The organism is Kitasatospora sp. NPDC057738, from assembly GCF_042798815.1.
GTDB lineage: Bacteria > Actinomycetota > Actinomycetes > Streptomycetales > Streptomycetaceae > Kitasatospora > Kitasatospora lactacystinica.
This window is the reverse complement of record NZ_JBHVJT010000069.1, coordinates 1-53,873: the sequence shown is the minus strand read 5'-3', so window position 1 is coordinate 53,873 and position 53,873 is coordinate 1. Positions and strand designations below refer to the sequence as shown.

Below are 53,873 nucleotides of genomic sequence, written 5' to 3'. Positions count from 1 at the left end.
CCGCCCACCGGCCCCGCCGCGACGGCCACCCGTACGACACCCACGTCCTGCCCTGCCGTCCCAGCGCCCCGACGCTGCGCCCGGTCGACCTGGACACCCTTCCCGACCTCACCGCCGAATCCGGCCGCGGCCTCTTCCTCATCCACGCGCTCACCGACCACGTCCAGCTGCGCAACCATCCGCTGCGCGGGGCGATCGTCAGCTTCGACAAGATCCTGAAGTGGCAGGACGGGGCGCTGCTGCGCGCGGCGTCGTAGGACAAGTGGCGGCCGGCGGCCGGCGGCCGGAAACGACGAGGGGCGCGGGCTGTGGGCCCGCGCCCCTCGGGGTCGACCGGGGAGGGGTCAGCTCCGGGTGGCCGACCTGCGGCGGCGCAGGGCGACCAGGGTGCCGGCGCCGACGGCCAGGACGGCCGCGCCGCCGAGGGCGATCGGCAGGGTGCTGGAGCTGGAGCCGGTCTCGGCCAGGTGCGGGCCGCCGGAGGGCGAGGGGGAGGCGGTGGCGGCCGGGGCCTTGGTGGCCGGGGCGGTGGTGGCCGTCGTGGCACCGGTCTCGCCCACGTTGAACTCGCCCAGGTAGTCGTCGAGGAACTGGGTGCACGCCTGCGGCTTGTTGTTGGCCGGAGTCGGGACCTTGTCGTTGTCGAAGGCGTCCGAGCCGGCTTCGTAGTTCGCGCCGTAGTGACCGACCGGGGCCTTGGCGGTGGCGGCGATCCGGACCTTGTAGGTGATCTTCTCGCCCTTGGCCAGCTTGAAATCGGGCGCCAGGAGGGCCCGGTCGTCGAGCTTGGCGGGCTTCCAGCCGGACCCGGTGTCCAGCTGGACGTCGAAGAACTCGGTGCTCCACTGGACCGGACGGTCCCCGAACTCATCGGTCACGTAGAGGGAGTTGTGGACGACGGGGAGGTCGACGCCGCTCTTGTTCTCCCAGGTCATGGTCATCTCGGCGGCCTGGCCGCCCTTGACCAGGGTGGTGCCGTACAGGCCGGTGCCGGTGACCTTGAGCAGGTTGCTCTGGTAGACGCCCCCGTGGCAGCGGTTGTCGACGGTCGGCGTCGGCACCGGCCGGGTCGGCAGGTTCGTCGGCTTGGCGGTGGCCGTCGGGGCCGGGCTGCCGGGGGTGGTGGCGCCGGCGCTCGGCGGGGTGGAGGCCGACGGCGTGGCCGTGGCGCCGGCGCTCGGAGAGGCGGTGATGCCCACGGCACCGGCGGTGGCGGCGCCGGCGGTGGCGCCGAGCGAGAGTGCCACCAGCGTGGACGCGGCCAGGAGTCGGGAATTGCGCATGGTGGAGGTCCCCCATTTTTGGATGAAATTTGGCTGAAATCAGGCGAATTGAGGCCATGGTCGAGCCGTTGGCACTGGTCGCGACCGCGCACCCTACCGTGCTGCCGTGGCCGGATTTCGACCAGGGGACGTTCTGCCGTTCTCCGGTTGCCGGGCGCGCGCGGCGGTCGGACGATGGGGGGCATGATGCACCAGATGCGAGCCGAGTACGGGGCCGGCGGCGAGGCCGGCGGGGTGCGGCTGTGGCACGTGGTCCGGGGTGAGGAGAGCGTGGCGATGTGCGGCCGCGAGCTCGATCCGCAGGCGCGGGTGCGGTCGGCGGTGGACTGGGGGAAGACCCCGGAGCTGTGCTGCCACACCTGTGGGGCGTACTTCCTGCGCGAGGCGCCGTACCTGGCGGCCGAGCACCCGTAGACGGCGCTACCGTGCTCGGCATGGAGGAACCCCTCGTCCGGCCGCGGCCGTTGACCGACGAGGCCGCCGGGCTGCGCGCCGGTGTGCCGGAACTTTCCGAGTACGTCGACCGGTTGTGCGCGCTGGTCGAGCGGGTGGACCCGCTGATCCACGCGTTCGTGCCGGAGCCCGGCCGGCACGAGCGGCTGCGGGCGCAGGCACGGGAGCTGGCCGCGCGGTACCCGGAGCCGGACGGGCGGCCGCCGCTGTACGGGGTGGCGGTGGGCGTCAAGGACATCGTGCGCGTGGACGGGCTGCCCACGCACGGCGGTTCGGCGCTGCCGCCCGGGGTGCTGGCCGGACCGCAGGCCGTGGTGGTGGACCGGCTGCGGGCGGCGGGGGCGCTGGTCGCGGGCAAGACGGTGACCGCCGAGTTCGCCGCGAGCGCCCCGGGTCCGACCCGCAATCCGCACCGCCCGGGGCACACCCCGGGCGGTTCCAGCAGCGGTTCGGCGGCGGCGGTCGCGGCCGGGCTGGTGCCGCTGGCGATCGGCACCCAGACGGTCGGCTCGGTGATCCGCCCGGCCGCGTACTGCGGGGTGGTGGGCTTCCGGCCGACGTACGGGCGGATCCCGATCGCGGGGGTGATCCCGAACGCGCCGAGTCTCGACACCCTGGGGACCTTCACCGCCGACCTGGCGGGCGCCGCCCTGGTGGCCCCGCTGCTCTGCGACGACTGGCGGCCGGAGCGCGGCGAGGCGCCCGGACCCGTGCTCGGGGTGCCGGACGGCACGTACCTGGAGTACGCCGAACCGGCCGCGCTGCGGGCCTTCGAGGAACAGCTGGCGCGGCTGGCGCGGGCCGGGTTCACGGTGCGCCGGGTCGAGCTGTTCCCCGACTTCGCCGGGATCACCCGGCGGCTGCAGACGGTCAACCGCTTCGAGCTGGCCCGCGGCCACGCCGACTGGTTCGCCCGCTTCGGCGGGCTCTACCGGCCGGAGACGGTGGCGGGCATCCGGGCCGGCCGGGCCGTCGCGGCCGAGGACCGGGAGGCCGCCCTGCGGTTCCGGGAGCGGCTGGTCGAACGGGTGGCCGCGGCGGGTGCGGCGGCCGGGGTGGACCTGTGGCTGGCGCCCTCGGCGACCGGCGGGGCGCCGGAGGGCCTGCACAGCACCGGGGACGCGGTGATGTCCCTGCCGTGGAGCTTCCTCGGGCGGCCCGCGCTGAGCCTGCCGGCCGGGCGGACCGCGGAGGGGCTGCCGCTGGGGCTCCAGGTGGTCGGCGCGGCGGGCGGCGACGAGCGGCTGCTGGCCCAGGCGGCCTTCATCGAAGGGGTGTTGGCGGGGCGTTAGGCGAGCGCCGGGTCGGCCGGGTCGGTGGCCCCGGCGCGCAGCAGGCGCAGCAGCAGGCGGCCGGCCCGCTCGTACGGGGCGTCCTCGTCGTGCAGCACGGCCTGGGAGTTGGCCGTCTCCAGGACCGCGATCAGGGCGAAGGCGAGGTCCCCGAGGTCGGTGTCGGGGCGCAGGCCACCGGTGGTCCGGGCGGCGTCGAGGGCCTCGCCGACGGTGTCGGACCACTCCCGGGCGCAGCCGGCCAGGGCGTCCCGGACGGGGCCGGGGCGGGCGTCGAACTCGGCGGTGACCTCGTAGAAGAAGCAGCCGCCGGGGAAGACCCGGGCGCGGGAGTAGGCGAGCCAGCTCTCGCAGAGGGCGCGGGCCCGGGCGAGGCCGGGCGGGACGTCGGCGACCGGGGCGACGACGGCGTCGGCGAAGATCCGGCGGGCGGCCCGGACGGTGGCCAGCTGCAGTTCCTCCTTGGAGCCGAAGCCGGCGAAGACGCCGCTCTTGCTGAGCCCGAGGTCGGTGGCGAGGCGGCCGATGGAGAGCGCGTCCAGGCCCTCGACGGAGGCGATGGAGACGGCGCGGCGCAGCACCGCCCGGCGGGTCTCCTCGCCGCGCAGGACCCGTCCGTCGGTGGTCGGTCCGGCCATCGTCCGCCCCTGTTCTGCTCGTCGTGCGTGCCGCCCAGGGTAGTGCGTGGACCTCGGGGGCCTCGGAAAGCCGCTGAAAACTGCACGAACGGTCGTGCTAATATCTCGCCGCGAGCGAGGCGTGACAAGGAGCGCGGAGAGCAGGGAGATCCGATGGACCCGGTTCAGGCACTGATCCGTACGACCCTCAACCCCACGGCCCGGATCGCTCCCGGCCTGGCCGGGCGGGCCGCCTTCGAACTGTTCATGCACCCGGTGCGGCGCAGCCGGGTGCGCGACTCGGAGCGGGAGGTGCACGGGCGGGCGGTCACCGAGCGGCTCGCCGTGGGCGGCAAACCGGTGGTCGGCTACCGCTGGGGGAGCGGCGAGCGGCCGGTCCTGCTGCTGCACGGCTGGCGCTCCCGGGCCTCCCGGTTCGCCCCGTACGTGCCCCGGTTGCGGGCGCTCGGGCTGAGCGCCGTCGCCTTCGACGCGCCGGGCCACGGCGACTCCGGCGGCCGGACCACCAGCGTGCTGGAGTACCGCGAGCTCGCGCTGCGACTCCAGGAGCGGTACGGGCCGTTCGAGGCGGTGGTGGCGCACTCGCTCGGCGTCTGCGCGGCCTTCGGGGCGCTGGCCGACGGCCTGCGGGCCGGTCGGCTGGCGGCCGTCTCCGGGGTGTCCCGGGTCGGCTTCTTCCCGGCCGCGTTCTGTGCCGGGCTCGGGCTGAACGCCGAGGTCGAGCGGGCGCTGCGGGAGCGGATCGAGCGGGAGCTGTTCGGCGGGGACGCCGGGGGCTGGGAACGCTACGACGCGGCGCGCCGGGTCGAGGCGGTCGCCGGGCCGGTGCTGGTGGTGCACGACGAGGGCGACGGCATCGTCCCGCCGAGCGAGGCGCAGCGGCTGCGCGGGGCGTACGGGGAGCGGCTGGACCTGGTGGTCACTCAGGGGCTCGGCCACCGCAGGATCATCGCGGAGCCGACCGTCGTTGATCAGGTGATCGGATTCATCTCTGCCGGCCGGGAGGTCGCTGTCGTATGAGGATCGTCGAACTGCACGCACAGGCCATGGAGTTGGCCGTCCAGGTGGTGGACGGCCTGCGGCCGGACCAGCTCGACCTGCCCACCCCCTGCGCCGGGTGGACGCTGCGCAAGCTGCTGGAGCACTGCGTCGGCCAGCACCAGGGCTTCGCCGCGGCCGCCCGCGGTGCCGGGCCCGACCTCGCGCTGTTCGCGGACGCCCCGCTCGGCGCGGACCCGGCGGGCACCTTCCGCCGCACCGGCACCGACCTCGTCGAGGCCTTCCGGGCGGCGGCAGCCGAGGACCGGCCGCTCTGGCTGCCCGAGATCCGCGACGGCGGCCCGTTCCCGTTCACCCAGGCGGTGGGCTTCCACCTGCTGGACACCCTGGTGCACGGCTGGGACGTCGCCGCCGCGCTCGGCACCGCGGACGGGCTGGTCGCGGCGGTGGACGGCGACGACGCGCTGGCCGCCGCGCTGCTGACGGTGACCGAGGCGGTCCCGAACACCGAGGAACACCGGGCGCCCGGCCGGGCCTTCGGCCCGGGGCTCGAACCCGGCGGCGGCGACGGGCGGTTCGCCCGCGCCCTGGTGCTGCTCGGCCGCGATCCGGCCTGGAAGCCGTAGCGGCTCGGGGCGCGGGGCTGCAGGGCCTCCGGGCCTCCGGGCCTCCGGGCCTCCCAGGGTTTCCGGGACGCAGGGGATCCCGGAAACCCTAGGAGGCCCGGGTGGCGCCGGTGCCCCGGGTCTCGGGGCCGCGCGGCTCGTCGGGGAAGCGCGGCCCGCCGATCAGGAAGAGCAGGGCGGCGGTTGGGAAGCCGAGCGAGGCGGCCAGCAACACGATGAACTGCCAGAACATCTTCCGCTCCTCGTCAGTCGCGGGCGGCCCGGACACCCGAAGGTGATCCCAAACCCGGCCCGCTCCGATTGGCCGAATCGTCCGGTCACTGTCCGATGGTATGGCCGAATCACCCCGGCTGCCACCGGGCGTCGCGCCCCGGCCCGCGCCACACCGGCGCACGGGTCTGGGCGCGGGCCACGCGCGGCGGCCACACTGTCGGGATGCAGCTACAGCTCGCAGGGGAAGCACGGCGGCCCGACCGCGAGAGCGAGGACTTCGTGGCGGCCTCGCCGGAGGCGCTGGTCCTGCTGGACGGCGCGAGCTCGCCGGCGGGTCTGGAGTCCGGGTGCCGGCACGGGACGGCCTGGTACGTGCGCCGGCTGGGCGTGCACCTGCTCGCCCGGCTCACCGACCGGGCGGACCGTTCGATCGCCGAGTGCCTGGCCGACGCCATCGTGGAGACGGCCGCGCTGCACGGCGGCCGCTGCGACCTCGCCCACCCCAACACCCCCGCCGCGATGGTCGTCGCGGCCCGGCGGCACGGCGAGGCGCTGGAGTACCTGGTGCTCGGCGACTCCCTGCTGGTGCTGGAGTTGAAGGACGGTCCGCCGAAGGTGATCGGGGACAACCAGCGCTTCCCCGGCGGGGAGGAGCTGCGCCACCAGGTCTGGGAGACCGTCCCCGGCTCGGCCGAGCGGGCCGCGCTGCACCTGGAGTACGCGATGGCCGTACGCGCCGCCCGCAACCGGGGCGCCGGCCCGTGGATCGCCGCCGCGAGCCCCCGGGCGGCCGAGCACGCCGAGACCGGCTTCGTCCGGCTGGACCGGCTGCACGCGCTGGCGGCCCTCACCGACGGTGCCTCGCGCTACACCGAGCGCTTCGGGCTGGGCAGTTGGGGCGACGTGCTGCGGCTGCTCGCCGAGTCGGGGCCGGGCGAGCTGATCGCCCAGGTCCGGGCGGTGGAGCGGGCGGACGCCGGCTGCGAGCGCTGGCCGCGCGGCAAGACGCACGACGACGCCTCGGCCCTCTACGCGCTGCTGTAGCGGAGCCGGCACCCGGACCGCGGGCGCGGGGCCGGGGTCGGGTTCGGGCGGCGCAGAGACGACAGAACGGCGGAACGACGGAACGACGGAACGACGGAACGGCCGCAGGCGACACCTGCGACCGTTCCGCCGTTCCGCCGTTCCGGCTCCGGGGTCCTCAGTGGCCGTCGGCGGGGATGGTGCCGAGCCGGCCGGCCTGGAAGTCCTCCATGGCCTGCTGGAGTTCGCGGTGGCTGTTCATCACGAACGGGCCGTAGTGGGCGACGGGCTCGCGGATCGGGAGGCCGCCGAGGAGGACGACCTCGAAGTTGTTGTCGCGGGAGTCCTGCTTCTCGTCGGCGCGCAGGGTGATGGAGTCGCCGTCGCCGAAGACGACGGCCTGGCCCCGGTGGAAGGGGCGGTGCTCGGTGCCGGCCGAGCCGTTGCCGGCGAGGCCGTAGGCGAGGGCGTTGAAGTCGGCGCGCCAGGGCAGGGTGATCTGGGCGCCGGGGCTGATCGAGGCGTGGATCATGGTGATCGGGGTGAAGGTGGTGCCCGGGCCCTGGTGGCCGTCCAGCTCACCGGCGATGACGCGCAGGAGCGCGCCGCCGTCCTCGGTGCTGAGCAGCTTGACGCTGCCGCCGCGGATGTCCTGGTACTTCGGGGTGATCATCTTGTCCGAGGCGGGCAGGTTGACCCAGAGCTGGAGACCGTGGAAGAGGCCGCCGGACTTCACCAGCGACTCCGGCGGGCTCTCGATGTGCAGCAGGCCGGAGCCGGCGGTCATCCACTGGGTGTCGCCGTCGGTGATGGTGCCGCCACCGCCGTGCGAGTCCCGGTGGATGAACGTTCCGTCAATGATGTACGTGACGGTCTCGAAGCCGCGGTGCGGGTGCCAGGGGGTTCCCTTCGGCTCGCCGGCCGCATAATCCACCTCGCCCATCTGGTCCATCATGATGAACGGGTCGAGGTACTTCTGGTTGATCTTGGCGAAGGCGCGGCGGACGGGGAAGCCCTCGCCTTCGAAGCCCTCGGGGGCGGTCGCCACGGTGAGGACCGGCCGTGCGCTCGTGACGGCGGGGTCCGGCGTGGCGACGCGCGGGAGGGTCAGCGGGTTGTCGACGGTCACGGCGGGCATGTCGGCCTCCTTCGGGGGGTGTCTGGCCTACGTGCACGAGGTTAGTTCAATTCTCAACAACAAGCAAGTTGAAAATTGAACTATGTAGTGACGGAGGAGCGGGGGCTCCTCTTCCAGGATGGGTCAGCCGTACATCCGGCGCATCGTGAAGTCGACCATCTGCTCGACGGCCTTGGCGTCGAACACCATCCGGTGCTCGCCCTCCATGTCCAGCGCGAAGCCGTAGCCGGTCGGCAGCAGGTCCAGGACCTCGGCGCCGGTCACGGTGAAGTGCTTGGACTCCTTGCCCGCGTAGCGGCGCAGCTCCTTCAGCGAGCTGAACATCGGGATCACCGGCGTCGGGGTGTTGTGCAGCGCCAGGAAGCCGGGGCGGTCGCCGCGGGGGCAGTGCACCTTCGAGGTGATGAAGATCGCCTGGAAGTCCTCGACCGCCATCGAGCCGGTGGTGAAGGCCCGCACGGCGTCCGCGAGTGAGGGCGGCGAGGGTTCGGGGTACAGGGACTGCTGGGGGGGCTGCGACTGCCCGCCGTAGGCGTCGGGTCCGGGCATGCCGTTCATGCCCTGCTGCGGTCCCGCCTGCTGCTGGTAGGGGTCGCCCGGGTATGTGTTCTGGTCATATCCGTACACACGGACAGGCTAGCGGGAGCGCACCCTCTTGTGCTGGCATCGATCCTGACAAGGAGTGGTCGCCCCGACTGTGGGACGTGACCACGTTCATAGCGGATTCACCGGCGGGGGCTTGCCCAAGTTACCGCTGGGTAGCATCATGATGCCTACTGGTGGGTACGGGACGCCGGAACGCGGCGGTCTCCCGGAAGCGACGAACCGGAGATAACGGCCATGGGTCACTACAAGTCCAACCTGCGGGACGTGGAGTTCAACCTCTTCGAGGTGTTCGGCCGCGAGCAGGTGTACGGCACCGGACCGTTCGCGGACATGGACGTCGAGACCGCGAAGAACATCCTCAGCGAGATCGCACGCCTCGCCGAGAACGACCTCGCGGCGTCCTTCGCCGACACCGACCGCAACCCGCCGGTGTTCGACCCGGAGACCAACACCGCGCCGGTCCCGGCCACCTTCAAGAAGAGCTACCAGACCTTCATGGACGCCGAGTGGTGGCGTCTGGGCATCCCGGAGTCGATCGGTGGCCAGGTCACCCCGAACTCGCTGATCTGGGCCTTCGCCGAGCAGATCCTGGGCTCCAACCCGGCCATCTGGATGTACTCCTCCGGCCCGGCCTTCGCCGGCGTCATCGCCGAGGAGGGCACCGAGGAGCAGCTCGAGGTCGCCAAGCGGATGACCGACCGCCTGTGGGGCTCCACCATGGTCCTCACCGAGCCCGACGCGGGCTCCGACGTGGGCGCCGGCCGCACCAAGGCGATCCAGCAGGAGGACGGCTCCTGGCACATCGAGGGCGTGAAGCGCTTCATCACCTCGGGCGAGCACGACATGTCCGAGAACATCATCCACATGGTGCTGGCCCGCCCCGAGGGCGGCAAGCCGGGCACCAAGGGCCTGGGCCTGTTCATCGTCCCCAAGTTCGACTTCGACTGGGAGACCGGCGAGCTGGGCGAGCGCAACGGCGTCTACGCCACCAACGTCGAGCACAAGATGGGCCTCAAGGCCTCGAACACCTGCGAGATGACCTTCGGTGCCAAGCACCCGGCCAAGGGCTGGCTGCTCGGCGAGAAGGTCGACGGCATCCGCCAGATGTTCAAGATCATCGAGTTCGCCCGCATGATGGTCGGCACGAAGGCCATCGCCACCCTCTCCACCGGCTACCTGAACGCCCTGGAGTACGCCAAGGAGCGCGTGCAGGGCGCCGACATATCGCAGTTCCTGGACAAGACCGCCCCGCGCGTCACCATCACCCACCACCCGGACGTGCGCCGCTCGCTGCTGACCCAGAAGGCCTACGCCGAGGGCATGCGCGCGCTGGTCCTGTTCACCGCGTCCACCCAGGACGACATGATGGCCGCCAAGCTGCGCGGCGAGAGCGACGAGGCCGCCGAGCGCCTCAACGACCTGCTGCTGCCGATCGTCAAGGGCTACGGCTCGGAGAAGTCCTACGAGCAGCTCGCCCAGTCGCTCCAGACCTTCGGCGGCTCCGGGTACCTCCAGGAGTACCCGATCGAGCAGTACATCCGGGACGCCAAGATCGACACCCTGTACGAGGGCACCACGGCGATCCAGGGCCAGGACTTCTTCTTCCGCAAGATCGTCAAGGACGGCGGCCAGGCGCTCACCGCGCTGAACGAGCAGATCCAGAAGTTCATCGGCTCCGCCGAGGGCGGCGACGCCCTGGCCGCCGAGCGCGACCTGCTCGCCAAGGCCGCGGGCGACCTGGAGGCCATCGTCGGCAAGCTGATCGCCGACCTGACCTCGGTCGAGCAGGACGTCAAGAACATGTACAAGGTGGGCCTCAACACCACCCGCCTGCTGATGGTCTCCGGCGACGTCGTGGTCGGCTGGCTGCTGCTGCGCCAGGCCGCGGTGGCCCTGGCCAAGCTGGAGGCCGGCGCCTCGGAGAAGGACGTCCCCTTCTACCAGGGCAAGGTCGCGGCGGCCCGCTTCTTCGCCAAGAACGTCCTGCCGACCGTCGCCCCGCAGCGACTGATCGCCGAGGGCATCGACAACGAGATCATGGAGCTGGCGGAGGAGGCCTTCTAGGCCACCCGTCCCGGGGCCACCCGCCACCGCCCTTCCCGGGGCGCGCCGGGCGGGCCGCCTCCCGGCATTCGAACCGCCTGACACACCCTCGCACCGAAGGGCCCGGCTGCCACCGGGCCCTTCGGTGTGTCCGCGGCCGCGGTCCGGAGGACGGAAACCACCGGCCGCGCGGGCCGGTTCGCGGTTGAGGCGTTCCGAATGCCGTGTCCGTGTACGGGCATATGCTCAGGTGCGAAGTCGACTCCCCATCCGGCTTCGGCCCTCACTCGACCCAGGAGCAGTATGTCGACCGCCGCCCGCCAGGCATTTTTCGACCGGACGCACAGCGACGACCTGATCGCGTTCCTCGGCACCTCGCCCTCGCCGTACCACGCGGTGGCGAGCGCCGCGGAGCGGCTGGAGAAGGCGGGCTTCCGGCAGGTCGCCGAGACGGACGCGTGGGACGACGCGGCCGGCGGGCGCTACCTGATCCGCGGGGGCGCGCTGATCGCCTGGTACCTGCCGCAGGGGGCGGGCCCCGAGACCCCGTTCCGGATCGTCGGCACCCACACCGACTCGCCCAACCTGCGGGTCAAGCCCGTCCCGGACACCGGTTCCGAGGGCTGGCGGCAGGTCGCGGTGGAGATCTACGGCGGCGTCCCGCTGAACACCTGGCTGGACCGCGACCTCGGCCTCTCCGGCCGGCTCGCGCTCAAGGACGGCACCGTCCGGCTGGTCCAGCTGGACGAGCCGCTGCTGCGCGTCCCGCAGCTCGCCATCCACCTGGACCGCCAGGTCAACGAGGGCATGAAGCTCGACAAGCAGCGCCACCTCACCCCGATCTGGGGCCTCGGCCCGGTCGACGAGGGCGCGCTGATCTCCTACGTCGCCGGGCGGGCCGGTCTGGCCGCCGCCGACGTGGTCGGCTGGGACCTCATGACCCACGACGTCCAGCCCGCCTCCTACCTGGGCCGCGACCGCGAGCTGCTGGCCGCCCCGCGCCTGGACAACCTGCTCTCGGTGCACGCGGCCACCGCCGCGCTCGCCGCCGTCGCCACCGCCGACGGCGCCGCCGACCTGCCGTACATCCCGGTGCTGGCCGCCTTCGACCACGAGGAGACCGGCAGCGAGTCCGACACCGGCGCGCAGAGCCCCCTGCTCGGCAACGTCATGGACCGGACGATCCACGCGCGCGGCGGCACCACCGAGGACCGGGCCCGGGCGCTCGCCGGCACCGTCTGCCTCTCCTCGGACATGGGCCACGCCGTCCACCCGAACTACAGCGAGCGGCACGAGCCGGGCCACCACCCGATGCCGAACGGCGGGCCGATCCTCAAGGTCAACGTCAACAACCGCTACGCGACCGACGGCGTCGGCCGGGCGGTGTTCGCCGCCGCCTGCGAGAAGGCCGGCGTGCCGTGGCAGAGCTTCGTCTCCAACAACGCCATGCCCTGCGGGACGACGATCGGCCCGATCACGGCGGCGCGACTGGGCATCAGGACGGTGGACTGCGGCATCGCGGCGCTCTCCATGCACTCGGCGCGCGAGCTGTGCGGGGCGGAGGACCCGTACCTGCTGGCGAGCGCGCTCAAGGCCTTCCTGGAGGGCTGAGAACGGCGGCGAGCGGGGCCCGGCGGTCGTCCGCCGGGCCCCTTCGCGTCGTTCCGCGCCGTTCCGCGAAGCCGCGCGTCGTCCGGTGTTACTCCATCCCGGCGAGGACCAGCGGCAGGCGGCGGGCGCCGTCGGCCACCAGCGTCACCGGCACGCCCCAGTCCTGCTGGTGCACGTGGCAGGCCGGGTACTCGATCTCCGGGTCGTCGTCGCAGGAGGCGGCCATCGCCGAGACGTGCAGCACACCCTCGGTGACCTCGGCGGAGAGCACCAGTTCACGGGAGAGGTCGGTGTCCGCGCCCGCGCCGGAGACCAGCAGCTCGGGCGGGGTCGCGCTGACCAGCAGCCGGGTGGAGGGGCCGTAGCGCTCGTCCAGCTTCTGGCCGTTCGGCGCCTCGAAGACCACGTCCAGCCGGAAGGCGCCCGGGGCGACCTCGGTGGCCGCGCGCCGGGTGCGGTGCGCCACCGACTCGACCTGCACCGCCTCCTCCGGCAGCCGCAGCCTGGTCAGCCGGTGCCGGGCCGACTCGACCACCACGATGTCCCCGTCCACCAGGACCGCCCCGGAGGGCTCGCGCAGGTCGGTGGCCAGGGTGCTGACCTCGCCGCTCGCCGGGTCGTAGCGGCGCAGCGCGTGGTTGTAGGTGTCGGCGACGGCCACCGAGCCGTCCGGCAGCACGGTGACGCCCAGCGGGTGCTGGAACAGTGCCTGACCGGCCGCGCCGTCGCGGTGGCCGAAGTCGAACAGGCCGCTGCCGACGGCGGTGCGGACCGCCTTTGTTTCACGTGAAACCCAGCGCAGCGAGGAGGTCTCGGAGTCGGCGACCCAGAGCCGCTCGCCGTCCGCCGACACCGCGAGGCCGGACGGCTGGGCGAACCAGGCCTCGGCGGCGGGCCCGTCCACCAGGCCCTCGTTGGTGGTGCCGGCCGCGACCGCGACGGTGCCGGCGGCCGGGTCGTACGACCACAGCTGGTGCACGCCGGCCATCGCGATCCACACCCGGCCGTCGAACCAGGCGACGTCCCACGGCGAGGAGAGGTCCACCTCGCGGGCCGGGCCCTCGGTGGCCGAGCCCTGCCACCACTGGCGGCCGGTGCCGGCCAGGGTGGTCACCCGGCCGTCGGCGAGGCGGACACCGCGCAGGGCGTGGTTGACGGTGTCGGCCACGACCACGTCGTAGTCGTACGGGTGGCCCTCGGGGAGCAGCGCGAGGCCCTGCGGCTCGCTGAACCGCGGGCCGGCGCCGTCCGCGCCGTCGCCGTCCACCAGGCCGCGCTGCCCGTCGCCGATCCGGCGCACCACCGTCTCGCCGTCCTCGGCCAGCTCGACCAGCGAGTGGTGGCCGGAGTCGGCGACCAGGAAGTGGCCGTTCGGCAGCCGGACCGCCTTGCCGGGGAACTTGAGGTCCCCGGCGCTCGGCTCCGGCGCCACGTACGGGCCGTCGCCGCGGCGCAGCGTGCCCTTCGCGGCGTGCTCGGCCTCCAGCTCCTCGACCAGCCGGGCGAGCGCGTGGGCGTGGCCCTCGCCGGCGTGCTGGGCGACCACGTAGCCCTCCGGGTCGATCACCACCAGCGTCGGCCAGGCCCGGACGGCGTACTGCTTCCAGGTCACCAGCGCCGGGTCGTCCAGCACCGGGTGGTGCACCTCGTAGCGGGCGACGGCGTCGACGACCGCCTGGTGGTCGGCCTCGTGCACGAACTTCGGCGAGTGCACCCCGACGATCACCACGGTGTCGCGGTGCTTCTCCTCCAGCTCCCGCAGCTCGTCCAGGACGTGCAGACAGTTGATGCAGCAGAAGGTCCAGAAGTCCAGGATGGTGATCTTGCCCCGGAAGTCGGCGAGCGCTAGCTCCTTGCCGCCGGTGTTCAGCCAACCGCCTGCCCCGACCAGCTCGGGGGCGCGTACACGTGCACGAGATGCCATGCGTCAATCAAACCGCACGCCGGGTGCCCGCATTCCGGGCGTGCCGGGTGAGATCGGACTGCCAGCGGGTCTCGCCGTCCTGGGTGCGGGCGGTGGGGCGCAGGCCGAGGGCGCGGGCGACGGCGGCGGAGGCGTGGTGGTCGGGGTGGATGTGGGCGGCGGCGGTGGTGACGCCGGCGGCGGCGAGGTGGGCGAGCAGGGCGCGGGCGGCCTCGGTGGCCAGGCCGCGGCGCTGCCAGGGGGTGCCGACCACCCAGGCGACCTCGGCCTCGGAGGCGTCGGGGCGGACGGTGGCCTGCACGTAGCCGGTGAGGGCGCCGTCGGCGCGCAGCCGCAGCACCCAGTTGCCCCAGGCCTCGGCCGGGTCGGGGGAGCCGGCGGCGAGCCGGGCGCAGCGGGCGCGCTGCTCCTCGACGGTGGCCGGGCGGCCGCCGGTGAAGGCGTGCAGGGCCGGGTCGGCGAGCGCGGCCGCCAGCTCCTCGGCGTGCCCGGGGGCGATCGGCAGCAGGTCGAGGCGCTCGCTGCGCAGCTCGGCGGTGGTGAGGCCGCTGGTGAGGCCGCTGGTGAGGCCGTTGGTGAGGCCGTTGGTGAGGTCGGGGTGCATGGCGGTATTGAAGGGGATCGGGGGCCGCCGTGCGACGGGGTTTTCGGCCGGTGCTCCGTGGCGGTGCTTCTCCGCGGCCGGGCGCTCGGGGTCGAATGGGGCGACGTCAACACGGAGGAGGTCGCACGGTGCGGTATCTGGTCAGGGAGAAGCTGTTCGCGGTCGGCGACGACTACTGGATCGAGGACGACCGGGGGCACAAGGCGTTCCTGGTGGACGGCAAGGTCCTGCGGCTGCGGGACACCTTCGAGCTGAAGGACGCGCACGGGCGGGTGGTCGCGGTGGTGAGGGAGAAGATGCTCGCCGTCCGCGACGCGATGAGGATCGAGGACGCCGACGGCGAGGTGGTCGCCACCGTCCGGGAGAAGCTGTTCACCCCGTTCCGGGACAAGTACCTGGTGGAGCTGGCCTCCGGCGGCGAGCTGAAGATCCACGGCAACCTGATCGACAAGGACTACCGGATCGAGAACCGGCACGGCGACGAGCTGGCCCGGATCAGCCGCAAGTGGTTCCGGATCCGGGACACCTACGGGGTGGAGATCGCCGACGGTGCGGACGCCGGTCTGCTGCTGGCCGTCGCGGCCTGCGTCGACCACCTGGTGCGGGAGGAGGACTGACCCGTCCCCGGTTTCCCGGCCCCCGGTCCGCCCCTCACCCGGGTGGGGTATCTTTTGCCAACCCTTGACCAGGCAGGTCGGGGGCCCCGACCGGCACGGTCGCGGGGGACGGCGTGAGCGGACCGGGGGCTGGAACCACGATGAACGACATCCTGCACGGGCTCGGTGCGGCGGCGGCCTACGGCACCCTCGGCGTGGTGCTGCTGCTCCTCGGCATCGGCCTGGTCGACCTGCTGACGCCCGGCAAGCTCGGCCGGCAGATCTGGGTCGAGCGCAACCGCAACGCCGCCGTCCTGCTCAGCTCCGCCCTGCTCGGCATCGGCGGCATCGTCTTCACCGCGATCATGTACACCTATGCCGACTTCGCCAAGGGCCTGGTGTCGACGGCCTGCTACGGCCTGCTCGGGCTGGTGCTGATGGCCGTCGCGTTCTGGCTGGTGGACCTGCTGACGCCGGGCAGGCTCGGCGAGATCCTGGTCGATCCGGAGCCGCACCCGGCGGTGTGGGTGTCCGCGGCCTGCAACATCGCGGTGGCGGCGGTGGTGTCGGCCGCGATCGCGTAGGCCGCGATCGCGTAGGCCGGGGCCGCGCTGCGCCGGGCGAGGCTACGCCGGGCGGGGCGCCTCGCCCAGGACGTGCTCCCGCCCCCAGTCCCCCAGCGGCCCCAGCGCCGTGTTCAGGCGGTGCCCCGCCCCGGTCAGCGCGTACTCGACCCGGGGCGGCACCTCGTCGTACGCCTCCCGGTGCACGATGCCGTGCGCCTCCATCTCGCGCAGGTGCGCGGCCAGCACCTTCTCGGTGATCCCCGGCAGCAGCCGGCGCAGCTCGCCGAAGCGGCAGTGCGGGCGTTCGCCCAGGGCCCAGAGGATCGACACCTTCCACTTGCCGCCGATCACGTCCATCGCGGCGTCGGTCCCGCAGACGTGCGCCCCAGGCCTCGACACGATCGCCATGCCCACCCCTTCCGGCCCCTGCCAGCTCGATGCTCACCCCAGGGTAACCACCCACTTCGAAGTGCGTACTTGATCGTTTCCGGGGCCGGCGCGGAGGCTGACTGCCATGGCAACCAACCCCGTTGAGAACACCCCCAGGACCCCGCTCACCCTGCTCGGCCTCGGCGCGATGGGCACCGCGCTGGCCGAGGCCTGGCTCGCCGCCGGGCACCCGCTGACCGTCTGGAACCGCACCGCCGCCCGTGCCGACGGACTCGCCGCCCGCGGCGCCACCGTCGCCGCCACCGTCGCGCGGGCCGTCGCCGCGAACCGGCTGGTCGTCGTCTGCCTGCTCGACGACGCCTCCGTGCCGGCGGCGCTGGACGGCGTCGACCTGACCGGCAAGGACCTGGTCAACCTGGTCACGAGCACTCCCGGGCAGGCCCGTGCCCGGGCCGCCTGGGCCGAGGAGCGCGGCGCCCGCTACCTGGACGGCGGGATCATGGCCGTCCCGCCGATGATCGGCGTCCCGGCGGCCGGGGCGTACGTGTTCTACAGCGGCTCGTCCGAGCTGTTCGAGGAGCACGGGGGCGCGCTCGCCGTCCCGGCCGGCACCCGCTACGTGGGCGCCGACGCCGGGTACGCGGCGCTGCACGACGTGGCGCTGCTCAGCGGGATGTACGGGATGTTCGCCGGGATCGCGCACGCCTTCGCGCTGGTCCGCGGCGAGGCCGTGGCGCCGAGCGGGCTGGCGCCACTGCTGGGCGACTGGCTGGCCGCGATGTCCGGCTCGGTGGCCAGGACGGCGGCGCAGCTGGAGAGCGGCGACTACGCCCGGGACGTGGTGTCCAACCTGGCGATGCAGGTGGCCGGCAAGGAGACGCTGCTGCGCACCGCCGAGGAGCAGCTGGTGAGCGCCGAACTCCTCGAACCGTACTTCCGGTTGATGGAGCGCCGACTGGAGGTCGGTGGCGGCGGCGAGGACCTGACCGGGGTCGTCGACCTGCTGCGACGGTGAGGGCCGGCCGGTAACGTACCGGCATGGCAGACCTCGAAGAACGCGCCACCGTCGTCGCGTCCGAACCAGGGCAGGCCGGGGCGGGGGTGGTCGTCAGACCGCGCCGCGCCGACGACCTCGCCGACTGCGTCCGGGTGCTGGGCGACGTCCACACCGTCGACGGCTATCCCGCCGACTGGCCCGACCGCCCCGCCGCCTGGCTGACCCCGGACGGCCTGCTCGCCGCCTGGATCGCCGAGTCGGACGGCCGGCTCAGCGGGCACGTCGGCCTGGCCCGCAGCGCCCCGGGCGACCTCGCCCCCGTCCTGTGGAGCGGGCGCACCGGCGGCCGCCCGGAGCTCACCGCCGTGATCGGCCGGCTCTACGTCGCCCCCGGGGCGCGCGGCCACCTGGTCGGCGCCCGGCTGCTGGCCTGCGCCGTGGCGCACGCGCGGGCGCTCGGCCTGCACCCCGTCCTCGACGTGCTCGCCACCGACACCGCCGCCGTGGCCCTCTACCGCCGCCTCGGCTGGACCCACCTCGGCGGCGGAGACCAGCAGTGGGCCTCCGGACGCACCGTCACCGTCCACTGCTTCGCCGCCCCGAGGGGGTGAGTTCCGGCCCGCCCGGCCGTCGTGGCCGGGCGGACGGGCGGGCGAAGGCCGGGCAGGCGGGCAGAGACGGGGAGGGGGAGGGCCGGGGCTCAGGCCGCGGGGCGGTCGGACACCGGGCGGCGGCGCAGGGCCGGCGTGGTGAGGGCCGGGGGCTGCCAGACGCCGTCGGCCCGGTAGAGGTCGGTGCCGGGCGGGACGATGGCGTCGATGCGGTCGAGGGTGGCGTCGTCCAGGACCAGGTCGGCGGCCTTGAGGGCCGATTCGAGCTGCGCCGCGGTGCGCGGGCCGATGATCACCGACGTGACGGCCGGGTGGGCCGCCGGGAAGGCGGTGGCCAGCTCGGGGAGGGTGCGGCCGAGCTCCTCGGCGAGGGCGGTGAGGGCCTCGACGGCCTCCAGCTTGGCCGCCGTGGTGGGCAGCTCCGGGTCGAAGCGGTGCGGGTGGAGGGCGGCCCGGCCCCGGCTGAGGTCGATCGGGCGGTCCTTGCGGTAGCGGCCGGTCAGGAAGCCACCGGCGAGCGGGCCCCAGGTCAGCGCGCCCATGCCCAGCCGCTGGACGACGGGCAGCACCTCGCGCTCCACGCCCCGGGCGAGCAGCGAGTACGGCGGCTGCTCGGTGCGGAAGCGCTGCAGGCCGCGGCGCTCGGCGACGTGGTGGGCGTCCACGATCTGCTCGGCGGGGAAGGTGGAGCAGCCGAAGGCGCGGATCTTGCCCGCCCGGACGAGGTCGCCGAGGACGGAGAGGGTTTCCTCGATGTCGGTGGTGTGGTCCGGTCGGTGGACCTGGTACAGGTCGATCCACTCGGTCCGCAGCCGACGCAGGCTCTCCTCGACCTCGCGGACGATCCAGCGCCGCGAGTTGCCGCCCCGGTTGTGGCCCTCGCCCATCGGGAAGTGCACCTTGGTGGCGAGCACGATCTCGTCGCGGTCGCCACGGGCGGCCAGTGCCTTGCCGACGATCTCCTCGGACTCGCCGGCCGAGTACATGTCCGCGGTGTCGATGAAGTTGATGCCCCGGTCGACCGCGGTGCCGATCATCCGGGCGCAGTCGTCGTGGTCGGAGTTGCCGACGGAGCCGAACATCATGGTGCCGAGGCAGTAGGTGCTCACCTCGATGCCGGTGCCGCCGAGAACGCGGTAGCGCATGGCCGTTCCCCCTGGTTGGCGATCAGTTGCGTGTCAGAGATTAGGAGTTGGAGTGCACTCCAGCGCAAACGCGGCTCGGCTCCCTCGGGTGGGGGAGCCGGATCACCGCACCGGGGGAGGAGCGGCGGGGTGGCGCGGGCGAGCCTGTCGGCATGGTGAGGAACGGGTGGGCGGTGACCGGCTGGGGCCTCGGGTACGCCGGGTTCGGGCTGGGGTGCGCGCTGGGCGGGACGCGGCTGCTGGGGGCGGACTGGCCGGGGTGGGTGGTGGCCGCCGTGGGGCTCGCCTCGGCGGCCGCCGGCGTGGCGGTGGTGCGGCGAACGCCGGTGCGGGGGCTGTGGTGGCTGCTGTGGCTGGTGTGCGGGGCGGCCGCGGTCGGGGCCTGGGGCCTGCTGATGGACCTGGTGACGCTGCTGTTCGGCCAGCGGGTGGACAGCGTCCCCGACGCGGTGGAGCGCACCCTGGCGGCGGTGGGGGCGGTGCTGCTGGCCCGCACCGCCCCGGGGCTGCGGCCCGGGGCCCGCGGCGGCCCGGGCGGCCGGGCCGAACGGGTGGCGCCGGCTCCCGCAGCGGCCCCGCCGATCGTCCAACTCGCCGCCTGGGCAGGCACGCTGGCGTTCGTTCCGTACGTGCTGATGAAGCTGATCTGGGCGTTCGGCGGCAGCTTCGCCGGGATCAGCGGCGACCAGATGTACGCGAGCTACGTGCGCAACGGCTCCTCCGGGCTCTGGCTCGCCCTGGAACGCCGGGGCCTCGACGGCACCGTGCTGCTGGCGCTGCTCGGGGTGTTCCTGCTCTGGGGACTGGTCCGCCCGTGGGGGCAGGTCTTCCCGCGCTGGACCCTGCCGCTGCGCGGCCGCCGGGTGCCGCGCTGGCTGCCGCTCACCCCGGCCCTGGTGGGCGCGGCTTCGCTGGCGCCGTACGGGGTGGTCGGGATCGGCTACCTGACGCTGTGCACCGCCGGGGTGACGCGGATCAGGCTGGGGGAGTTCGCCAGTGAGCAGAGCGCGCTGGAGATCTCCTGGGTCGGGATGTGCGGGTTCGCCGGGTACGGGGTCGCGCTGGCGGTGGCCGCCCGGTCGTACTGGCGGCGGACGAGGGGGTGACCTCGCAGTGGTTTGCTGAGGCGGCAACAAAGCTTGCCGATGCTGTAGGGCGGGCCGCAGCCTGGCGGTGGAGGTGAGCGCCATGGGCGAGACGGCAGGGACGGCAGGAACGGTCAGGACGGCAGGAACGACCGGGACACCCGGGACGACCGGGATCGGGGAACGCGAGCGCTACGACGTGGTGGTGGTCGGCGCCGGAGCGGCGGGGCTGAACGCCGCGCTGGTGCTGGGCCGGGCCCGTCGCCGGGTCGCCGTGGTGGACGCCGGCGAGCCGCGCAACGCGCCCGCCGCCCACATGCACGGCTACCTGAGCCGGGACGGCATGCCCCCGGCGGCGCTGCTGGCGGTCGGGCGGGAGGAGGTCGCCCGGTACGGGGTGGACCTGATCGACGCCCGGGTCGAGCACATCGAGTCCGTCGAGCACAGCGATCACATCGAGTCGGCCGAGCAGAGCGATCGGATCGAGTCCGCCGAGCCGGCCGGGTCCGCCGGGTCGGGCTTCGTGGTCCACCTGGCCGGCGGGCCGGTGCTGCACGCGCGCCGGGTGGTCGTCGCCACCGGGCTGCGGGACGGGCTGCCGGAGCTGCCGGGCCTGGTCGAGCGGTGGGGCCACGACGTGCTGCACTGCCCGTACTGCCACGCCTGGGAGGTCCGCGACCGCCCGCTCGGAGTGCTCGGCACCGGCCCGGGGGCGGTCAACCAGGCGCTGCTGCTGCGGCAGTGGTCGGCGGACGTGGTGCTGCTCGCGCACAACCTGGCGCTGACGGACGCCGAGCGGGAACGGCTCGCGGCCCGGGACGTCGGGGTGGTCGAGGGCCGGATCGTCCGCCTGGTGTCCGACGACGGGCGGCTGCGCGGCGTCGAACTCGCCACCGGGCAGGTGGTGCCGCGCGAGGCGGTGTTCGTCTTCCCGCGGCCGGTGCCCCGGGACGCGCTGCTCTTCGGCCTCGACTGCGCCCGGGACGACAACGGCTGGGTCACCACCGACCGGACCGGCCGCACCAGCCTCCCCGGCGTCTGGGCGGTCGGCAACGTCGCCGACCCGCGTGCCCAGGTGGTCACCGCCGCCGGGATGGGCGCGGCGGCGGCCTTCGCGCTCGACCACGACCTCGTGGCCGAGGAGCTCGACCGGGCGGTGCGGACGTACCGCGCGTCCGGCGCCGCCCTGCCCGCCTGAGCGGGAAGCTTTCGTCAACCCACCCACGATCGGAGAATCCGGATGTCAGCGCAGCAGCACGGCCACTCCCACGGGCACGGCCACTCCCACTCCCATGGGCACTCCCACGGCCACGGGCACGTTCCCGCCGCCGACTTCGACTGGGACGCGCTCGCCGCGCACCTGGAGCTGGAGGCCGACCTGCGGGCCGGCGCCGTCACCGAGGCCGGGCGCTGGCTGCTCGGCCTGCACGGGGAGGGCGAGGTGCGGCGGGTCCTCGACGTCGGCAGCGGCCCCGGGGTGATCGCCGGACTGCTGGCGGAGGTCTTCCCGGCGGCCGAGGTGGTGGCGGTCGACCAGTCGGCCGCCCTGCTGGAGCGCGCCCGGACCCGCTCCGGCGGTCGGCTCGGCACCCAACAGGCCGACCTGCCCGAGGAGTTCGGCAAGCTCGGCGAGGCCGACCTGATCTGGTCCGGCAACGCCGTCCACCACCTGGGCGACCAGCAGGCCGCGCTCACCTCGCTCGCCGGGGTGCTGCGGCCCGGCGGTCTGCTCGCCGTCGCGGAGAGCGGCCTGCCGGCGCGCTACCTGCCGCGCGACTTCGGCCTCGGCCGGCCCGGCTTCCAGGCCCGGATGGACGCCGCCCACGAGGACGGCTTCAGCGCCATGCGGGCCGAACTGCCCGGCAGCACCCAGGAGATCGAGGACTGGCCGGCCATGCTGCGGCGGGCCGGACTGACCCCGACCGGCACCCGCACCTTCCTGGTCGACCACCCCGCCCCGCTCGCCGGGCCCGTCCGCGGCTACCTGCACACCCAGCTGACCCGGCGTCACGACCAGCTCGCCGAGCAGCTCGACGCCGAGGACCGGGCCACCCTGGAGGCCCTGCTCGCCGAGGACGCCCCCACCGGCATCCTGCACCGTCCGGACGCCTTCTACCTCTCCGCGATGACCGTCCACACGGCCCGCCGGGACTGATCCGGCGGCCGCGGGGTCCTCGACCGTACAGCTGGCGGCCGCGGGGTCCTCGACCGTACAGCTGGCGACCGTACGGCCCGCGACCGTACGGCCCGCGACCGTACGGCCCGCGACCGTACGGCCGGAGACCCGACGGCCCGCCGCGTCAGCCCGCGAGGAAGGCGGCCACCGTACGGGTGAAGGCGGCCGGATCGTCGAGCCACGGGTAGTGGCCGGCGCCGGGCTGGACGGCGGCACGGGCGTGGCGGAACAGCGCGGCCGCGGCGCGGACCGCCCCGGGCCGCGGGTCGGGGTCGTACTCGCCGGCCAACAGCAGCGTCGGCACCGGGAGTTCGGCGACGGCGGCGCGGACGGCGGCGGGCCGGAAGCCGCCGCCGTGGTACGCCGCGGCGGCCTCCGGGTGGCTCTGGACGGCGCAGTCGGCCTCGTGGGCGCGGGCGGTGGCGTTCCAGTCGCCGTGGAAGAGCGGTGCCACGGCGCCGGGGTCGGCGGTGCCGCCGGCGAAGGCGGCGCGGACGGCGGCCCTGGCGGCCGGGTACCACTCCTCGTCGGCGAGGCCGCGGGCCTCGGCCGCCTCGCGGTAGTCGTCCTCGGTGGCGGTGCCGCCGAGGATCCGGAGGCTGGGCGTGACCAGCACCAGCCGGCCGGTGCGCCCGGGGTGCCGCAGTGCGTACAGGGTGGCGAGCGAGCAGCCGGCGGAGTGGGCGAGGAGGTCGGCCCGGTCGAGCCCGAGGTGCGCCCGGAACGCCTCGACGTCGGCCACCTGCCGGTCGACCCGGTAGCCCGCCGGGTCGGCCGGGCGCGCCGATCGGCCCGTGCCGCGCAGGTCGAGGACGTGCAGGGCGCGGTGCGCGCCGAGGCCGCCGAGGTCGCCGAGGTACGCGGCGTCGCGCATCGGGCCGCCGGCGAGGACGAGCAGCGGCTCGCCCTCGCCGAGGACGCGGTAGCCGAGTGGGGTGCCGTCGGGGCCGGTGAAGGTCGTCATCGAAGGATCGTGGCAACCGCAGACCGGCCGGGGCAACGGGAAATCGGCCGGGCCCCGCCGCCGCGGGGCCGTTCACACCGGTCAGCCCGCCGAGCCGCCGAAGCGCGCCGTCCAGGCCGCCAGGTCCTCGTCCGTGATCTTGGCGAACAGCACCGGCGGCACCGTGAACGCCGTCCCGGCCGGCACCAGGTCCAGCGCCCGCGCCTCCTGCGGGGCGATCCAGTCCCGGGTGGCGGCCGGGGAGTCCTCGGGCAGCGCGAAGGCCCCGCGCATCGCCGCCGCGGTGGCCGGGATGAACGGTTCGGAGACCACCGCGTACAGGTGGATCAGGTTCATCGCGGTGCGCAGGGTCAGCGCCGCCGCCTCCGGGTCGGTCTTCACCTGCAGCCAGGGCGCCTTCTCGTCCAGGTACGCGTTGCCCGCGCTCCACAGCGCGCGCAGGGCCTGCGCCGCCTTGCGGAAGTTGAGCGAGTCCAGCTGGGCCTCGTACTCGGCGAGCAGCGCGGCGACCTGCTCGCCGAGGCGCTGCTCGGCCTGCCCCGGCGCGTGCCCGCCCGGGACGTCGTCGCCGAAGCGCTTGCGGCTGAAGGAGAGCACCCGGTTGACGAAGTTGCCGAGGGTGTCGGCGAGGTCCTTGTTGACCACCGAGGCGAACAGGTCCCAGGTGAAGCTGGAGTCGTCCGACTCGGGCGCGTGCGCCATCAGGAAGTAGCGCCAGTAGTCGGCGGGCAGCAGCTCCAGCGCGACGTCGGTGAAGACGCCGCGCTTCTGGCTGGTGGAGAACTTCCCGCCGTAGTACGTCAGCCAGTTGAAGGCCTTGACGTAGTCGACCTTCTTCCACGGTCGGCGCGAGCCGAGCAGCGTGGCCGGGAACATCACGGTGTGGAACGGGACGTTGTCCTTGGCCATGAACTCGGTGTAGCGGACGGTCTCGTCGACCTCGTACCACCAGGACTTCCAGTCCCGCAGCTGCCCGGCCGGGGCCGCGTCCGCCCATTCCTTGGTGGCGCCGATGTACTCGATCGGGGCGTCGAACCAGACGTAGAACACCTTGCCCTCGGCGGCCAGTTCGGGCCACACGTCGGCGGGCACCGGGACTCCCCACTCCAGGTCGCGGGTGATCGAGCGGTCCTGGAGGCCCTCGGTCAGCCACTTGCGGGCGATCGAGGAGGCCAGCACCGGCCAGTCGTCGGCGTGGGCGGCGACCCAGTCCTCGACCTCCTCGGTGAGCTTGGACTGGAGCAGGAACAGGTGGCGGGTCTCCCGGACCTCCAGGTCGGAGCTGCCGCTGATCGCCGAGCGCGGCTCCAGCAGGTCGGTCGGGTCGAGCACCCGGGTGCAGTTCTCGCACTGGTCGCCGCGGGCCTTGTCGTAGCCGCAGTGCGGGCAGGTGCCGACGATGTAGCGGTCCGGCAGGAAGCGGCCGTCGGCGTTGGAGTACACCTGGCGGATCGCGCGCTCCTCGATGAAGCCGTTGCGCTGCAGTTCGCGGGCGATCTCCTGGGTGATCTCCCGGTTCTGCGGCGAGGAGCTGCGGCCGAAGTGGTCGAAGGAGAGCCCGAGGCCCTCGTACACCGCCCGCTGCGCGTCGTGTGCCCGGGCGCAGAACTCCGCGACGGGCAACCCGGCTTCCTGGGCGGCCAGTTCGGCGGGCGTGCCGTGCTCGTCGGTGGCGCAGATGAACAGCACCTCGTGCCCTCGTCGGCGCAGGTACCGGGCGTGGACGTCCGCCGGGAGCATGGACCCGACCATGTTGCCCAGGTGCTTGATCCCGTTGATGTACGGAAGGGCGCTGGTGATCAGGTGCCGAGCCATCCTCGGATGCTCCGATTTCTCCCGCACGCGCACCCCACCCGGAGTGCCGTGTCAGGCGCAGGGGTCCACTGTGGGCTGCAAGCCTAGGGCAAGCGGGGGGTCCTGGCGCACGCGGCGGGCCGGGGCGGACCGCACTTCCGGAGTGGGGCGGACCGGGCTTCCGGAGCGGGGTGGACCGCAGGTCCGGAGCGGGTCGGACCGTGCTTCCGGGCCCGGGGCGGACGGCACTTCCGGGGCGGCGTGGACGGCACGTCCGGGCCGGGCGTCACGGCCGGCTGAAGTCGCCGTACCGGTCGAACTCCCCGGACTTCACCCCGCGGACGAAGGCGGCCCACTTGCGGGGGGTGGTCTGCACGACGACCTCGGGCCGGTCGGACTCTCGGATTTCCACCAGCTCGCCCGCCGATCTGACCTCGACGCAGTCGGTGCTCTCGCCGCTGGCCGAGGCCTTGCGCCAGGTACTCATGCGAAGTCTTTCAGCAAGGCCCGGATGAAGTCCCGGGACTCGTCCGGCCCGAGCGCGATGGCCGCGGTCTCCTCCTTGATCCGGCGGTAGGAGGCCAATTCGGCCTGGGTGTGCACGAATTTCGGCCCGTGGGAGAGATCGATCTGGACGGTGTCGAGTTCCGGGACGGGTCCGCGGGCGAGGTACAGACTCTCTCCGGAGCCGGTGTAGGTGGGCACGCTGAACGGGATCACCCGGATCTCCACACCGGGCCGTTCGGAATTCTCCAACAGGCTCCGCAACTGGTCGCGCAGTACTTCCGGACCGCCGAACTGCATGCGCAGCGCGGACTCGTGCAGGAATGCGCTGTACGGCTTCGGGTGGTCGACGAAGATCTGCTGGCGCCGAATCCGGAATGCCTTCCGGACGTCGGCCTCCTGCCGGTACTGCGGGGGGAGCCGCTCGAACACCGCGGCGGCGTACTCCGGGGTCTGCAGCAGTCCGGGGATGAAGGTGCTGTTCAGGATGGAGAGGGAGGACGCGTGGTGCTCCATCTCCGCGATGTCGATGATCGCGTTCGGCAGCCGGCCGCGGTAGCCGTCCCACCAGTACTTGCGCCGGTCCTGAGTCATCGTCAGCAGCGCGTCCAGGTAGGGGCCGTCCGCGCAACCGCAGGTGAGTGCCCAGATCCGGAGCCGCTCGGCGCTGATGCCCGACTTCCCGTTCTCCATCTGGGAGATCTTGGGCAGGTCGGTGCCGATGGTGGCGGCCAGGCTCTTGGGCGTGACGCCCACGAGCTCGCGCATCCTGCGCAACTCGATCCCGAGGCGCTGCTGGCGCACGGTCGGCGACAAGCGGGGTGGCATGACTCTCTTCTCCGGGTCGCGGCTGGCGTCGATGCTTCCGGTGAAGTGTGCCGCGCGTGCCGGGCCCTAGCTACCGAAATGGGGGATACCCCACGATGGAGTGAACGTCCTTCCGCTCGGTAGCAACTCTGGCACCTTGACCCTATGGTCATCCGTGTCACTCGCTGACTTGTTGCCGCCTAAACAGTCGTCAAACAGTCGTCAATCGGCCGTAATGACACATCAGATGCATGGTCGCGGCGCCCGAAATCATCGACCGGAGACAGCCATGCCCCTCCCCTCCGTACTCGGCCTTCCCCATCGGCCCCACCGGCCCCACCCGTCCCGGCGCATTTCCGCATCCCGGTGAATGCGCTTCTCGTCGCCGGATTGTCGGCGCTCCTGCTCGCCGTCCTGTTCGTCGGCTGGCTGGTCTGGCTGGTGAACGTCAAGCCCTCCGAACTTCGCGCGGTGAAGCGCGAGTTGGCGGCCGGCCATGCCGCCGCGGGGGACCGGAAGTAGCCGCGCGGCCGGCCGGGGCGCGGCTCAGCCCCGGGAGAGCCGTTCCGTCAGCCGGGACTCGGCCGCCGGCCACTCGTCGGCGAGCATCGAGAAGTAGACGCTGTCCCGCCAGCTGCCGTCGGGGCGCAGCCGGTGGCGGCGCAGGGTCCCCTCGTACTGGGCGCCGAGGCGCAGGACCGCGGCGCGGGAGCGCTCGTTGCGGGCGTCGGTCTTCCAGAAGACCCGGCCCATGCCGAGGTCCTCGAAGGCGTGGCGCAGGAGCAGCAGCTTGGCCTCGGTGTTGACCGCCGTGCGCCAGACCGAGCGGGCGTACCAGGTGCCGCCGATCTCCACGGACTCGTCCGGCGCGCTGTGGTCGTGGTAGCCGGTGACGCCGACGGCCCGGCCGCTCGCGAGGTCGACGGCGGCGAAGTTCACCGACTCGCCCGCGGCCGCCTCCGCGATCCGGGTGTCGAGGATCGCGCCGAGCTCCTCCTGCGAGCCGGGCTGCGGCGACATGGTCCAGCGCCAGACGTCGGGGTCGGGGCCGATGGCGGTCCAGAGGTCGGCGAGGTGGCGGCGCTCCAGCGGCTCCAGGCGGATGTGGCGGCCGGTGAGGGTGACGGGTGCGGGCTGCTTCGCGGTCATGATCCGAACGTAGCCCGATTGTGCACTAGAGGCAATAGGTGTTTGAACTAGTGCAAAAGCCTGAGTGCAGAAGATCCAGTGCAGAAGGTCCAGCGCGGAGGAGCCAGCGCGGAGGATCCGGGACGACGAAGGGCCCCGCAGGACGGTGCGTCCTGCGGGGCCCTCGGTGAAGAGCGGGTTCCGACTCAGATGAACGAGTTGATCTGGATCGTCTCGTCGCGGCCCGGGCCGACGCCGATGGCGGAGATCGGCGCGCCCGACATCTCCTCCAGCGCCTTCACGTACGCCTGGGCGTTCTTCGGCAGATCGGCGAAGGACTTCGCCTTGCTGATGTCCTCGGTCCAGCCCGGCAGCGTCTCGTAGATCGGCTTGGCGTGGTGGAAGTCCGACTGGTTGTAGGGGAGCTCCTCGACCCGCTTGCCGTCGATCTCGTACGCGACGCAGACCGGGATCTGCTCCCAGCCGGTCAGCACGTCCAGCTTGGTGAGGAAGAAGTCGGTGAGGCCGTTGACCCGGGTCGCGTAGCGCGCGATCACGGCGTCGAACCAGCCGCAGCGGCGGTCGCGGCCGGTGGTGACACCGCGCTCGCCGCCGATCCGGCGCAGCGCCTCGCCGTCCGCGTCGAGCAGCTCGGTCGGGAACGGGCCGGAGCCGACGCGGGTGGTGTAGGCCTTGAGGATGCCGATGACCCGGTCGATCTTGGTCGGGCCGATGCCGGCGCCGGTGCAGGCGCCGCCCGCGGTCGGGTTCGACGAGGTCACGAAGGGGTACGTGCCGTGGTCGACGTCGAGCAGGGTGCCCTGGCCGCCCTCCAGCAGGACGACCTTGTCCGCCTTCAGCGCCTCGTCCAGGACGAGGGTGGTGTCGGAGAGGAAGGGCTTGATCTTCTCCGCGTAGCCCAGGTACTCCTCGACCACCAGGTCGGCCGGGATGGTGCGGCGGTTGTACAGCTTGACCAGGATCTGGTTCTTGTCGTGCAGCGCCGCCTCGATCTTCTGGCGCAGGATCGACTCGTCGAACAGGTCCTGGACCCGGATGCCGACGCGGTTGATCTTGTCCGCGTAGGTCGGGCCGATGCCGCGGCCGGTGGTGCCGATCCGGCGCTTGCCGAGGAAGCGCTCGGTGACCTTGTCCAGGGTGCGGTGGTACGGCGTGATCAGGTGGGCGTTGCCCGAGATCAGCAGCTTGGAGGTGTCGATGCCGCGCTCGTTCAGGCCGGCCAGCTCGGAGAGCAGCACGGCCGGGTCGATCACGACGCCGTTGCCGATCACCGGCGTCACGTTCGGGCTGAGGATTCCGGAAGGGAGCAGGTGCAGGGCGTACTTCTGGTCGCCGATGACCACCGTGTGACCGGCGTTGTTGCCGCCCTGGTAGCGGACCACGTAGTCCACGGAGCCACCGAGGAGGTCGGTGGCCTTCCCCTTGCCCTCGTCTCCCCACTGAGCGCCAACGAGCACGAGTGCCGGCACAGGCGTACACCCCTTCCGGTTGGGGCATCCTGCGTAGGCCGCAGTCTGCCCCGAGATAGACGAAGCCCCTGGCGCAATGGCGCAAGGGGCTCTTGCACCGAGAGATTACCTGAGGAAGGACCGGTCGTGTCGTCCCTGTCCACGCCTGCTACCGGCGGCCCGGAGCCGCTCCTGCTGCTCCTCGACCCGGTGGCCCGGCAGACCGACGGCGAGTCGGTGCGGATCGCGAAGGACGTGCTCTGCGGGGGCGCGGACGTGAAGGTGGCCTTTCCGGAGAGCCCTTCCGAGCTCGACCGGGTGCTTTCGCACCGGGGCCGGAGGCGACCGGTGGTGATCGGTTCCGACCTCGCGCTGCAGCGGGTGCTCCAGGCCCTGCATCGCCAGCGTGAGCTGGGCACGGAACCGGTGGGGATGGTTCCGGTCGGCCGCTCGCAGGAGCTGGCGGCGGCCCGCGCGCTCGGCGTGCCGGGGGAGCCGGTCCGGGCCGCGCGGGCGGTGCTGTCGGGCGCGCCGCGCCGGCTGGACCTGCTGGTGGACGACGGTGGCGGGGTGGCGCTGGGCGGGGTGCGGATCACCGGCGGGGGTGCGCGGCGCATGGTGGGCCGTTCGGGTGGCTGGCGTTCGCTATGGGCGAAACTGGCTGCGGCCGAGCAGGCGAACGCACTCACCGAGGACGGCGCCGACCACAGCTCCCGGGTCCGGGTCGAGGCGGACGGCCGACTGCTCGCGGACGTCCACCGGCCGGTCCGGCTGGTCCAGGTCACGCTCCCGTCCGGTGCCTCGGACGGGACGGGCGAGATGGACGTGGTGGTCGCCGCCTCCGGCGCCCTGGTGCGCGCCCGGGCGGCGAGCGTGTCGGTGGTCGGGCGGGGCTTCGACTACGAGGCGGACGGCCGCCCGGTCGGTCCGGTCCGGGCGCGGACCTGGACGGTGCACCCGGGAGCCTGGGGCCTGCTGCTGCCGGCCGCCTGAACGCCCGCCCGACCGCCCGACCGCCCGCCCGACCGGTGGGCGACCGGCGGGCGACGGGTGGGGGAACGCCGGGTGAGCAGGCTCACGTTCGTCCGTGCCCGGACCCCCGCCGCCGCGCACCCGGAACTCCCCAACAGGCGCGAACCACAAGGCCAAGCGCCGCCCGCCGGAATTCCCCCCACCCGAAATCCCCGGCCGGTAAGGGGTTTTGTCTACGCGCATCAACTCGCGATCGCCGGACAAACCCGCAGTCCCGGGGTCCGACAGCCCGGGTCAACTGCCCTAGACTCGAAGGCGTGCCACGTGGTGACGGAAGACTCAACCACGATCTTCTTCCCGGTGAGAAAGGCCCCCAGGACGCTTGTGGCGTCTTCGGTGTCTGGGCTCCCGGCGAGGAGGTCGCCAAGCTCACGTTCTTCGGCCTTTACGCCCTGCAGCACCGCGGTCAGGAATCCGCGGGCATCGCAGTGAGCAACGGCTCCCAGATTCTCGTCTTCAAGGACATGGGCCTCGTTTCCCAGGTCTTCGACGAGGCATCGCTGGGGTCGTTGCACGGGCATATCGCCGTCGGACACGCCCGCTACTCGACCACCGGTTCCTCGGTCTGGGAGAACGCCCAGCCGACCTTCCGGGCGACCGTTCACGGTTCGCTGGCCCTCGGGCACAACGGAAACCTGGTGAACACCGCCGAACTGGCGGCCATGGTCGCCGAACTCCCCGGCGAGGAGCACGTCTCGCGCTCCGGCCGGAGCGCCGCGACCAATGACACCGACCTGGTGACGGCGCTGCTCGCCGGCCACCCGGACCTCTCCATCGAGGAGACGGCCAAGGTCGTGCTGCCCCAGGTCAAGGGCGCGTTCTCGCTCGTCTTCATGGACGAGCACACCCTCTACGCCGCCCGTGACCCGCAGGGCATCCGCCCGCTGGTGCTCGGCCGGCTGGAGCGCGGCTGGGTGGTCGCCTCCGAGACGGCGGCGCTGGACATCTGCGGCGCCTCCTTCATCCGCGAGGTCGAGCCCGGCGAGCTCATCGCCATCGACGAGAACGGGATGCGCAGCTCCCGGTTCGCCGAGGCCAAGCCCAAGGGCTGCGTCTTCGAGTACGTCTACCTGGCCCGCCCCGACACCTCCATCGCCGGCCGCAACGTGCACCTCTCCCGCGTGGAGATGGGCCGCCGGCTGGCCAAGGAGGCGCCCGTCGATGCCGACCTGGTGATAGCGACGCCCGAGTCCGGCACCCCCGCCGCGATCGGCTACGCCGAGGCCAGCGGCATCCCGTACGGCTCCGGCCTGGTGAAGAACGCCTACGTGGGCCGCACCTTCATCCAGCCCAGCCAGACGATCCGCCAGCTCGGCATCCGGCTCAAGCTCAACCCGCTGCGCGAGGTCATCGCGGGCAAGCGCCTGGTGGTCGTGGACGACTCGATCGTCCGCGGCAACACCCAGCGCGCGCTGGTGAAGATGCTCCGCGAGGCCGGCGCCGCCGAGGTGCACATCCGGATCTCCTCGCCTCCGGTGAAGTGGCCCTGCTTCTTCGGCATCGACTTCGCCACCCGCGCGGAGCTGATCGCCAACGGCATGACCATCGAGGAGATCGGCCGCACCCTCGGCGCGGACTCGCTCTCCTACATCTCGATCGACGGCATGATCGAGGCCACCGCGCAGCCGAAGGACCGGCTCTGCCGGGCCTGCTTCGACGGCGAGTACCCGATGGAGCTGCCGGACCCGGCGCTGCTCGGCAAGCTCCTGCTGGAGGCCGAGATCAAGGGCGGCCAGCAGCCGCCGGCCGTCCGCGGCAAGCCGACCAGCGGCAGCGACCTGGACGGCGTCCAGTCGCTGCTCGGCGGGGCGGGCGCGGCCGACGCGCTGCGCCGGCCGTAACGAACCGACGGTGGGGTCCCGTGAACCGGGGCCCCACCGCTGTTCCACCCCCTGCTGTTCCGTAGAACCACCCCCACCTGACCCGAAAGGGCCGCACGCAGTGACCAGCAACCAGAACGGTGCCACCTACGCCGCCGCCGGTGTCGACATCGAGGCGGGCGACCGCGCCGTCGAGCTCATGAAGCAGTGGGTGAAGAAGGCCAACCGCCCCGAGGTGGTCGGCGGTCTCGGCGGTTTCGCCGGCCTCTTCGACGCGTCCGCCTTCAAGAACTACGAGCGGCCGCTGCTGGCCTCGGCCACCGACGGCGTGGGGACCAAGGTGGCCATCGCCGCCGCCATGGACAAGCACGACACCATCGGCCACGACCTGGTCGGCATGGTCGTCGACGACCTGGTGGTGTGCGGCGCCGAGCCGCTGTTCATGACCGACTACATCTGCGTCGGCAAGGTCGTCCCGGAGCGGGTCGCCGCGATCGTCAAGGGCATCGCCGAGGGCTGCGCGCTGGCCGGCTGCGCCCTGGTCGGCGGCGAGACCGCCGAGCACCCGGGCCTGCTGGGCCCGGACGAGTACGACGTCGCGGGCGCCGGCACCGGTGTGGTGGAGGCCGACGCGCTGCTCGGCGCGGACCGGGTCCGGGCCGGCGACGTGGTGATCGCGATGGCCGCCTCCGGCCTGCACTCCAACGGCTACTCGCTGGTCCGCCACGTGCTGCTGAACGAGGCCGGCTGGAAGCTGGACCGCAAGGTCGAGGAGTTCGGCCGCACCCTCGGCGAGGAGCTGCTGGAGCCGACCCGGATCTACTCGCTGGACTGCCTGGCGCTCACCCGCGCCACCGAGGTGCACGCCTTCTCGCACGTCACCGGCGGCGGCCTGGCGGCCAACCTGGCCCGGGTCGTCCCGGACGGCCTGCACGCCCGCCTGGACCGCGGCACCTGGACCCCGCTGCCGGTCTTCCAGACCGTCGCCGAGGTCGGCAAGGTGGCCACCCTGGAGATCGAGAAGACGCTGAACATGGGCGTCGGCATGGTCGCGGTCGTCCCGCCGCACTCGGTGGACGTCGTGCTGTCGATCCTGGAGGACCGCGGCGTGGAGGCCTGGCTGCTCGGCGACATCGTCGAGCGCGGCGACGGGCACGAGGGCGGCGCGGCCCTCTACAACGCCTACGAGGGCTTCCGGGCGAGCTGACCCCGGCGTGACGACGAGAGGGCCCCTCCGGAGCACCGGAGGGGCCCTCTCGCGTGCGGTGGAGGCGGTCGGCGGACCGTGCGGAACGGGTCGGCGGGCCGTACGGGGGAACGCCGGGCGGGGCGGTCCGGCGCGAGGGAACGCCGAAGACCGGTCCGGCGCCCTGGCGGGTGCCCGAACCGGTCGGCGGGACTGCTGTGGCTACGAGCGGCGGGAGGCCTGGGACGCCCCGGTGCCTGGCCCGTTGTCGTCCTCGTCGTCGAGGTCGGCGTAGCGGGCTGCGTACTCCGCGTACGGGTCGTCCTCCTCCTCCTCCTCGATCGGCTCCGGCTCGATCGAGGCGGTGGACGGAGATACGCCCAGCTCGTTGGACAGACGGTTAGCGTCGAACCCGCCGCTGTTGTACTTCAGCTCGCGGGCGACCTTCGTCTGCTTGGCCTTGGCCCGGCCGCGCCCCATGGGTCGACCCCCTCAACGATGGGGCTCACGGCCCCGAGTCTGACACGTGTTCATGATCAGGACCGGCCTGCCCGAATGGGAGGACCGTCCCTTGGAGCATTAACGGTACCTGTTTCCGCCGCTGGACGGTACGTCGTCGGTGTGACGTGGCGCGCACCGACCGCACCCGCGACCAGGTCTTCCCAGGTCAAGGGAGGTTTTGCGGCGTTTTGCGCGCTGTCCAGAGGTGTCTGAGGTCCGTCGTTCCAGGACTGATTATCCCCCCTAGGGGGGCCTCGGATCACCCGTTCGGCGGGAGAAGTGAGAATCCGGTTCCACATCGTGATGCGCGGGGGGACCGTCCCCACGGCCCCCCCGCGCATCACCGGGTCGGTTGTCGACCCGTCAGGCGCGGCGGGCGCCGGGCAGCAGCACCGTGCGCAGGGCGCTGATCTCGCGCATCCGCTTCTCGGCCAGGCGGTCGGCGGCGACCGCGGGCGGGATGCCGTCGGCCGTCGCCCGGGTGAAGATCTCCAGGGTGGTGTCGAAGATCTTCGTGGCCTTGTTCTTGGCCCGATCGAAGTTGAAGCCGTCGATCTCGTCGGCGACCTGGATGACGCCGCCGGAGTTCACCAGGTAGTCCGGCGCGTAGAGGATGCCGCGGTCGGCCAGGTCCTTCTCGACGCCCGGGTGGGCCAGCTGGTTGTTGGCCGCGCCGCAGACGACGGAGGTGCCGAACTCGCCCAGCGCGGCGACCGTGGCGTCGGTCAGCGCGCCGCCGAGGGCGCAGGGGGCGTAGACGTCCAGCTTGGCCTGGAGCAGGGCGGTGGTGTCGGCGACGACCTCCACCTCCGGGTGGGCGGCGCGCACCCGGTTGACCGCGGCCTCGAAGGGGTCGGTGACGACGACCGTGGCGCCGTCCGCGACCAGGTGGCCGACCAGGTAGTGGCCGACCTTGCCGACGCCCGCGACGCCGACCCGCTTGCCGCGCAGGGTCGGCTGGCCCCAGCGGGCCTGGGCGCTGGCGCGCATGCCCTGGAAGACGCCGAAGGCGGTCAGGATGGACGAGTCGCCGGCGCCGCCGTGCTCGGGCGAGCGGCCGGTCACGAACTCGGTCTCGCGGGCGATGACGTCCATGTCCTGGACGTAGGTGCCCACGTCGCAGGCGGTGATGTAGCGGCCGCGCAGGGACTCGACGAAGCGGCCGTAGGCCCGGAGCATCGCCTCGTTCTTGTCCTTGTTCGGGTCGCCGATGATGACGGCCTTGCCGCCACCGAGGTCCAGGCCGGCCAGCGCGTTCTTGTAGGACATTCCGCGGGACAGGTTCAGCGCGTCCTCCAGCGCCGCCTCCTCGGAGGCGTACGGGAAGAAGCGGGTGCCGCCGAGGGCCGGGCCCAGGGCGGTCGAGTGGATGGCGATGATCGCCTTCAGGCCCGAGCTGCGGTCGTGGCAGAGGACGACCTGCTCGTGACCGTCGCCGGGGGCGCCGTCCTGTTCGGTACGGAAGATCCTGCTGAGCACGCCGGGTGCGGAGTGCGTGGCGGGGGTCTGTACGTCGGTCACTGTGGTGACTCCAGTATCGAAGGCCCGCTGCTGTGGTGCGGGCGTCTGAGGCGAAGCGTAGCCGCGCCCGTGCCGCCGATCGGCCGTCTTGTCCGAGCTGGGGCCGGTCGTCCGAGGAGTGAGACGGGAAGGCGGACGGGGTGCGGGCGCGAACGGGTTCGGGGGCGCGCCCTCCCGGGGCCGGGCGGTGCGTGCGACCATGCAGGACGTGACCGTCGTACGTACTTCCGTACAACCGCCCTACGCCGCCCACCTGCGGGTCTACGAGCCGCTGGCCGCCTATCCGGAGCCCGAGCGGGCGCACTGGCAGGCCTGTGCGGCGGAGCGCGGTCCGGACGCCGCCGAGCCGTCGCAGCCGGTGGCGGCGGCGGTGCTGGAGGAGCAGCGGGAGGCGCTCGCCGGGCTGGCCGCCCGCACGCCCCGGGCGCTGCCCGAGCGGGAGAGCGGGCGGGCGTACCTGCGGGTGGTGGACGGCGTACTGTACGTCTGCCCGTGGGCGACCCGACTGCGCAGCTGGCAGGCGCTGGAGGAGCTGCGGGCCGGGGCGCCGGTGGCGCTGCTGGACACCGCGCTGCCGCCGGTGACCCGGGCGGCCGCCGAGGCGGACCTGGAGCGCTGGCGGGCCGAGCACCCGGACGCCCGGCCGTGGATCCTGACCAGCCGGTGGGAGGTGCCGGTGCGCTGGTTCCTGCCGTTCGGGGACGAGGACCGCTGCTTCGTGCCGGGCGGGGACGGACCTGCGGACGGACCCGCGGACGGACCGGGAGGGGAAGGGGAGGAGAGGCCCGGGGGCCGGCCGGCGGCGCTGTTCTACCTGGTGCCGATGGCGCAGGCGCGCCGGCGGGTGGCGCGGGCCTTCCGGGCGCTGCGCGAGGCGGTGCCGGACGGGGAGCTGGTGCAGGGGGCGGAGCGGGTCGGGCGCTGGCTGGAGGAGTTCCATCCGCGCTCGCTGGTGGAACTGGACTACGGGGGCCTGGTGCATCTGCTGGGCCCGGAGCGGTTGCTGGCGGACCGTTCGGCGGGGGAACTGGAGGAGGGGCTGCGGGCGCTGCGGGCGGGGGACACCGCCGAGGCGCTGCGCGTGTACGGGGAGCTGACGGTGCGGTGGCGCCGGGTGCTGGCGCTGCGGCACGCGAACTGATGTCCGACCGCGCGTGTATGACTGTAAGAGTCCTAAGCACTGCACGTCCGATGACCAAGGTCCTGGTTCGGGTCAATAGCTGCCGAACGTGACACTACTCACCGTTGACGCGAACTTACCCCTATGTGCAAAAATGGGACAACCAGCCCAACTTCACGTGAGCGTGCCCACTTTTGGGTGGTTCTGGAGTCGATGCGTGCTTTGCGGGGAAACGGAGGGTCTGGTCCCTTCGTAACCGGATGTCATCGCTATGTGACTGTCCGTTATGGGGTGGTCCATCGCCATCCGTCGGCCTTGAACCCGTGAGGGGTCAATTTTGGCGGTTTGGTCGATAGGGCTGGACGGATGGTGTAGTTGTAGACACCAGGACAAGCCGTTCGTCCTATAACCGACTCGGCCCGTCTATGCCATTTCGGGCATCGCGGGCCAAGGTGCAGAATTTGAAGGATAGAACCGCCCTGGTTCGGTTCTCCCGAGGAGGCCGCTCATGACCGCTCGTACCCCTGATGCTGAGCCGCTGCTGACGCCGGCAGAGGTTGCCACCATGTTCCGCGTGGACCCGAAGACGGTCACTCGCTGGGCAAAGGCGGGCAAGCTGACGTCGATTCGCACGCTCGGCGGTCACCGCCGTTACCGTGAGGCGGAGGTGCGCGCTCTGCTTGCTGGGATTCCCGCCCAGCGCACTGAGGCCTGATAGGCCAAAGGCTCTTTAAAGGGGCCGCTTACCGGACTCCGCCGGGTCCGGTAAGCGGCCCCTTTGTCGTGCCCGCCCGAGGGTGTTCCGCGCCCGGGCGAGTGGTCGGAATGTTGAACTCCGGATAACGATTTGATGCGCGTGGGGCGGGGGGGATTTACAGTGAATAGCTGTACAATTTTACATATTAAATTAACGGGGTTCCGGGAAGGGTCGCGCGAGGCCGATTCCTGGGGAGGTTCCGTGACGACCGTCACACGGTCCGTCACTTGTGGTCTAGACCTGGCCGGGGTAGTGGGCCGAACGGTCAAAAGCGAGAGGCCCGGAACCTGACGGTTCCGGGCCTCTCGCACTGCGGCGATCCCGACGGGACTTGAACCCGCGACCTCCACCTTGACAGGGTGGCGAGCTAACCAACTGCTCCACGGGACCAGAGTGTTTCCTGATCTCGTTCACTCGCTTGCCGCGCTGCGAACAAGACAGACTGTAGCCCATGGTGGGCCCCCAGGTCGAACTGGCTCCTGAAGGCCCACCGCAGCTCACACGGCCACCCGGGTCAGAGCGTCGCCCGCGCCGCCGCCATCGCCTTCGTGATCCGCTTCTCCGACACCGGGCTCGGCGTGCCCAGCGACTGGGCGAAGAAGCTGACCCGCAGCTCCTCGATCATCCAGCGGATCGCCCGCACCTCCGCGGACGGCTGGTGCCCGGCCGGCACCGCCGCCAGCAGCTCCCCGTACTCCTGCTGGACCTGCTGCACCTTCAGCAGCTGCTGGGCGTCCCGCTGCGGGTGGTTGGGCAGCGCCTCCAGACGGCGGTCCACCGCCAGCAGGTAGCGCTTGAGGTCCGGCAGCCGCTGCCAGCCGGTGGCCGTCACGAAGCCCGGGTGCACCAGCGAGGCCAGGTGCAGCCGGACGTCGTTCACCGCGTTCAGCAGCACCGGGCTGCTCACCGACTTCAGCCGGGTCGAGGCCTTGTGGAAGGCGATCAGCGCGGTGGCCGTCTTCAGCGTGGTGTCCGCGGACAGGTCGTACAGGTCCGTGCGCACCTTGTCGTGCAGCTTGCCGAAGGCCGCCTCGTCCCAGGCCGGCCCGCCGGCCAGGGTCATCAGCCGGTCCGTGGCGGCGGCCACGACGTCCTCGAACAGGGCGCCGATCGAGCCGTGCGGGCTGTGCGAGAGCGCCAGCTTCGCCTGGTTGCCCAGCCGGCCCTGGATGGACTTGGCCGGGGAGGTGGTGGTCAGCATCAGCAGCCGCCGCGTCCCCTCCCACATCGACCGGGCCTGCGCCTCCGGGGTGTCGAACAGCTTGACGCCGACCGACGGGCCCTCGTCCACCAGGGCCGGGTAGGCGCGCATCGAGTGGCCGCGCGAACGCTGCTCGAAGGTGCGCTGGAGCACCGGCAGCGAGGCCGGCCAGGCGGTCAGCCCGCTCTGCTCGATGCCCTGGCCGGACGCGGCCGAGGAGAGCGTCTCCTTCAGCTTGGGCTTGAGCCGGAGCCGCAGCTCCTCCAGGTCCTTGGACTCGGCGAGCTTCTTGCGGCCGTCCACCACCCGGAAGGTCACCTTGAGGTGATCGGGCACCCGGTCGTCGTCCCAGGCCTCCGGGGGCACGGTGACCGCCGTCAGGCGCTTCAGGGCGTGCTCCAGGGCCGGGAGCAGGGGCTCCTGGCGGTCCTTCACCGCGCGCAGCGCCGCCCTGGCGAAGTCCGGCGCCGGAACGAAGTTGCGCCGGATCGCCTTCGGCAGCGACTTGATGTACGCGGTGACCAGCTCCTCCCGCAGACCGGGGATCTGCCAGTCGAAGCCCTCCGCGGTCACCTGGTTCAGCACCGGCAGCGGGATGTGCACGGTCACGCCGTCCGCGTCGCTGCCCGGCTCGAACTGGTACGTCAGCTTGAAGCGGAGCTTGCCCTGCTGCCAGTGGTCCGGGTAGTCGGCCTCGGTGACGCCGTCCGCGGCGTCGTTGATCAGCATCGACTTCTCGAAGTTCAGCAGGTCCGGCTGCTCGTGCCGGGCCTTCTTCCACCAGGAGTCGAAGTGCCGGGTGGAGACGATCTCGTCGGGCAGCCGGGCGTCGTAGAAGTCGAACAGGGTCTGGTCGTCCACCAGGATGTCCCGGCGGCGGGCCCGGTTCTCCAGCTCCTCGACCTCGCCGAGCAGCTTGCGGTTCTCCGCGAAGAACCGGTGGTGGGTCTCCCAGTCGCCCTCGACCAGCGCGTTGCGGATGAACAGCTCGCGACAGAGCTCCGGGTCGATCCTCCCGTAGTTGACCTTGCGCTGGGCGACGACCGGCATCCCGTAGAGGGTCACCTTCTCGTACGCCATGACGGCGCCGGCCTTCTTCTCCCAGTGCGGCTCGCTGTGGCTGCGCTTGATCAGGTGGCCGGCCAGCGGCTCGACCCACTCCGGCTCGATCTTCGCGTTGATCCGCGCCCAGAGCCGGGAGGTCTCCACCAGCTCCGCCGACATCACCCAGCGCGGCGGCTTCTTGAACAGGCCGGAGCCCGGGAACACCGCGAAGCGGGCGCCGCGCGCACCGCCGTACTCGCGCTTCTCCACGTCGAACAGACCGATGTGGGAGAGCAGGCCGGCCAGCAGCGACTGGTGGATCCGGTCGGCGTCCGGCTCGGCGTCGGGGTGCGGCTCCTCGATCGTCACGCCCAACTGCTTGGCGACGGTGCGCAGCTGGACGTAGATGTCCTGCCACTCCCGTATCCGCAGGTAGTTGAGGAACTCCGCCTTGCACATCCGGCGGAACGCCGAGGAGGAGAGCTCGCTCTGCTGCTCCCGGACGTAGCGCCACATCGCCAGGTAGGACAGGAAGTCGGAGGTCTCCGAGTTGAACCGCTTGTGCCGCTCGTCGGCGGCCTGGCGCTTCTCGGCCGGGCGCTCGCGCGGGTCCTGGATGGAGAGCGCGGCGGCGATCACCATGACGTCGCGGACGCAGCCGTTGCGGTCCGCCTCCAGCACCATGCGGGCCATCCGCGGGTCCACCGGGAGCTGGGCGAGCTTGCGGCCCAGCTGGGTCAGGCGCTTGCGCGGATCCTTCTCCTCCGGGTCGAGCGCGCCCAGCTCGTGCAGCAGGGCGACGCCGTCCTTGATGTTGCGCGAGTCCGGCGGGTCCAGGAACGGGAAGGCGGCGATGTCGCCGAGGCCGGCCGCCGTCATCTGGAGGATCACCGAGGCCAGGTTGGTGCGCAGGATCTCGGCGTCGGTGAACTCGGGGCGGGAGAGGAAGTCCTCCTCCGAGTAGAGCCGGATGCAGATGCCGTCCGAGGTACGGCCGCAGCGGCCCTTGCGCTGGTTGGCGCTGGCCTGGCTGATCGCCTCGATCGGCAGCCGCTGCACCTTGGTGCGGTGGCTGTAGCGGGAGATCCGGGCGCTGCCCGGGTCGATCACGTACTTGATGCCGGGGACGGTCAGCGAGGTCTCGGCCACGTTGGTGGCCAGCACGATCCGGCGGCTGCGGGAGCGCTGGAAGACCTTGTGCTGCTCGGCCGAGCTGAGCCGCGCGTACAGCGGCAGGATCTCGGTGTTCTTCAGCTTCAGCTTCCCGAGGGCGTCCGCGGTGTCGCGGATCTCGCGCTCGCCGGAGAGGAAGACCAGGATGTCGCCGGGGCCCTCGGCCTGGAGCTCCTCGGCGGCGTCGCAGATCGCCTGGACCTGGTCCCGGTCGCGGTCGGCCTCGTCCGCCTCGTCGTCGGCCTCGTCGACGATCGGCCGGTAGCGGACCTCGACCGGGTAGGTGCGGCCGGAGACCTCGATGATCGGGGCGTCGCCGAAGTGCCGGGCGAAGCGCTCCGGGTCGATGGTCGCGGAGGTGATCACGACCTTGAGGTCCGGGCGGCGGGGGAGCAGCTGCTTGACGTAGCCGAGGATGAAGTCGATGTTGAGGCTGCGCTCGTGCGCCTCGTCGATGATCAGGGTGTCGTACTGGTGCAGGTCGCGGTCGGTCTGGATCTCCGCGAGCAGGATGCCGTCCGTCATCAGCTTGACCAGGGTGTCCTGGCCGACCTGGTCGGTGAACCGGACCTTCCAGCCGACCGCCTCGCCGAGCGGGCTGTCCAGCTCCTCCGCGACCCGCTCGGCCACCGTGCGGGCGGCGATCCGGCGCGGCTGGGTGTGGCCGACCAGGCCGCGCACGCCACGGCCGAGTTCCAGGCAGATCTTCGGGATCTGGGTCGTCTTGCCGGAGCCGGTCTCGCCCGCGACGATCACCACCTGGTGGTCCCGGATCGCCGCCAGGATCTCGTCCTTCTTCTGGCTGACCGGGAGCTCGGCGGGATAGCCGATCCTCGGGACGGCGCGTCGGCGCCGCTCGACGACCGCCTCGGCGCGGTCGATCTCGGCGGCGATCTCGGCGGCGACCTTCTGCCGGGCCTCGGGCTTGCGGACCCGGCGGGCCCCCTCCAGCCGGCGCCCGATCCGCACCTGGTCGCGCAGGGTCAGCTCGGGCAGACGGGCGGCCAGCCCGCCGATTCCGGGGCCCTCGGCGGGGACGGTGGCGGACTGGACTGCGGGAGAACTCACTGCGGGCATCCCTCTAGGTTCGCAAGGAGGCACGGCGGAGCGCACCTCGGTTTTCGAGCCCCTCCAGTGTCACAGCCGTCGGCGGCGAATCGCGAACGGCGGGCAACGGTCCGAGGCCGTCCCGGGCTCCGGGAGGTTGAGGAGGTGCTCATGGGAGCCCACAAGACCGCCCGGGACGAGGAGTTCCGGACGTTCGTCGGCAGCGCGTGGTCACGGCTGCTCAGGACGGCGTTCCTGCTCGCGGGAGACCGGCACGGCGCCGAGGACCTGGTCCAGCAGGCGCTGGAGCGGGCGTACGCGGCGTGGAACCGGGTGCGTGCCGCGGACGACCCGTACGCCTACGTGCGCCGGATCGTGATCAACGAGCACGCCAGACGGTTCCGGCGGCGGCTGGTCGAGTACCCGGTCACCGAGTTCCCGGACCGGCCCGCACCGGCCGGCGCCGACCCGGACGACCGGGCCGTGCTGCTCGCCGCACTCGGCACCCTGCCGCCGCGCCAGCGCCAGGCCGTGGTGCTGCGGTACTGGGAGGACCTCAGCGAGACCCAGACCGCGGTGGCGATGGGCTGCTCGGTCGGCACGGTCAAGAGCCAGGCGGCCAGAGGCCTGGCCAAGCTCCGCGGGGCCTCCTCACTCATCGGACTGACCAGCATCGGAGGGGCAAGATGAGCAACGAGTTCCTGCCCGGGAACACGGCGACCGGAGACGAGACGGCGGCCGTGCGGGCCCTGGGCGAACTGGCCGGGAGCGTCGAGACCGGGACGGTCCCGTACGACCGGCTGGTCGCCGGCGGCCGGCGGCGACTGCGGCACCGGCGGCTGCTGACCGCCGGGGTGGCGGCGGTGCTGGTCGCCGGCATCGCCGGGGGCACGGCGGTGCTCGGCGAGCGCGGCCGGCAGGCCGTCTCGACCGTGGTGGCGGCCTCGGCCGCGGCCTCGGCCACCGCGGTGAGCACCACGGGCGCGCCCACCGCCCGGGACCCGTTCAACCCCGTCCGGGTCAAGGTCGCCGAAGGCAGCGCGAACGGCCACACCTGGCAGGCCTGGACCGCGCTGTGGCCGGCCGTCCCCGACAAGGAGGCGTTCGCCAAGCAGGCCCGGATGATCCAGGCGGAGCGGCACGAAGCCAACCCGGCGGCGAAGCCGGTCACCCAGAAGGACATCGACGACAACTGGAACACGCGCATCGACAGGGTGAACTACTACTACACCGTGGACGGCAAGCGGCAGGCGGACGACACCCTGCACGCGGTCTCCGCGCCGGGCGGGTTCCCCGGCGTCAGCGGCGGCTCGTCGCTCGGCCTCAACGACGGCGCGGGCGTCCCGCCGGTGGTGATCGAGGGGGTCCAGGCCGACATCACGAAGGTCGTGGTCGCCTGGAAGAGCGGCGGCACCACCGAGGCGGTGCCGGTCGTGGTCGGGGACTCCCCGTTCCGCTACTACGGCATCCTGGCGAAGCCGGGCACCGACGCGGCGACCGTCACCTACTACGCGGCGGACGGCTCGGTGGATCGGGTCAAGGACACCTGGCTCCGGACCTCCTGAGCCGGTGGCCGCCGGTGGCCGCCGGGCCGCTGGGGCGGCGGGGTGGCGGCGGGGTGGCGGGGTGGCGGCGGGGTGGCGGCGGGTGGCCGGGGTGGCCGTCGGATGGCCGGGGCGGTCGGGGCGGTCGGGGCGCCCGTCACGGGCGGAGCGCGGCCTGGTCGGCGTCCGGGAGCCAGTCGCGGGCCGGGTCGTACTCCAGCCACCGGTGGCGGGCCGCCCCGGTGGTGAACGCCCGCAGCAGGTCGTCCAGTCGGGGGTGCGGGTCGGTGTCCGGACCGGTGCGCCAGAGCAGCGACCAGGCGTAGAGCGGGGTCGGGTCCGCCAGCGGGACGGTGCGGACACCCGGGCGCCCGGGCGGCGGGCCGTCGGCGGGGACGAGGGAGAAGCACGCCGGGTCGGCGCGGACCTGGTCCACGAAGTGCTCCAGGCCCAGGTTGGTCGAGCCGACCCGGCGGGCGATCCCGAAGCGCTCGGCGAAGCGGGTCAGGAAGTCCAGCCGGTCCACCGCCGCCGGGTAGCGCAGCACACTGTCCCGCAGGTCGTCCGGGCGCAGGACGTCCCGGCCGGCCAGCGGATGGCCGGTGCTCAGCAGGACGTCCACCGGCTCCAGCCGGACCAGCCGGTGCGTCAACTCGCCCCCGCCGCCCGGCAGCCGGTGCACCCGGCCGAACCCGGCGTCCGACTCCCCGCGCAGCACGGCCGCCGCGACGGACGGCAGGTCCCGGCCGGGCACCGGCTCCACCTGCAGCCCCGGCGCCGCGTCCACCGCCTGCGCGAGCGTACGCATCGGGGCGTACAGGTGCCCCCACACGTCGATCCGCAGCGGCCGCGCCGCGCACCCCGCGGCCGCCACCGCCCGCTCCCCCTGCGTCAGCGCCCGCCGGGCCGGCTCCAGGAACCGCAGCCCCGCCCCGGTCAGCCCCACCCCGCGCGCGTCCCGGTCCAGCAGCCGCACCCCCAGCACCGCCTCCAGCCGCGCCACCCGCTTCGACAGCCCCTGCTGGCTGATCCCCAACCGCCCGGCCGCCCGACCGAAGTGCAACTCCTCGGCCGCCACGACGAACGCCCGCACCTGCGCCAGATCAAGATCCACCCGGGCACCTTAGGGCCTGCCCGCGCACTCCCGCGGGGCACCCGACCCCGCCCTGGCCCCGGTCGCGGTCGCGGCGCGGTCGGGTGGGTCGTCGCCGCCCCGCGGCCGGGCGCTTCGCTCCGCCGTGCCGCGTGGTGCCGCCGCGGCCCGTCGCTCCCGGCCGGACAACCGGTGGTTGTCGCCGTCGTCCCGCGGTTGTTGGACCGGCCGGGGCGGCGCGCGGTGGGGTGAGGGGGTTACCGACGGAGGAGCGGGGATGAAGGCGCTGGTGGCGACGGGGCGGGCGGCGGAGCCGGTGCGGTTCGCGGAGGTGGAACAGCCGCGGCCGGGGCCCGGGGAGGCGCTGGTGAAGGTGGAGGCGTTCTCGGTGAACCGGGGCGAGACCTTCCAGCTGGAGGCGCCCCGGGCCGGGTGGCGGCCGGGGAAGGACGTGGCCGGGCTGGTGGTGCAGGCCGCCGCCGACGGGTCGGGCCCGGCCGTCTGCCGCCGGGTGGTCGGGCATCCGCCCGCCGCCGGGTGGGCCGAGTACGTGTGCGTCCCGACCTCCTCCCTCGCCGAACTGCCCGACGGCCTGGACACCGTACGGGCCGCCGCGCTGCCGCTGGCCGGCCTCACCGCGCTGCGGCTGCTCCGGGCGGCGGGGCCGCTGGCCGGACGGCGGGTGCTGCTCACCGGGGCCTCCGGGGGCGTCGGGCACTACGTCACAGAGCTGGCCGCCGCGGCCGGGGCCGAGCTGACCGCCGTCACCGCCTCCCCGGAGCGCGGCCGGCGGCTGGTCGAGCTGGGAGCGGCCGAGGTGGTCCACGAGCCGGGCGAGGCGCGCGGTCCGTACGACCTGGTGCTGGAGTCCACCGGCGGCGCCGCGCTGCCGCTCGCGCTGGCCCGGCTGGCCCGGCGCGGCACCCTGATCTGGTTCGGCCAGGCCTCCCGGACGCCCGTCACGCTCGACTTCTTCGACTTCTTCGCGGGCCCGGAGTCGGCGGTCGTCCGGCACTTCCACTACGCGGACTCGGACGTCCCGGACGGCGCCGACCTGGCCACCCTGGTGCGCCTCACCCGGGAGGGGCGGCTGACCCCGGAGCTCGGCCGGGTCGCGCCCTGGGCGGAGACCGCCGCCGTGCTCACCGACCTGCGCGAGCGCCGGATCCGCGGCAAGGCCGTCCTGACCCTCGCCTGACGCCCGCCCGATGCCCGCCCGGCACCCGCCCGACGCCTGCCCGACGCCTGCTCCGAACGACGCGAACGCCGCGAACGACTTCGAAGGGAACCCCCGCCGTGCCCGACCTCTCCTTCCTCGACACCCCCGGCCTGCTGCCCGCCTTCGTCGAGGAGAACCGGCCGCGCGCCCACGGCGCCGGCCTGGACCCGTACGAGTACGCCCGGGTCACCGCCCCGCTGACCTCCCCGCACGACTGGCCGGCCGCCTGCCGGGCGGCCGGCCACCGGCACGCCGGGGCGGCGGAGCGGGCCGCCGCCGAGGGCCGCACCGTCACCGCCGGCGAGCGGTACCGGAGCGCCGCCCGCTGGTACCACTTCGCCGGGCTGCTCCCGCACCCCGACCGGGCGGCCGCGGCCCGGGCCGCCGCGGAGGCCGACGAGGCGATGCGGCGGGCGCTGGCCCTGCTCGACCCGGAGGCGGAGCGGGTCGAGGGGGAGGGCTTCGCGGGCTGGCTGCGCCGCCCGGCGGCCGGCGGGGCGGCCGACGGGAGCGGCGGCCGGGCCCCGGTGGTCCTGGTGGTGCCGGGGATGGACTCGGGCAAGGAGGAGTTCCACGCGGTCGCCGACGCCCTGCTCGCCCGGGGCGTCGCGGTGCTCGCCGTCGACGGGCCCGGACAGGGCGTGCTGGCCGCCGGCAGCGCGCCGGAGCCGGAGTACCACCGGGTGGTCGGCCGCGCCCTCGACGCGCTGACCGGCCGTGCGGGGCTGGACCCGGACCGGACCGCCGTGATCGGCCTCAGCCTGGGCGGCCACTACGCGGCCGTGGCCGCCGCCCGCGAGCCGCGGCTGCGCGCCGCCGCCATGGTCAGCGGCCCGTACCGGCTGGACTGGGAGGGCCTGGTCCCGTTCGTCACCGCGACCCTGGCGCAGCGCTGCGGCGGGTACCAGGCGGCCCGCGCCTTCGTCGAGCGGATCGACCTGACCGCCCTCGCGCCGGCGATCACCGTCCCGCTGCTGGTGGTCGAGGGCGGCGAGGACCGCATCCCGGGCGTCACCGCCGCCACCGCCCTCGCCGAGCACGCCCCGGACGCCGAACTGCTCCTCGTGCCGCACGGCAACCACCTGCTCGGCACCGCCCTGCCGGACTGGCTCCCCGCCACCGCCGACTGGCTCACCGCCCGGCTGACCGGCTGACCGGGTGACCGGCTCACCGCCCGGCTCACCGAGCCGCTGACCGGCTCACCACGGCCGACCGGCCGGGCACCCGGTGCCCGAGCGAGGCGGCGGCGAACAGCAGGCCGCCGGCCAGGAAGAACGGCTCGTAGCCGAAGGTCGCGAACCGGGCCGGCGCGTCCAGCTCGGCACCCGAGCGGCTGCCGACGGCCAGCGCGATCCAGTCCGGCACGGACGGCGCGGCGTGCAGCACCAGCAGCGCGGTGGTGCCCCACAACGCCGTGCCCAGCAGCCGGGCCGGCACCCGTGCGCCCCACCGCCGCAGCGGCGCCAGCGCCACCGCGGCGGCCACCGCGCACAACGGGATCGCGATCACGTCGATCACCAGCAGCGGCGTGCTGCTCCACACCGACCGCCCGTCCGGCAGCCCCAGCCGTCCGTCCGCCAGCCAGTACAGATGCACCAGCGCGAAGGCCGCGGCCCACCCCGCCGCCGCGTACCCGGCTCCCCGCACCACCCGGTTCCAGCCCGTGTCCCGTGTCGTCTCCATGCCGTCCACGGTCCCGCGCCGCCCCCGCCCGCCGGATCGTCCCTCGGACGGGTCCCCCTCCCCCTCCAGGGGGAACCGGGTGGCCGTCCCGAGGGATCGCCAGCATTGTGCAGCTGATGCAGCTAAAATGCAGGCATGACAGCCATCACCATTCGCGAGGTCCCGGACCCGATCCTGGACACCCTCAAGCTGAAGGCCGCGCGGGCCGGAAAGAGCCTCCAGGCCTACCTGCTCGACCTCGTCACCCGCGAGGCGGCCACCCCGTCGCTCGCCGAGATGATGACCAGGCTCGACCGGGAGACCCGAACCGAGGTCAGCACGGCCGACATCCTCTCGGCCATCGACGAGGGCCGGGAGCGCCGGTGACATCCACCGTCGTCGTGGACTGCTCGGCCCTGGTCCGAGTGCTCACCGACCACAGCCCGGTCGGCCACGCCGTACGCGCCCGGCTCCGCGAACTGGACGCGCTCGCGGCCCCGGGTCTGCTCGACTACGAGATCGTCTCGGCCCTGTTCGGAATGGTTCGGGGAGGGAAGCTCACCGGGAAGGAGGCGGAGAAGGCGATCGCCGACTACCGCTCGCTCGCCGTCACCAAGCACGAGACGCTGATCCTCTGGCAGCGGGTTCGGGAGCTCAACCACAACATCAGCGCCTATGACGCCCAGTACGTGGCACTCGCCGAGACCCTCGGTGTGCCGCTGGTCACCAGTGACGCCCGCATCCGGCGCAGCGGCGCGGCCAGGTGCGAGATCGAGGTCTTCGTGTAGTCCGCCGGCGCGGCGGCGGAACGACCCCTGGAAACCGCCCGATCTCGCCGGGGCCTTCTCTGCCTTCACAGGCCGTTGAGGCCGGGGCCGGAGCCGGGTCCGGCCCGCTGCCGGCATCGCCCTCGGCGCCGTCTCCGTGATTGAGGTCGCCCGCCCGGGGCCGTCGCCGGCCTCCTGCGCTGACATCCGCTCACCCCGGAACAGCGGCGGCTTCGTTGGCTGTCGTCAAGAAACGGTGTCGGTGCGCCGTGCGAACCTGTGAGCATCGGCGGGGAGGGAGCACGGCGTTGCCGAAGAGCAGGGTTCGCAGGAAGGCCGGGCAGAAGACTCCGCCCAAGGTCAAACCGGTGGTGGTGTACCACGACATGGCTGTGTACGAGAACTTCGAACGCTGCGCGCCGCGCATATTCGAGGTCCTCCACAAGGCGCAGCAGACCACGCCGGGGGCGCCCCGGATGCTGTTCTTCGACGTGCAGGGCCATCGGAACAGCGAGGGCGGCTACGACCACGACGCCTGGGAGATGCTCAAGGACTTCCTGCCCGAAAAGGTGCTCCCCTACCTGACCGAACTCCACACCCCGCTGTACGTGGCGAAGAACCCGCGTCGGCAGAACGATGCGGTCCCGGAGCAACTGCTCGTGGGTTACCCGGAAGGGGAGGAGAAGTCGTTCTGGTACGACATCGACTCCCTGCCGCTGCGCACCCGGGAGACCGAGGAGAGCAGCCGCAGGACCTACCCGTCCAAGCAGTCGATCATGGAGTACCTCGGGATCGCCGAGGAGTGCCTGATCTGCTGGGGCTCACCAGTCGAGCGGGCGCACGTGGTTCCCGCTTCCCTGGGCGGCTCGATGGACGTCCGGAACTTCGCCCTGCTCTGCGTGGAGCACCACCGGCAGGCGCCGGACATCGCCGACGCCGAGGCCTTCTGGGCCTGGGTCGACTATGCCGAACTGCGCGACTCGGGCAGCAAGTGGCAGCGGGCGCCCGAGGAGGTGAAGCGCTGGGTGGAGGCCGGCGGTGGCCGGGTCGAGCCCGTGGACCGCAGCGAGATGGCTTTCCTGGCCGCTGTGGAGTTCGAGCTCCGGCACCTCTACAGGTGGTCCGACGAGGACTTCGCCAAGGTGTCCTGGGCCTTCCTGGAGGAGTACCACCACGTGCTGGACCGTGCGACCGGGCGGCATTTCGGTGTCGACCGGAAGGTTGCCACCCACGCCTGGGCCTACCACGTGGCCATGCTGAGGCTCTCCCGCTCCTGACCCCGATGCGCCGCAACCGAACCGGACAACCCCCGGCGGAGCCGGTACCCGCTCGGTGGTCGGCTCTCCTGAGCCGTTGGCGTACCGGTTGGCGTAAGGGACATGAAAACGGCCCCGGAGAGTGATCTCTCCGGGGCCGTTCTGCCTTTTCAGGCGGTTGTGGCCAGGGCCGGGGTCGAACCGGCGACCTTCCGCTTTTCAGGCGGACGCTCGTACCAACTGAGCTACCTGGCCGTACTGCACCGTCTCTTGCGAGACGAGCGATCCCGACGGGACTTGAACCCGCGACCTCCACCTTGACAGGGTGGCGAGCTAACCAACTGCTCCACGGGACCTAGAAGTGGCGAACCACTCAGGGTCTTGCGGTCTTGCGCACTGCACTTTACTACGGTACTGCGTGCCCCCAACGGGATTCGAACCCGTGCTACCGCCTTGAAAGGGCGGCGTCCTGGGCCACTAGACGATGAGGGCTTGCGGCCTGTCCCGCTGTTTCCAGCGTTCGGGGACGTCGAGAAGCATATGGGATGCAGGGCGGATCGCCAAAACGGGTTTCGCCCGGGTGGGGGTGCGGGGTGGGTGGGGCCGGTGGCCGGGGGTCAGGACCAGCCGAGTTCGTCGAGTTCGTGGTCGTCGAAACCGAAGTGGTGGGCGACCTCGTGGATGACGGTGGTGCGGACCTCCTCGACCACCTGCTCGCGGGTCTCGCAGTGGCGCAGGGTGGGGCCGCGGTAGATCAGGATGCGGTCGGGCAGGACGCCCGCGTACCACTCGCCGCGCTCGGTGAGCGGGGTGCCCTCGTAGAGCCCGAGGAGCTCCGGGTCGCTCGGGTCGGGCTCGTCCTCGACGAAGACCGCGACGTTGTCCATCATGGCCGCGAGGTGCGGGGGGATCTGGTCGAGGGCGTCGCCGACCAGCGTCTCGAACTCTTCCCGGGTCATCTCCACCGGATCATTGTCCGGTGTCGGATGACGGTGTGCCAGGTGGCGGAGCCCGGTGTTTGATGGGGCTATGACGACCTCGGAGGGCACCGCGGGCGGCACCGTGGACGGCGCCGCGGCGCGGGCCCGCCGGCCCGGCCGGCCGCCGGTGCTGCGCGGGCAGGGGCGGGCGGTGGCGGTGGTCGCGGCGGGCGGAGCGATCGGCGCGTCCGCGCGGTACGCGGCCGGGCTCGGCTGGCAGACCGGCCCGACGGCCTTCCCCTGGACGACGTTGCTGGTCAACGTGGTCGGCTGCGCGGTGATCGGGGTGTTCCTGGTGGTGATCACCGAGGGGCGCCAGGCGCATCCGCTGGTGCGGCCGTTCTTCGGCACCGGCGTGCTGGGCGGGTTCACCACCTTCTCGACGTACGCGGTGGACATCCGCCGGCTGCTGGAGGGCGGCCGGACCGGGCCCGCCCTCGCGTACCTGGGGCTGACCCTGGTGGGCGCGCTGCTCGCGGTCTGGGCGGCGGCCGGGCTGACCCGGCGTCTGATCCACCGGGTCGTCCGCCGCGGGGCCGGGCGGGGCGCCGCGGAGCGGGCCGGGGGTGCGCGATGAGCCGACTGAGCGGGCCGGCGCTGCGGCTGACCGTGCTGATCGGGGAGAGCGACCGCTGGCACCACCGACCGCTGTACAGCGAGATCGTGCACCGGGCCCGGGAGGCCGGGCTGGCCGGGGCGAGCGTGTTCCGGGGCATCGAGGGGTTCGGGGCCTCGTCGCTGGTGCACACCACGCGGCTGCTGTCGCTGAGCGAGGACCTGCCGGTGGCGGTGGTGATCGTGGACGAGGAGGAGCGGGTGCGGGCGTTCCTGCCGCAGCTGGACGGGATGGTGGCGGAGGGGCTGGTGCTGCTGGACCGCTGCGAGGTGGTCACCTACGCGGGGCGCGGGGCGGAGGCGGGTTCGGGCCGTGGGCCGGGCCGGGAAGCGGGCCCGGGGGAGGCGGCGGAGTGAACTGGCTGCTGGTGGTGGCGGGCGCGGTGGTCGGCGCGCCGCTGCGGTACCTGACCGACCGGGCGGTGCAGTCCCGGCACGACTCGGTGTTCCCGTGGGGGACGTTCACGGTGAACGTGGTCGGCTGCCTGGTCCTCGGGCTGGTGACTGGCGCGGTGGCGGCGGGCGCGGCCTCCTCGAAGGTCCAGCTGCTGCTGGGGACGGGGCTCTGCGGGGCGCTGACCACCTATTCGACCTTCTCGTACGAGACCCTGCGGCTGACCGAGACCGGCGCCGGGCGGTACGCGCTGGCCAACGTGGCCGGCAGCGTGCTGGCCGGGCTGGCCGCGGTCTACGGGGGCGCGGAGCTGGCCTCGGCGCTCTGGGGCTGAGCCGCGGACACCGGAGGGGCGCCGGTGGGTGCCGAGGGGCGCCGGACGGGCCCTGAGCGGCCCCTGGACGGCCCTGGACGGCCCTGGACGGCCCTGGACGGCCCCGGGGCGGGCCCCTGAGCGCCGGCCCCGCCGGGCGAGCTTGCGCGCTGCCCGTGTCCCGCCGGGCCGGGCGCGCGTTGGGCACCGAAAGCGGCCGCGCGCGAGTGGGCGGCCCGGGTGGGGCGGTAGAGAGGGACCTCAGTGGCTTCGGTGCGGGCGGCGCGGACGGTGCGGGCGGTACGGGCGGTGCGGGTGCGGCTGGCCGCGGCGCGTCCGGCTCCGGGGCGGGTGGCGGCGGTCCCGCGCTCGCGCGCGGTGCGGGCGGCGGCGCTGCTGACGGTGGCCGGGCTCGGGCTGACCGGGTGCATGTCGGTGGGGCCGGCGGCGGAGGAGAAGCACGGCGTGGCGCCGGTCGGGCAGGCCGGGCCGGCGGTCCGGCCGGGGGCGACGGGCGGGCCCTCGGCCCCGCCGGGCTCGGGGCACCCGGGCGGGGCCTCGGGGCACCCCGAGCGGTCGGGGGGCCTCCAGGGCGACGGCGGGTCGAACGGGTCCTCGGCGGCGGCGCCCGGCGAGGCGGCCCCGGGGGCGAACGGCGTGGTGGCCGGGGTGGTCCCGGTGCCGGGGGCGGGCGCTCCCGACGGTGGTCCGGGTGGTGGTTCGGCGGGCGGTGTGAACACAAGTCCCGTTCCGCACCCGGGCGGTGGAGCGGGCGGATCCGGCGGTGCGGCGGGCTCCGGCGGTACCGGCGGGGCGGGCGGCACCGGGGAGGGCCGGTCCGGCGGCGGCTCGGCCGGGGGGCCCACGACCACCCCGAGCAGCCACCCGTCCGGCACGCCCGCGCCGGAGCACAGCTCGCCCGCCGCGACCGTCCCGCCGGCCCCGGACCCGTCTTCCGGCAGCTCCGGTTCCTCGGCACCGAGCCCGCGCGCGGCCGGGCATTAGCGGATTGAGCAGGGCATTTGCCTCCGATCCCCAGGCTCGTCTATGGTGGTAGATCGTTCGTTTGATCCATTTGACTGGCGCCCTATTCCCATCTGGCGCCCTTGGCGCGTTCCGGCGATCCGTGGCTGACCGCATAGAGGCGGTTGTGAAACAGAACCCCGGACTTTGGCGCGTGCCACTTCCGGAAGGTTTTGCATGTCTCTCGTTGACGACGCCCGCTTCGCCATGCCCGCGAACGAGGCCGCCGCCGATGTCACCGACTCCGACGACACCATCGACACCACCGCGGACGAGGTGATCGCCGAGGCCGAGGAGGCCACCGAGGAGGCGGCCGCCGAGCCCACCATCACCTTCGGCGACCTGGGCCTGCACGACGACGTCGTGCGCGCCCTCGCCAAGCGCGGTGTCACCACCCCGTTCCCGATCCAGGCCGCGACCATCCCGGACGCCCTGGCCGGCAAGGACGTGCTGGGCCGTGGCCGCACCGGCTCCGGCAAGACCCTGAGCTTCGGCCTGCCGCTGCTGACCCGCCTCGCCGACGGCGAGCGCACCAAGCCCAAGCACCCGCGCGGCCTGATCCTCGTCCCGACCCGCGAGCTGGCCATGCAGGTCGCCGACGCCCTGGAGCCGTTCGGCTCGGTGCTCGGCCTCAAGCTCAAGGTCGTCTGCGGCGGCACCTCGATGTCGAACCAGATCTACGCGCTGGAGCGCGGTGTCGACGTCCTGGTCGCCACCCCCGGCCGTCTGCGCGACCTGCTGAACCGTGGCAGCGCCAAGCTGGCCGACGTCCGGACCGTCGTGCTCGACGAGGCCGACCAGATGGCCGACATGGGCTTCCTGCCCGAGGTCACCGAGATCCTCGACCAGGTGCCGAGCGGCGGCCAGCGCCTGCTGTTCTCCGCCACCCTGGAGAACGAGATCGACACGCTGGTCAAGCGCTACCTGAAGAACCCGGTCACCCACGAGGTCGACCCGTCGGCCGGCGCGGTCACCACCATGACCCACCACATCCTCGTGGTGAAGCCCAAGGACAAGGCGCCGATCACCAACGCGATCGCCGCCCGCAAGGGCCGCACGATCATCTTCGTCCGCACCCAGATGGGCGCCGACCGCGTCGCCGAGCAGCTCATCGAGGCCGGCGTGAAGGCCGACGCGCTGCACGGCGGCATGACCCAGGGCGCCCGCACCCGCGTCCTCGGCGACTTCAAGGACGGCTACACCAACGTCGTCGTCGCCACCGACGTCGCCGCCCGCGGCATCCACGTCGACGGCATCGACCTGGTCCTCAACGTGGACCCGGCCGGCGACCACAAGGACTACCTGCACCGCTCCGGCCGCACCGCGCGGGCCGGCCGCTCCGGCGCCGTCGTCACCCTGGTGCTGCCGCACCAGCGCCGCGGCGTCTTCCGCCTGATGGAGGACGCGGGCGTGGACGCCTCGCGCCACATCCTCGACCACGCCTTCGACGCGGAGGTCGCCAAGATCACCGGCGCCCGTTCGCTGACCGAGGTCCAGGCCGAGAGCGCCGCCAACATCGCCGGTGCCGCCGAGCGCGAGCTCGCCGACATGACCCGCCAGCTGGAGCGCGCGCAGCGCCGCACCACCGAGCTGCGCGAGGAGGCCGACCGCCTCGCCGCCCGTGCGGCGCGCGAGCGGGCCGAGCTGGGCATCGAGGACGAGGAGCCGGCCGCCGAGGCCGAGTCCGGCGAGGCTTCGGAGACCGTCGTCGAGACCGCCGCCCCGGTGGCCGAGGAGCGCACCCCGGCCTACCGCGAGGCGCGCAACGAGCGTCCGGCGTTCGGTCGTGACCGTGACGACCGCGGCGGCCGTTCCGGTGGCTTCAACCGTGACCGTGACGACCGCGGTGGCCGTTCCTTCGGTGACCGTGACAACCGTGGCGGCGGCTTCAACCGTGCCCGCGACAACCGCGGTTTCCCT

At 73.1% G+C, this 53,873-nt stretch carries 52 protein-coding genes, 4 tRNA genes and 1 pseudogene; 32 read left to right on the top strand and 25 right to left on the bottom strand.

What is annotated here, in order from left to right; translation table 11 throughout:
• Positions 1 to 257 (top strand): annotated as a pseudogene (locus tag ACFVGO_RS30640) (hypothetical protein); the annotation flags it as partial.
• 87 nt (positions 258 to 344) lie between these two features.
• Here the strand turns inward: ACFVGO_RS30640 and ACFVGO_RS30635 are convergent.
• Entirely contained in the window at positions 345 to 1,283 is a 939-nt protein-coding gene (locus ACFVGO_RS30635) for an LAETG motif-containing sortase-dependent surface protein (RefSeq protein WP_380635251.1), read from the bottom strand.
• 183 nt (positions 1,284 to 1,466) lie between these two features.
• On the opposite strand from ACFVGO_RS30635, the gene ACFVGO_RS30630 reads away from it, so the two are divergent.
• Together ACFVGO_RS30630 and ACFVGO_RS30625 are read left to right on the top strand one after the other, a co-directional pair.
• Complete coding sequence (locus ACFVGO_RS30630) at positions 1,467 to 1,697, top strand: hypothetical protein (protein WP_359898022.1); 231 nt, start codon at positions 1,467 to 1,469, stop codon at positions 1,695 to 1,697.
• Between the two features lie 20 nt (positions 1,698 to 1,717).
• Positions 1,718 to 3,028 carry an amidase gene (locus ACFVGO_RS30625; protein ID WP_359898020.1) on the top strand — a complete coding sequence of 437 codons (1,311 nt, stop codon included), beginning with the start codon at positions 1,718 to 1,720 and terminating at the stop codon, positions 3,026 to 3,028.
• Here the strand turns inward: ACFVGO_RS30625 and ACFVGO_RS30620 are convergent.
• Entirely contained in the window at positions 3,025 to 3,666 is a 642-nt protein-coding gene (locus tag ACFVGO_RS30620; RefSeq protein WP_380635248.1) for a TetR/AcrR family transcriptional regulator, read from the bottom strand. The two genes, ACFVGO_RS30625 and ACFVGO_RS30620, sit on opposite strands and share 4 nt — an antisense overlap.
• A 153-nt stretch (positions 3,667 to 3,819) precedes the next feature.
• Between ACFVGO_RS30620 and ACFVGO_RS30615 the strand changes: the two genes are divergently transcribed.
• Both ACFVGO_RS30615 and ACFVGO_RS30610 read left to right on the top strand, forming a co-directional pair.
• A complete protein-coding gene (locus ACFVGO_RS30615) occupies positions 3,820 to 4,686 on the top strand; it encodes an alpha/beta hydrolase (RefSeq protein ID WP_359898017.1) in 867 nt (288 codons plus the stop codon).
• Positions 4,683 to 5,291 carry a TIGR03086 family metal-binding protein gene (locus ACFVGO_RS30610; protein WP_380635245.1) on the top strand — a complete coding sequence of 203 codons (609 nt, stop codon included), beginning with the start codon at positions 4,683 to 4,685 and terminating at the stop codon, positions 5,289 to 5,291. Before ACFVGO_RS30615 ends, ACFVGO_RS30610 begins: the two co-directional genes overlap by 4 nt.
• Before the next feature lie 88 nt (positions 5,292 to 5,379).
• On the opposite strand, the gene ACFVGO_RS30605 is transcribed toward ACFVGO_RS30610, so the two are convergent.
• Complete coding sequence (locus tag ACFVGO_RS30605; protein WP_380635243.1) at positions 5,380 to 5,523, bottom strand: hypothetical protein; 144 nt, start codon at positions 5,521 to 5,523, stop codon at positions 5,380 to 5,382.
• Between the two features lie 203 nt (positions 5,524 to 5,726).
• Between ACFVGO_RS30605 and ACFVGO_RS30600 the strand changes: the two genes are divergently transcribed.
• Positions 5,727 to 6,548: an integrase gene (locus tag ACFVGO_RS30600; RefSeq protein ID WP_359898011.1), complete on the top strand. Its 822-nt coding sequence runs from the start codon at positions 5,727 to 5,729 to the stop codon at positions 6,546 to 6,548.
• Between the two features lie 157 nt (positions 6,549 to 6,705).
• On the opposite strand, the gene ACFVGO_RS30595 is transcribed toward ACFVGO_RS30600, so the two are convergent.
• Entirely contained in the window at positions 6,706 to 7,665 is a 960-nt protein-coding gene (locus tag ACFVGO_RS30595) for a pirin family protein (RefSeq protein ID WP_359898009.1), read from the bottom strand.
• A gap of 123 nt (positions 7,666 to 7,788) precedes the next feature.
• A complete protein-coding gene (locus ACFVGO_RS30590) occupies positions 7,789 to 8,292 on the bottom strand; it encodes an SseB family protein (RefSeq protein ID WP_380635241.1) in 504 nt (167 codons plus the stop codon).
• Positions 8,293 to 8,505: 213 nt separating this feature from the next.
• Between ACFVGO_RS30590 and ACFVGO_RS30585 the strand changes: the two genes are divergently transcribed.
• Both ACFVGO_RS30585 and ACFVGO_RS30580 read left to right on the top strand, forming a co-directional pair.
• Positions 8,506 to 10,335: an acyl-CoA dehydrogenase gene (locus tag ACFVGO_RS30585; RefSeq protein WP_359898008.1), complete on the top strand. Its 1,830-nt coding sequence runs from the start codon at positions 8,506 to 8,508 to the stop codon at positions 10,333 to 10,335.
• 282 nt (positions 10,336 to 10,617) lie between these two features.
• Positions 10,618 to 11,925 carry a M18 family aminopeptidase gene (locus tag ACFVGO_RS30580; RefSeq protein ID WP_380351644.1) on the top strand — a complete coding sequence of 436 codons (1,308 nt, stop codon included), beginning with the start codon at positions 10,618 to 10,620 and terminating at the stop codon, positions 11,923 to 11,925.
• A gap of 88 nt (positions 11,926 to 12,013) precedes the next feature.
• On the opposite strand, the gene ACFVGO_RS30575 is transcribed toward ACFVGO_RS30580, so the two are convergent.
• Positions 12,014 to 13,849: an NHL domain-containing thioredoxin family protein gene (locus tag ACFVGO_RS30575; protein ID WP_359898005.1), complete on the bottom strand. Its 1,836-nt coding sequence runs from the start codon at positions 13,847 to 13,849 to the stop codon at positions 12,014 to 12,016.
• 7 nt (positions 13,850 to 13,856) lie between these two features.
• On the bottom strand, positions 13,857 to 14,453 hold the full coding sequence (locus tag ACFVGO_RS30570; protein ID WP_380351647.1) for a GNAT family N-acetyltransferase: 597 nt from the start codon (positions 14,451 to 14,453) through the stop codon (positions 13,857 to 13,859).
• Positions 14,454 to 14,581: 128 nt separating this feature from the next.
• Here ACFVGO_RS30570 and ACFVGO_RS30565 point away from each other — a divergent pair, with 128 nt between their 5' ends.
• Together ACFVGO_RS30565 and ACFVGO_RS30560 are read left to right on the top strand one after the other, a co-directional pair.
• Entirely contained in the window at positions 14,582 to 15,070 is a 489-nt protein-coding gene (locus tag ACFVGO_RS30565) for an LURP-one-related family protein (protein WP_359898003.1), read from the top strand.
• 140 nt (positions 15,071 to 15,210) lie between these two features.
• Positions 15,211 to 15,633, top strand: coding sequence for a DUF350 domain-containing protein (locus tag ACFVGO_RS30560; RefSeq protein ID WP_359898002.1), 423 nt, complete (start codon positions 15,211 to 15,213; stop codon positions 15,631 to 15,633).
• A gap of 42 nt (positions 15,634 to 15,675) precedes the next feature.
• Here the strand turns inward: ACFVGO_RS30560 and ACFVGO_RS30555 are convergent, their stop codons facing one another.
• On the bottom strand, positions 15,676 to 16,023 hold the full coding sequence (locus tag ACFVGO_RS30555) for a helix-turn-helix domain-containing protein (RefSeq protein ID WP_359898000.1): 348 nt from the start codon (positions 16,021 to 16,023) through the stop codon (positions 15,676 to 15,678).
• Positions 16,024 to 16,129: 106 nt separating this feature from the next.
• Between ACFVGO_RS30555 and ACFVGO_RS30550 the strand changes: the two genes are divergently transcribed.
• Together ACFVGO_RS30550 and ACFVGO_RS30545 are read left to right on the top strand one after the other, a co-directional pair.
• Positions 16,130 to 17,020 carry an NAD(P)-dependent oxidoreductase gene (locus tag ACFVGO_RS30550; RefSeq protein WP_380635235.1) on the top strand — a complete coding sequence of 297 codons (891 nt, stop codon included), beginning with the start codon at positions 16,130 to 16,132 and terminating at the stop codon, positions 17,018 to 17,020.
• Positions 17,021 to 17,043: 23 nt separating this feature from the next.
• The gene (locus tag ACFVGO_RS30545) at positions 17,044 to 17,613 is read left to right on the top strand and encodes a GNAT family N-acetyltransferase (RefSeq protein WP_380635233.1); all 570 of its coding nucleotides are present in this window, start codon (positions 17,044 to 17,046) and stop codon (positions 17,611 to 17,613) included.
• An 89-nt stretch (positions 17,614 to 17,702) separates the two neighbouring features.
• On the opposite strand, the gene ACFVGO_RS30540 is transcribed toward ACFVGO_RS30545, so the two are convergent.
• Positions 17,703 to 18,758: an aldo/keto reductase gene (locus ACFVGO_RS30540; RefSeq protein ID WP_359897994.1), complete on the bottom strand. Its 1,056-nt coding sequence runs from the start codon at positions 18,756 to 18,758 to the stop codon at positions 17,703 to 17,705.
• A 152-nt stretch (positions 18,759 to 18,910) separates the two neighbouring features.
• Between ACFVGO_RS30540 and ACFVGO_RS30535 the strand changes: the two genes are divergently transcribed.
• The 3 genes from ACFVGO_RS30535 to ACFVGO_RS30525 all read left to right on the top strand — a co-directional run bounded on the left by ACFVGO_RS30535 (position 18,911) and on the right by ACFVGO_RS30525 (position 21,998).
• A complete protein-coding gene (locus ACFVGO_RS30535) occupies positions 18,911 to 19,864 on the top strand; it encodes a hypothetical protein (protein WP_380635230.1) in 954 nt (317 codons plus the stop codon).
• Positions 19,865 to 19,946: 82 nt separating this feature from the next.
• Positions 19,947 to 21,041, top strand: coding sequence for an NAD(P)/FAD-dependent oxidoreductase (locus tag ACFVGO_RS30530; RefSeq protein WP_380635228.1), 1,095 nt, complete (start codon positions 19,947 to 19,949; stop codon positions 21,039 to 21,041).
• Between the two features lie 42 nt (positions 21,042 to 21,083).
• Entirely contained in the window at positions 21,084 to 21,998 is a 915-nt protein-coding gene (locus tag ACFVGO_RS30525) for a class I SAM-dependent methyltransferase (RefSeq protein WP_359897989.1), read from the top strand.
• Between the two features lie 145 nt (positions 21,999 to 22,143).
• Here the strand turns inward: ACFVGO_RS30525 and ACFVGO_RS30520 are convergent, their stop codons facing one another.
• The 4 genes from ACFVGO_RS30520 to ACFVGO_RS30505 form a co-directional block, all read right to left on the bottom strand.
• Entirely contained in the window at positions 22,144 to 22,983 is an 840-nt protein-coding gene (locus ACFVGO_RS30520; RefSeq protein WP_359897988.1) for an alpha/beta hydrolase, read from the bottom strand.
• Positions 22,984 to 23,064: 81 nt separating this feature from the next.
• Positions 23,065 to 24,798, bottom strand: a complete 1,734-nt coding sequence (metG, locus tag ACFVGO_RS30515) for a methionine--tRNA ligase (protein ID WP_380635224.1) — start codon at positions 24,796 to 24,798, stop codon at positions 23,065 to 23,067.
• Positions 24,799 to 25,063: 265 nt separating this feature from the next.
• Positions 25,064 to 25,264: a DUF397 domain-containing protein gene (locus ACFVGO_RS30510; RefSeq protein WP_359897985.1), complete on the bottom strand. Its 201-nt coding sequence runs from the start codon at positions 25,262 to 25,264 to the stop codon at positions 25,064 to 25,066.
• Complete coding sequence (locus ACFVGO_RS30505; protein WP_359897983.1) at positions 25,261 to 26,109, bottom strand: helix-turn-helix transcriptional regulator; 849 nt, start codon at positions 26,107 to 26,109, stop codon at positions 25,261 to 25,263. The genes ACFVGO_RS30510 and ACFVGO_RS30505 overlap by 4 nt, the downstream gene beginning before the upstream one ends.
• A gap of 345 nt (positions 26,110 to 26,454) precedes the next feature.
• Between ACFVGO_RS30505 and ACFVGO_RS30500 the strand changes: the two genes are divergently transcribed.
• Positions 26,455 to 26,610 (top strand): hypothetical protein, encoded by a 156-nt coding sequence (locus tag ACFVGO_RS30500; RefSeq protein ID WP_359897981.1) that lies wholly within the window; start codon positions 26,455 to 26,457, stop codon positions 26,608 to 26,610.
• Between the two features lie 24 nt (positions 26,611 to 26,634).
• Here ACFVGO_RS30500 and ACFVGO_RS30495 read toward each other — a convergent pair whose 3' ends face one another.
• Entirely contained in the window at positions 26,635 to 27,237 is a 603-nt protein-coding gene (locus ACFVGO_RS30495; protein WP_359897979.1) for a GNAT family protein, read from the bottom strand.
• Between the two features lie 185 nt (positions 27,238 to 27,422).
• A complete protein-coding gene (locus ACFVGO_RS30490) occupies positions 27,423 to 28,706 on the bottom strand; it encodes an adenylosuccinate synthase (protein ID WP_359897977.1) in 1,284 nt (427 codons plus the stop codon).
• 126 nt (positions 28,707 to 28,832) lie between these two features.
• Between ACFVGO_RS30490 and ACFVGO_RS30485 the strand changes: the two genes are divergently transcribed.
• The 3 genes from ACFVGO_RS30485 to purM all read left to right on the top strand — a co-directional run bounded on the left by ACFVGO_RS30485 (position 28,833) and on the right by purM (position 32,744).
• Entirely contained in the window at positions 28,833 to 29,678 is an 846-nt protein-coding gene (locus ACFVGO_RS30485) for a diacylglycerol kinase (RefSeq protein WP_359897975.1), read from the top strand.
• A gap of 296 nt (positions 29,679 to 29,974) precedes the next feature.
• On the top strand, positions 29,975 to 31,558 hold the full coding sequence (gene purF, locus ACFVGO_RS30480) for an amidophosphoribosyltransferase (RefSeq protein ID WP_359897974.1): 1,584 nt from the start codon (positions 29,975 to 29,977) through the stop codon (positions 31,556 to 31,558).
• Between the two features lie 100 nt (positions 31,559 to 31,658).
• Positions 31,659 to 32,744, top strand: a complete 1,086-nt coding sequence (gene purM / locus ACFVGO_RS30475) for a phosphoribosylformylglycinamidine cyclo-ligase (RefSeq protein ID WP_359897972.1) — start codon at positions 31,659 to 31,661, stop codon at positions 32,742 to 32,744.
• A gap of 201 nt (positions 32,745 to 32,945) precedes the next feature.
• On the opposite strand, the gene ACFVGO_RS30470 is transcribed toward purM, so the two are convergent.
• Together ACFVGO_RS30470 and ACFVGO_RS30465 are read right to left on the bottom strand one after the other, a co-directional pair.
• On the bottom strand, positions 32,946 to 33,203 hold the full coding sequence (locus tag ACFVGO_RS30470) for a DUF3073 domain-containing protein (protein ID WP_359897971.1): 258 nt from the start codon (positions 33,201 to 33,203) through the stop codon (positions 32,946 to 32,948).
• 384 nt (positions 33,204 to 33,587) lie between these two features.
• Positions 33,588 to 34,745 carry a Glu/Leu/Phe/Val dehydrogenase dimerization domain-containing protein gene (locus ACFVGO_RS30465; RefSeq protein WP_359897969.1) on the bottom strand — a complete coding sequence of 386 codons (1,158 nt, stop codon included), beginning with the start codon at positions 34,743 to 34,745 and terminating at the stop codon, positions 33,588 to 33,590.
• Between the two features lie 199 nt (positions 34,746 to 34,944).
• Here ACFVGO_RS30465 and ACFVGO_RS30460 point away from each other — a divergent pair, with 199 nt between their 5' ends.
• Both ACFVGO_RS30460 and bldC read left to right on the top strand, forming a co-directional pair.
• Complete coding sequence (locus tag ACFVGO_RS30460; RefSeq protein WP_380635218.1) at positions 34,945 to 35,886, top strand: hypothetical protein; 942 nt, start codon at positions 34,945 to 34,947, stop codon at positions 35,884 to 35,886.
• Positions 35,887 to 36,373: 487 nt separating this feature from the next.
• Entirely contained in the window at positions 36,374 to 36,580 is a 207-nt protein-coding gene (gene bldC, locus ACFVGO_RS30455; RefSeq protein ID WP_014137253.1) for a developmental transcriptional regulator BldC, read from the top strand.
• A gap of 358 nt (positions 36,581 to 36,938) precedes the next feature.
• Here the strand turns inward: bldC and ACFVGO_RS30450 are convergent.
• Both ACFVGO_RS30450 and hrpA read right to left on the bottom strand, forming a co-directional pair.
• A tRNA-Asp gene (locus tag ACFVGO_RS30450) sits at positions 36,939 to 37,012 on the bottom strand.
• 124 nt (positions 37,013 to 37,136) lie between these two features.
• Complete coding sequence (gene hrpA / locus ACFVGO_RS30445; protein WP_380635216.1) at positions 37,137 to 41,117, bottom strand: ATP-dependent RNA helicase HrpA; 3,981 nt, start codon at positions 41,115 to 41,117, stop codon at positions 37,137 to 37,139.
• Between the two features lie 141 nt (positions 41,118 to 41,258).
• Between hrpA and ACFVGO_RS30440 the strand changes: the two genes are divergently transcribed.
• On the top strand, positions 41,259 to 41,777 hold the full coding sequence (locus ACFVGO_RS30440) for a SigE family RNA polymerase sigma factor (protein WP_359897967.1): 519 nt from the start codon (positions 41,259 to 41,261) through the stop codon (positions 41,775 to 41,777).
• Entirely contained in the window at positions 41,774 to 42,652 is an 879-nt protein-coding gene (locus ACFVGO_RS30435) for a hypothetical protein (protein ID WP_380635213.1), read from the top strand. The genes ACFVGO_RS30440 and ACFVGO_RS30435 overlap by 4 nt, the downstream gene beginning before the upstream one ends.
• A 136-nt stretch (positions 42,653 to 42,788) precedes the next feature.
• On the opposite strand, the gene ACFVGO_RS30430 is transcribed toward ACFVGO_RS30435, so the two are convergent.
• Entirely contained in the window at positions 42,789 to 43,745 is a 957-nt protein-coding gene (locus tag ACFVGO_RS30430; protein WP_359897965.1) for a LysR family transcriptional regulator, read from the bottom strand.
• 256 nt (positions 43,746 to 44,001) lie between these two features.
• On the opposite strand from ACFVGO_RS30430, the gene ACFVGO_RS30425 reads away from it, so the two are divergent.
• The gene (locus ACFVGO_RS30425) at positions 44,002 to 44,922 is read left to right on the top strand and encodes a zinc-binding dehydrogenase (RefSeq protein ID WP_359897964.1); all 921 of its coding nucleotides are present in this window, start codon (positions 44,002 to 44,004) and stop codon (positions 44,920 to 44,922) included.
• Positions 44,923 to 45,020: 98 nt separating this feature from the next.
• Complete coding sequence (locus tag ACFVGO_RS30420) at positions 45,021 to 46,097, top strand: alpha/beta fold hydrolase (RefSeq protein WP_359897963.1); 1,077 nt, start codon at positions 45,021 to 45,023, stop codon at positions 46,095 to 46,097.
• Between the two features lie 25 nt (positions 46,098 to 46,122).
• On the opposite strand, the gene ACFVGO_RS30415 is transcribed toward ACFVGO_RS30420, so the two are convergent.
• Positions 46,123 to 46,626, bottom strand: coding sequence for a DUF3995 domain-containing protein (locus ACFVGO_RS30415; RefSeq protein ID WP_380635209.1), 504 nt, complete (start codon positions 46,624 to 46,626; stop codon positions 46,123 to 46,125).
• Between the two features lie 135 nt (positions 46,627 to 46,761).
• Between ACFVGO_RS30415 and ACFVGO_RS30410 the strand changes: the two genes are divergently transcribed.
• The 3 genes from ACFVGO_RS30410 to ACFVGO_RS30400 all read left to right on the top strand — a co-directional run bounded on the left by ACFVGO_RS30410 (position 46,762) and on the right by ACFVGO_RS30400 (position 48,649).
• The gene (locus ACFVGO_RS30410) at positions 46,762 to 46,992 is read left to right on the top strand and encodes an antitoxin (protein WP_359897961.1); all 231 of its coding nucleotides are present in this window, start codon (positions 46,762 to 46,764) and stop codon (positions 46,990 to 46,992) included.
• Positions 46,989 to 47,393 (top strand): type II toxin-antitoxin system VapC family toxin, encoded by a 405-nt coding sequence (locus ACFVGO_RS30405; protein WP_359897960.1) that lies wholly within the window; start codon positions 46,989 to 46,991, stop codon positions 47,391 to 47,393. The genes ACFVGO_RS30410 and ACFVGO_RS30405 overlap by 4 nt, the downstream gene beginning before the upstream one ends.
• A 287-nt stretch (positions 47,394 to 47,680) precedes the next feature.
• The gene (locus tag ACFVGO_RS30400; RefSeq protein ID WP_359897959.1) at positions 47,681 to 48,649 is read left to right on the top strand and encodes an HNH endonuclease signature motif containing protein; all 969 of its coding nucleotides are present in this window, start codon (positions 47,681 to 47,683) and stop codon (positions 48,647 to 48,649) included.
• 160 nt (positions 48,650 to 48,809) lie between these two features.
• Here the strand turns inward: ACFVGO_RS30400 and ACFVGO_RS30395 are convergent.
• From ACFVGO_RS30395 to ACFVGO_RS30380, 4 genes are all read right to left on the bottom strand, one after another.
• Positions 48,810 to 48,883: transfer RNA gene (locus ACFVGO_RS30395), tRNA-Phe, on the bottom strand.
• Between the two features lie 27 nt (positions 48,884 to 48,910).
• Positions 48,911 to 48,984: transfer RNA gene (locus tag ACFVGO_RS30390), tRNA-Asp, on the bottom strand.
• 63 nt (positions 48,985 to 49,047) lie between these two features.
• Positions 49,048 to 49,120: transfer RNA gene (locus tag ACFVGO_RS30385), tRNA-Glu, on the bottom strand.
• A gap of 125 nt (positions 49,121 to 49,245) precedes the next feature.
• Positions 49,246 to 49,587: a metallopeptidase family protein gene (locus ACFVGO_RS30380; protein ID WP_359897958.1), complete on the bottom strand. Its 342-nt coding sequence runs from the start codon at positions 49,585 to 49,587 to the stop codon at positions 49,246 to 49,248.
• 70 nt (positions 49,588 to 49,657) lie between these two features.
• On the opposite strand from ACFVGO_RS30380, the gene crcB (ACFVGO_RS30375) reads away from it, so the two are divergent.
• The 4 genes from crcB (ACFVGO_RS30375) to ACFVGO_RS30360 all read left to right on the top strand — a co-directional run.
• Positions 49,658 to 50,185: a fluoride efflux transporter CrcB gene (crcB, locus tag ACFVGO_RS30375; protein ID WP_380635205.1), complete on the top strand. Its 528-nt coding sequence runs from the start codon at positions 49,658 to 49,660 to the stop codon at positions 50,183 to 50,185.
• Positions 50,182 to 50,580, top strand: a complete 399-nt coding sequence (locus ACFVGO_RS30370; RefSeq protein WP_359897955.1) for a DUF190 domain-containing protein — start codon at positions 50,182 to 50,184, stop codon at positions 50,578 to 50,580. The genes crcB (ACFVGO_RS30375) and ACFVGO_RS30370 overlap by 4 nt, the downstream gene beginning before the upstream one ends.
• Complete coding sequence (gene crcB / locus ACFVGO_RS30365; protein WP_380635203.1) at positions 50,577 to 50,951, top strand: fluoride efflux transporter CrcB; 375 nt, start codon at positions 50,577 to 50,579, stop codon at positions 50,949 to 50,951. The genes ACFVGO_RS30370 and crcB (ACFVGO_RS30365) overlap by 4 nt, the downstream gene beginning before the upstream one ends.
• 1,179 nt (positions 50,952 to 52,130) lie before the next feature.
• On the top strand, positions 52,131 to 53,873 hold a 1,743-nt coding region (locus ACFVGO_RS30360; RefSeq protein WP_380635200.1), incomplete at its 3' end, for a DEAD/DEAH box helicase.

Coding starts and splice junctions, on each gene's coding strand:
- metG (WP_380635224.1), bottom strand. CDS start 24,798: ATGGCTCGGCACCTGATCACCAGCGCCCTTCCGTACATCAACGGGATC.
- ACFVGO_RS30530 (WP_380635228.1), top strand. CDS start 19,947: ATGGGCGAGACGGCAGGGACGGCAGGAACGGTCAGGACGGCAGGAACG.
- ACFVGO_RS30635 (WP_380635251.1), bottom strand. CDS start 1,283: ATGCGCAATTCCCGACTCCTGGCCGCGTCCACGCTGGTGGCACTCTCG.
- ACFVGO_RS30520 (WP_359897988.1), bottom strand. CDS start 22,983: ATGACGACCTTCACCGGCCCCGACGGCACCCCACTCGGCTACCGCGTC.
- ACFVGO_RS30425 (WP_359897964.1), top strand. CDS start 44,002: ATGAAGGCGCTGGTGGCGACGGGGCGGGCGGCGGAGCCGGTGCGGTTC.
- ACFVGO_RS30625 (WP_359898020.1), top strand. CDS start 1,718: ATGGAGGAACCCCTCGTCCGGCCGCGGCCGTTGACCGACGAGGCCGCC.
- bldC (WP_014137253.1), top strand. CDS start 36,374: ATGACCGCTCGTACCCCTGATGCTGAGCCGCTGCTGACGCCGGCAGAG.
- ACFVGO_RS30550 (WP_380635235.1), top strand. CDS start 16,130: ATGGCAACCAACCCCGTTGAGAACACCCCCAGGACCCCGCTCACCCTG.
- ACFVGO_RS30560 (WP_359898002.1), top strand. CDS start 15,211: ATGAACGACATCCTGCACGGGCTCGGTGCGGCGGCGGCCTACGGCACC.
- ACFVGO_RS30415 (WP_380635209.1), bottom strand. CDS start 46,626: ATGGAGACGACACGGGACACGGGCTGGAACCGGGTGGTGCGGGGAGCC.
- ACFVGO_RS30595 (WP_359898009.1), bottom strand. CDS start 7,665: ATGCCCGCCGTGACCGTCGACAACCCGCTGACCCTCCCGCGCGTCGCC.
- ACFVGO_RS30600 (WP_359898011.1), top strand. CDS start 5,727: ATGCAGCTACAGCTCGCAGGGGAAGCACGGCGGCCCGACCGCGAGAGC.
- ACFVGO_RS30545 (WP_380635233.1), top strand. CDS start 17,044: ATGGCAGACCTCGAAGAACGCGCCACCGTCGTCGCGTCCGAACCAGGG.
- ACFVGO_RS30510 (WP_359897985.1), bottom strand. CDS start 25,264: ATGAGTACCTGGCGCAAGGCCTCGGCCAGCGGCGAGAGCACCGACTGC.
- ACFVGO_RS30535 (WP_380635230.1), top strand. CDS start 18,911: ATGGTGAGGAACGGGTGGGCGGTGACCGGCTGGGGCCTCGGGTACGCC.
- ACFVGO_RS30440 (WP_359897967.1), top strand. CDS start 41,259: ATGGGAGCCCACAAGACCGCCCGGGACGAGGAGTTCCGGACGTTCGTC.
- ACFVGO_RS30570 (WP_380351647.1), bottom strand. CDS start 14,453: ATGCACCCCGACCTCACCAACGGCCTCACCAACGGCCTCACCAGCGGC.
- ACFVGO_RS30435 (WP_380635213.1), top strand. CDS start 41,774: ATGAGCAACGAGTTCCTGCCCGGGAACACGGCGACCGGAGACGAGACG.
- ACFVGO_RS30540 (WP_359897994.1), bottom strand. CDS start 18,758: ATGCGCTACCGCGTTCTCGGCGGCACCGGCATCGAGGTGAGCACCTAC.
- ACFVGO_RS30470 (WP_359897971.1), bottom strand. CDS start 33,203: ATGGGGCGCGGCCGGGCCAAGGCCAAGCAGACGAAGGTCGCCCGCGAG.
- ACFVGO_RS30525 (WP_359897989.1), top strand. CDS start 21,084: ATGTCAGCGCAGCAGCACGGCCACTCCCACGGGCACGGCCACTCCCAC.
- ACFVGO_RS30630 (WP_359898022.1), top strand. CDS start 1,467: ATGATGCACCAGATGCGAGCCGAGTACGGGGCCGGCGGCGAGGCCGGC.
- ACFVGO_RS30615 (WP_359898017.1), top strand. CDS start 3,820: ATGGACCCGGTTCAGGCACTGATCCGTACGACCCTCAACCCCACGGCC.
- ACFVGO_RS30495 (WP_359897979.1), bottom strand. CDS start 27,237: ATGACCGCGAAGCAGCCCGCACCCGTCACCCTCACCGGCCGCCACATC.
- ACFVGO_RS30575 (WP_359898005.1), bottom strand. CDS start 13,849: ATGGCATCTCGTGCACGTGTACGCGCCCCCGAGCTGGTCGGGGCAGGC.
- hrpA (WP_380635216.1), bottom strand. CDS start 41,117: ATGCCCGCAGTGAGTTCTCCCGCAGTCCAGTCCGCCACCGTCCCCGCC.
- ACFVGO_RS30610 (WP_380635245.1), top strand. CDS start 4,683: ATGAGGATCGTCGAACTGCACGCACAGGCCATGGAGTTGGCCGTCCAG.
- ACFVGO_RS30460 (WP_380635218.1), top strand. CDS start 34,945: ATGCAGGACGTGACCGTCGTACGTACTTCCGTACAACCGCCCTACGCC.
- ACFVGO_RS30370 (WP_359897955.1), top strand. CDS start 50,182: ATGAGCCGACTGAGCGGGCCGGCGCTGCGGCTGACCGTGCTGATCGGG.
- ACFVGO_RS30505 (WP_359897983.1), bottom strand. CDS start 26,109: ATGCCACCCCGCTTGTCGCCGACCGTGCGCCAGCAGCGCCTCGGGATC.
- ACFVGO_RS30380 (WP_359897958.1), bottom strand. CDS start 49,587: ATGACCCGGGAAGAGTTCGAGACGCTGGTCGGCGACGCCCTCGACCAG.
- ACFVGO_RS30620 (WP_380635248.1), bottom strand. CDS start 3,666: ATGGCCGGACCGACCACCGACGGACGGGTCCTGCGCGGCGAGGAGACC.
- ACFVGO_RS30580 (WP_380351644.1), top strand. CDS start 10,618: ATGTCGACCGCCGCCCGCCAGGCATTTTTCGACCGGACGCACAGCGAC.
- ACFVGO_RS30555 (WP_359898000.1), bottom strand. CDS start 16,023: ATGGCGATCGTGTCGAGGCCTGGGGCGCACGTCTGCGGGACCGACGCC.
- ACFVGO_RS30410 (WP_359897961.1), top strand. CDS start 46,762: ATGACAGCCATCACCATTCGCGAGGTCCCGGACCCGATCCTGGACACC.
- crcB (WP_380635205.1), top strand. CDS start 49,658: ATGACGACCTCGGAGGGCACCGCGGGCGGCACCGTGGACGGCGCCGCG.
- ACFVGO_RS30585 (WP_359898008.1), top strand. CDS start 8,506: ATGGGTCACTACAAGTCCAACCTGCGGGACGTGGAGTTCAACCTCTTC.
- ACFVGO_RS30605 (WP_380635243.1), bottom strand. CDS start 5,523: ATGTTCTGGCAGTTCATCGTGTTGCTGGCCGCCTCGCTCGGCTTCCCA.